Below are 54,258 nucleotides of genomic sequence, written 5' to 3' on the forward strand. Positions count from 1 at the left end.
GATGGCGTAGTAAGAGCGCACCAGTTCCATCGCCTCCTTGTCGGCCATCAGATCAGCAGGCAGCCCGTCCATCGGCGCGCCTTCGGCGACCTCCTCATCCTTCAACCCTTCGAAAAAGAAGGACACAGGCACCCCAAGCGCATCGGCGATATCCCACAGCCGAGATGCGCTGACGCGGTTCGCGCCGGTTTCGTATTTCTGTATCTGCTGGAATTTGATCCCAACCAGTTCCGCCAGTTTCTGCTGGGTCATCCCCGTCAGCCAGCGGCGCTGCCGGATACGTTTGCCTACATGTACATCTACCACATGCACCATATTCTCTAATCCTTATAGGGCACATGCGACCGTGCCAATCTCAGTTCCAAACAAGGACGAAGTGTGCCGTCGCCTCGCACGATACCGCAGGGGTTGCGCGAAAGTTCTGCCTCCTATCATAGCGGTTGCGTTGAATTCGGCCAAGAATTTTCACGGGATGGTAAAAACCTGCCCTGTATCGACTGCAACCTCAGGCGGTGCACTGCCCCTCTCTCTCTGCGACCGGCGGGTGTGAAATCCCCAAGTTTCCTTGGGCCTGTCGGTTTCCCGCTCGGCAACCGCTGGATGAACGCGAAGAATATCAATCGGTTCCCGTCGGAATGCGTCAAATGCCATCTTTCCGTGTTTGGGGCGGTGGGAATGGCTGCCGCCCGCGCGCGCGCCGCTTGAAATGCATCGGTGCTTTTCCGCCGATCGACCGCTCGCGGCAGTCCCGTCCAAGGCGCGCGCAGGGCAAGCCGACGCCCCGCGCATGCCCCGAACATCCCCACCCGTAAAACCCGCGATTATTGCCGTGTTATCAGCCCGCAAGACACTTGAAATTCGCCCCCTCAGGCCCGATATTCAGACCCAAGAACGTGTCGGCCGGGTTTCGACACGCAACTTTGCCAATGGGAGTCACTAAATGGCTGACGTCAATTCAATTCGCTCTGCTGCCGGGTCGCGCATCTCCGCGATCGACGAGGGTCTGCGCGCTCATATGAACAAGGTGTATGGCACCATGTCGATCGGCATGCTCATCACCTTCGCCGCGGCCTGGGCCATCTCGGGCCTGTCGGTCACCACCGACCCCTCCGCCGCCGTGGCGCAGCTCAGCCAGGATAAATACCTGACGCAATTGGGTTATGCGCTCTACGCCTCGCCCCTGAAATGGGTCGTGATGTTTGCGCCTCTTGCCTTTGTTTTCGGCTTTGGCGCCATGATCAACCGCATGTCCGCCGCCACGGCGCAGGTTGTGTTCTACGCCTTCGCCGCCGTCATGGGCATCTCGATCAGCTCGATCTTTCTGGTCTTCACCGGCTACTCCATCGCGCAGGTCTTCCTGATCACCTCCATCGCCTTCGCGGGTCTGTCGCTCTGGGGCTACACCACGAAAAAGGACATCTCCGGCTGGGGCAGCTTCCTGATCATGGGTGTGATTGGTCTGGTCGTCGCGTCGATCGTCAACATCTTCCTCGCCTCCTCGGCGCTGATGTTCGCGATCTCGGCGATCGGTGTTTTGATTTTCGCGGGTCTGACCGCCTATGACACCCAGAAGATCAAGACCGAGTATCTGGCCCACGCCCATCACGGCGACACAGAGTGGCTGGGCAAAGCCGCGATCATGGGCGCGCTGAGCCTCTATCTGGACTTCATCAACATGTTCATGATGTTGCTGTCGCTCTTCGGCAACCGCGAGTAATCGCCCTGCCATCTGATGCGAAAGGCCGGCTCCGAAAGGGCCGGCCTTTTTCTTTGGCACCGCTCATCCAATCGCGCCGAACAGATGTCCGACCCCGGCCGTCACAGCCATTGCCAGACCGCCCCAAACCACGACGCGCCCGATGGCGGGCCGCTTTGGCGCACCGCCCAGTTGCGCGCCGCCCGCGCCGAGCAGTATCAGCGCCAACAGCGCCACCAAGGCAATGGTCACGCCGCGCAGCCCCGCAGGCGCCAGAACCGCCGCAAACAGCGGCAGCCCGCCCCCCAAGGCAAAGGCCAATGCCGAAGCGCCCGCTGCCTGTAGCGGATCGGCCTGACCGGCGAGGCCGAACATGCCCAACTCTTCGCGCGCATGGGCGCCGAGGGCGTCATGGTCCGTCATCTGGGTGGCGACCTCTAGGGCGAGGTCGCTTTGCACGCCCCGGTTCTCCAGCCCTTCGGCCAGTTCGCTGAGTTCATAGTCCGGGTCTTCGATCAGGGCGACGCGCTCGCGCTCCAGATCGGCCTTCTCCACATCCGCCTGCGCCGAGACCGAGACATATTCCCCCGCCGCCATCGAAAGTGCCCCGGCGGTGAGCCCCGCAAGCCCCGTCAGCAGTACATTGCCCTGCGTCATGCCAGCCGCGCTCACCCCGACCAGCAGGCTGGCCGAAGAGACGATACCATCGTTGGCCCCCAAAACGGCGGCGCGCAGCCAGTTGCTGCGGTTTATGAAGTGGCCTTCTTTGGGCATCTGACCCGCCTTGCGTCTACTGCGGCTGATACACCAACAGATGCGCCGGGAAGATGACCGGCCTGTCGCCGCCCACCCCGGTAAAGCCGACACTGCCGGTGGGTTCCGCCCGGTTCAACGGGGCGCAGGCCCCCAGTGTCAGCAGCAAGATAACGGCAGTCGATTTGGCAAACATGGCATTCCCCCGGCAGTTCCTTCAGGTATCCCCCGTTCCGCCCCGCCGCGCAAGGCGTCGGGGGCGGAGGAGGATCAGACGGTGATCGGCTGCATCACCTGCGGTTCCACCACATCGACGCCCGGAAGCCCGTCGATGAGCGTCTGCGCCGATTGATCCAACGTGTCGAAGGTCCGGTAGTGGCAGGGAATGACCGTCTTGAAATCGAAATAGCGTTTGGCGGCATAGGCGGCCTGCGCCATGTCCATCGTGAAATGCCCGCCCGCCGAGAGAATGCCGATATCGGGTTTGTGGTAGTCGCCCATCCAATCCATATCCGCCATGATCGCCGTATCACCGGAATGGTAGATCGTATGGCCCTCGCCCGAGATCATGAAGCCGGTCTCCATCCCGGTGTAAATCGGCCCGTTCTCGCCCTCTACCGATGAGGAATGCGAGGCCGGGACCATGGTGATCGCCACCTCGCCCGCGCGGATCGTCCCGCCTTTGTTAAAGCCCGTGGTCTGCTGCACGCCTTTGCTTTCCAGCCAGCCCATCAGCTCGACCATCCCCGCGACCGGGGCGTTGGTGCGGCTGGCGATGTCGGCGATGTCTGCCGTGTGGTCGAAATGGCCATGGGTCACAAGGATCTGCGTGGCGCCCTTGATTGCATCGGCATGGTGCGCGTCGTCCAGCATGGGGTTGTCTTTGAGCCAAGGGTCGATCAGCAGCACTTGGTCTTCGATCTCGATGCGGAATGAGCCGTGGCCGAGCCAGATGATGTTCATGGGAGTCCTCCTGATTGCGGTGGGTCTAACATCAGATTTGACCCTATGCTGCGCGGAATCAAGTAACCCCGAACATGCCACCCTAGCCCGGAATCAGGGGGCATGCCCGACGGGCTGGCGCTTGTGCAACCCGGACGCCATCCCGACATCACCGAATACCGCCGCGGCCATAAATTGCCCAACTGCCTCGGCGCAAGCACCATCCTTCGGTCTGGCGCCGCCCGGCTCCGTTACGGGCCTCTCAAACCCTTGCGAGGCCCGCCCCCAAACGGTAGAGGAGCCTCAAAGAGATGGAGATGTTCATGTCGATCGACGAAAACACCGCCGCACGCGTGGCGAAACTGGCCCGGATCAAGGTTGAACCCGACGCGCTGCCGGCGCTGGCGGAAGAGTTCAACACCATCCTTGGCTTTATCGAACAGCTGTCCGAGGTGGATGTCGACGGCGTCGAGCCGATGACCTCCGTGACCCCGCAGCGCCTGAAACGGCGCGAAGACGTGGTCACCGATGGCGACCAGCAGGACCGCGTGCTGGCCAATGCCCCCGATGCCCGTGAAGGGTTCTTTGCCGTGCCGAAGGTGGTGGAATAATGACCGATCTGAACAAACTGAGCCTGGCCGAGGCCCGCGACGCCCTGCGCAAGGGTGAGACCACCTCGAAAGACCTGACCGAGGCCTGCATCCAAGCCATCGACGGCGCAGGCGCGCTGAACGCCTTCGTGCACCGCACGCCAGAGATCGCGATGGAACAGGCCGCCGAGGCCGACGCCCGCATCAAACAGGGCGACGCTCCGGCCATGTGCGGCCTGCCCATCGGCATCAAGGACCTCTTCTGCACCAAGGGCGTGCCGAGCCAAGCAGGCAGCCGCATCCTTGAAGGCTTCCTGCCCGAGTATGAGAGCACCGTGAGCCAAAAGCTGCGCGACAGCGGCGCGGTGATGCTGGGCAAGCTCAACATGGACGAATTCGCCATGGGCTCGTCGAACGAAACGTCCGTGTACGGCAACGCGGTGAACCCGTGGCGTCGCGAAGGTGAGACGGCAGAACTGACACCCGGCGGCTCCTCGGGCGGCTCTGCTGCCGCCGTGGCAGCCGACCTCTGCCTTGCGGCCACCGGCACCGACACCGGCGGCTCAATCCGCCAGCCCGCCGCCTTCACCGGCACCGTGGGGATCAAGCCGACCTATGGCCGCTGCTCCCGCTGGGGCATCGTGGCCTTCGCCTCCTCGCTCGACCAAGCTGGGCCGATGACCAAGACAGTGCGCGACGCTGCCATCATGTTGGAAGCCATGTGCGGCCATGACGCCAAGGACAGCACCAGCGCCGATCTGGCCGTGCCGGACTTCGAGGCAGCGCTGACCGGGGACATCCGCGGCAAGAAGATCGGCATCCCGCGCGAGTACCGCATGGATGGCATGCCCGAGGAGATTGAAAAGCTGTGGGCCGACGGCATCGCCATGATGAAAGACGCGGGCGCCGAGATCGTCGACATCTCGCTGCCGCATACGAAATACGCCCTGCCCGCCTATTACGTCATCGCGCCCGCCGAGGCCTCGTCGAACCTTGCGCGCTATGACGGTGTGCGCTTTGGCCACCGCGCCAAGCTCGACCACGGCGACGGCATCACCGAGATGTACGAAAAAACCCGCGCCGAGGGCTTCGGCCATGAGGTTCAGCGCCGCGTGATGGTCGGCACCTATGTGCTCTCCGCCGGTTTCTACGACGCCTATTACAACCGCGCCCGCAAGGTCCGCACGTTGATCAAGAAGGACTTCGAAGACGTCTTTGCCCAAGGCATCGACAGCATCCTGACCCCGGCGACCCCCTCGGCGGCCTTCGGCTTGGGCGAGATGAAGGACGCCGATCCGGTGGCCATGTATCTCAACGACGTCTTTACCGTGACGGTGAACCTCGCCGGATTGCCCGGTGTCGCGCTGCCGACGGGCCAAAGCGCCACCGGCTTGCCGCTGGGTCTGCAGCTGATCGGGCGTCCTTGGGAAGAGGCCGAACTGCTGTCCTCCGCCTATGCGCTGGAGAAGGCCGCCGGTTTTGTGGCCAAGCCCGAGAAATGGTGGTAAGCCGCAGAGCGGTGAACAAGAAGCGAGAGCGGGTCAGATGATCACACGGACACTTCTAGCGATGACGGCAGGCGGTCTTTTGGCGGCCTGCCAACCGGCGATCCCCGATTCCGGGAACATCAACACCGGGCGCGGTGTCGGCTTTGGTGACGGCAGTTTCGAGGCCGAGCAGCGCGCGCGCGATGCCGCGCTGGCGGGCGACGGCAGCTACATGCCCGCCGCCTCGGAGGTGACCGCCCAGCCTTTGGATGACGGTTCTCCCGAAGCGACGGCGGCGGAAACCGCCCGCGTGCTCGCCGCGACCCGTCCGGGCGGGGCCAGCAACGGTCTGGGCAATGACGCGGCCACCAACTCGGGCGTGGCCCCGGTGAACGCCAGCCCGTCGAACCCGCCCCCCGCCGCGGTCAACGCCGTGGGCATCTCGAACGAGAACAACTTTGACGCCGTGTCGGGCCAGCGCAGCATTCAAGACGACGCCGCCCGCGTGGCCGCGAACCGCGCGCAATATGAGGTCGTCCAACCCGAGGCCCTGCCCGAGCGCCGCAATGTCGGCCCGAATATCGTTGCCTATGCGCTGCAAACCAATCAGTCGGTCGGTCAGCAGATTTATAGCCGCATCGGTTTCAACAAGGCCCGCAAGTTCGAACGCGCCTGTGCGCAATACGGCCACGCCGACCAAGCGCAGATCGCCTTCCTTGAGGCCGGTGGCCCCGAGAAAGACCGCCTTGGCATGGACCCCGATGGCGATGGTTTCGCCTGCGACTGGGACCCCACCCCCTTCCGCCGGGCTGCACAGGGCTGACAGATGCCTGCCGCGCCTGACGTGACGGCGCATCCCTCGCCCAATTGTGGCCCGCGACGCGGCGGGCTGCGCCCCCGGCTGATCGTCCTGCACTACACCGCCATGACCAGCGCCCAAGCGGCGCTGGAGCGGCTGTGCGACCCCTCCGCCGAAGTCTCGGCCCATTACCTGATTTCAGGGCGCGGAGAGGTCATTCAGATGGTCGAGGAAGAGCAACGCGCCTGGCATGCAGGCGCGGGCGAATGGGCGGGGTTGGAGGACATCAACTCACGCTCCATCGGGATCGAGTTGGACAACCGCGGCGATCACCCGTTTTCCCAGCCACAGATGCAGGCGCTTGAGACCCTCCTGCCCGGCATCTTGGCCCGCCACGGCATCCCGCCCGAAGGGGTGATCGGCCATTCCTGCATGGCACCGGGCCGCAAGACCGACCCCGGCCCCCGATTCGATTGGGCCCGGCTCGCAGGGCGCGGGCTGGCGCTTCCTGCGGGCGATGGCCCCCTTCCTGACAGCGTAACCACCGAAACCTTCCGCGCTGCCGCGCAGGCCACAGGCTTCACCGCGCCTTGCGACGATGACACGCTGCTAAACGCCGTGCGGTTGCGTTTCAGGCCATGGGGACGCGGCCCTCTCACCCCCGCTGACCTCGCCGCCCTTCCCGCCCCCATTGACGCGCCGCGCGGCGGCGTCTAGGGCGGGGCTGCGCGGAAGGCTGGATGGCCGCTGCGTCGACTCGCGTCGCATGACCGACGTCCGCTCTCGTCACACGCATGTGTGACATCCGTGGCGTCGCTTTTGCGGGGCGAAAGCGACGTAGAGGAAAGTCCGGACTCCAAGAAGGAACGGTGCCGGGTAACGCCCGGGCGGGGCAACCCGACGGAAAGCGCCACAGAAATGAAACCGCCCCTACGGTCCGGCTTGCCGGAACAGCCGAGGGGTAAGGGTGAAACGGTGGGGTAAGAGCCCACCGCGGGGCTGGCAACAGCTCTGGCAAGGCAAGCCCCACCGGGAGCAATGCCAAATAGGGACCGCGCGCCGATGATCTTCGGGTCAAAGGCGGGGCTCTTCTGCCCCAGCAGGTCCGGGTTGGCAGCTATAGCCGCATCGGCAACGGTGCGGTCAGAGGAATGGTCATCGCCTGTTTTCGGACAGGTACAAAATCCGGCTTATAGGCCTTCCGCGCATATTTCTGCTCTTTCGAGGCTGAAAGGCAGGTTTTTCGACGAAACCGGCGTCTTTCGGCACCGGGCGGGCAAATAGCGGTTGACTCGGGCGCGGGTCTGACTAGAACCCGAAATTCAGAATTCACGCAGGCCTGCGCGGCGCTGCAGCAGGAGAAGACACATGGCGAAGCCAACCACGATCAAGATCCGCCTGAACTCGTCCGCGGGCACAGGCCATTTCTACGTGACCAAGAAAAACGCACGCACCATGACCGAAAAGATGGTCATCAAGAAGTACGACCCCGTTGCGCGCAAGCACGTCGAATACAAAGAAGGCAAGATCAAGTAAGATCGCCTGACTTTTGAGTTTCAAAGGGCCACGCGGTTTCGCGTGGCCTTTTGCATTGTGCAGGGCTGGATCGCGCCCGCCCTGGGGGCGGGCCGGGCGCGATCCGGACGCGGGGCGTCCGGATAATCGTTGGGACGCCTGAATGCCATCCCCGGTCCGGCGCTGCCCGGCTAGCGGCCTCTCTTCTCGCGGAAAAACCTCACGAGCATCTCTTCCGCCTCTCCCGCCGCGATCCCGTCAAAGACCTCCGGCACATGGTGGCATTGGGGATGCGAGAATACCCGCGCGCCCTGCGCCACGCCGCCTGATTTCGGGTCCGCCGCGCCGTAGTAGAGCCGCTCCACCCGGGCGGCGGCGATGGCACCGGCGCACATGGCGCAGGGCTCCAGCGTGACGTAAAGCGCGTGACCGATCAGCCGTTCCGAGCCGACGGCGGCGCAGGCGGCGCGCAGGGCCAGCATCTCGGCATGGGCAGTTGGGTCATTGCGGGCGCGGGTCTCATTGCCTGCGGCGGAAACGATCTGCCCTTTCGGAGAGACGACGACTGCCCCCACCGGCACTTCGCCGCGCGCGGCGGCGGCGCGGGCCTCGGCCAAGGCCTGTCCCATATACGAGCGAAACTCCATCCCGCCACATGGCCGCAAACGCCACCCTTTCGCAAGCCCGTGAAACAGGGTAAGCGCAGTGTATGAACGCAAAAACGCCCCCCTCCGGCTCCGGCCCGCAAAACCCCGACACCGATGCAAGTGCAGGCACCCCCACCGGCGACCGCATTGCCAAGGTGCTGTCGCGCGCGGGCATCGCCTCACGCCGCGAGGCCGAGCGCATGATCGAAGCGGGCCGCGTGCGCGTGAACGGGGAGCAGATCACCTCGCCCGCGCTGAACGTCACGCCAGAGGATAAGATCACCGTCGACAACACCCCCGTCGGCGCGCCCGAACCGCCGCGCATGTGGCTGTATCACAAGCCTGCCGGACTGGTGACCACCGCCCGCGATGAAAAGGGCCGCGAGACGATCTTTGACGCCCTGCCCGAGGATATGCCCCGCGTGATGACCGTGGGTCGGCTCGACCTCAACTCCGAAGGGCTGTTGCTGCTGACCAATGACGGCGGGGTGAAGCGCAAGCTGGAACTGCCCAGCACCGGCTGGCTGCGCCGCTACCGCGCACGGGTGAATGGCCGCCCCACCGATGAGATGCTGGAGCCGCTGCGCAAAGGCATCACCGTGGAAGGCGAGAACTTTCAGCCGATGGACGTGACACTCGACCGCCAACAAGGGGCCAACGCTTGGCTGACCGTCGGCCTGCGCGAAGGCCGCAACCGCGAGATTCGCCGCGCGATGGAGGCCGTGGGCCTCACCGTGAACCGGTTGATCCGCATCTCCTACGGCCCGTTCCAACTGGGCGAATTGAAGATCGGCGAGGTGGAAGAGCTGCGCCGCAAGGTCGTGCGCGATCAACTGGGGCTCGAGTTGGAAGACCCCAGCGGCACCGCCACCAAGAAACCCACCGGTCTGCGCCGCCCGCCGCGCCGCAAGCCCGGCGGTTTCGGCGGCGCGGGCCAACCGGGCCTGCCCGTGCAACGGGGCGAAGACGACGAACCGCCGCCCCGCCGTGGGGGCGGCAAGGCAAAGAACGCACCGCGTGGCAAGGCCGCGATGGGCAAGACGGCTGGCAAAGCAGGCGGCAAGGCAAGCGGCAAACCGGGGGCGCGCCCGACGGGGCGACCGAATGGCAAACCGGGGCCAAAACCCACAGGCCGGGGGCCAAAACCCCGCCGCTGACCGGCCCTGCCCCGACCTGCCCCTGCGCGTTTCCGGAACGCGGCCGACCTGCGTGCGTTGAATAGAGAACGGCAGGCAAGATCAGCGCGAAACCGCTGTCAGAAAAGGGCAATATGGCGCGAATAGTGATGTTTTTGGTGGCCTTGGCCGCGCTCGTGGTTATCATCCTCGGCGCAGCCTCGCTCGTGGGGCGTGCGGCTGACAGTGCCGGCACGGCGTTGCGCCCGATCTGGGGCAGCAAAAGGGGAAACATGATGGCGCCAACTACCTTTCAGAAAATCGCCTTTGGCGCGTTGCTGGTGCTGCTGCTTGGGCTCACCAGCGGTTTTCTCGGAGGGCTTTGACCTATGGCGCAACGCTTTGGCGGCAAATATAGCCCCGACACCGATGCCGCCCCCGGCAGCGCCCCGCGCAAAACCGCGCGCCTGCGCGTCGATCCGGCGGGCGGTCGGGTGAACCTGATGTTCCTGCCGCCGGTGCTCTTGGCGGCAACCTCGCTCATCGGGGGAGCAGGCACGCTGGTGCTAGGCCTTGGTGGCGCGTTCCTGCTGGCTTCGGGCGTCTGGTTGCTGCGCGATGGCCTTTTGGCCGAGGCGGAATACCACGAGCGCAAAGTCGCCCGCCGCCCCGTCCTGCCGCGCAAGTTCATCGCGGCCCTCTTGGCCGGTGCGGGCGCGGCCCTCGCCGCTTATAGCAACGATCCCAGTCTCGCCGCGGCCTTGCTCTATGGCATCGCCGCCACTGCGCTGCACCTCGCCGCATTCGGCATCGACCCGCTACAGAACAAGGGCATGGAGGGCATCGACACCTTCCAGCAAGACCGCGTCGCCCGGGTGGTGGATGAGGCCGAAAAACTGCTCTCGGGCATGAGCCAAGCGATCCTGCGCGCGGGCGACCGCCGCGCCGAAGCGCGGCTGGCCGAGTTTCAAGAAACCGCCCGCCATTTGATCCGCACCGTCGAGGAAGACCCCCGCGACCTGACCGCCGCTCGCAAATACCTTGTCGTCTATCTGCGCGGGGCGCATGATGCGACGGTGAAATTCGCCGACCTCTATGCCCGCAACCAAGACACCCAAGCACGCGATGACTACCTCGCCTTGCTGGACGATCTGGATCAGAACTTCGCCGCGCGCACGGCCAAGTCGCTGCTAGACGACCGCAGCGATTTAAACGTGGAAATCGACGTGCTGCGGGCGCGCCTCTCTCGCGAGGGTGTCCGACTGGAGCAACCCACCCCTGCAAATACTAAGGAAGATCAGTGATGACCGATGCCCTCCGTGACAAAGCTGCCCAATCGCAAGGGTTGGTGGAAGAAGTGAACGCAACCGTCTTGCCGGAACCGGCGGATGCCAATGCCATCGTGCCGCTGAACAAAGCCGATCCCGAACAGAGCGCGGAAATCCAAAAGCGCATGGCCGAGATCGACGTGACCGATACCCAGTCCATCGTCAGCTTCGGCTCTGCCGCGCAGGCCGAGTTGCAAGAGATCAGCCAATCCATGCTGGCGGATGTGCGTAACAAGGATGTTGGCCCCGCGGGCGACAGCCTGCGCACCATGGTCAGCGCGATCCGCGGCTTCTCGGTCTCGGAATTGGACGTGCGGCGCAAGCAAAGCTGGTGGGAGAAACTGCTGGGCCGTGCCACGCCCTTTGCCAAGTTCACCGCCCGTTTCGAAGAGGTGCAGGGCCAGATCGACCGGATCACCGACAACCTGCTGGCGCATGAGCATACGCTGTTGAAAGACATCAAATCGCTCGACCTGCTTTATGAAAAGACGCTGCAATTCTACGACGAACTGGCGCTTTATATCTCTGCCGGTGAGGCCAAGATCGAAGAGTTGGATCACAAGACCATCCCCGCCAAACAGACCGCGCTGGATAAGGCGGGCGAGGACGATCAGGTGATGCGCGCGCAGGAGCTGCGCGATCTGCGTGCCGCCCGTGATGATCTGGAACGTCGGGTGCATGATCTGAAACTGACGCGGCAGGTCACCATGCAATCGCTGCCCTCGATCCGTCTGGTGCAGGAGAATGACAAGAGCCTTGTGACCAAGATCAACTCGACCTTGGTCAACACCGTGCCCCTGTGGGAGACGCAATTGGCGCAGGCCGTCACCATCCAGCGCAGCGGCGAGGCGGCAAATGCGGTGCGCGAGGCCAATGACCTGACCAATGAATTGCTCACCTCCAACGCGAAGAACCTGCGCGACAGCAACAAGGTGATCCGTCAAGAGATGGAGCGCGGCGTCTTCGACATCGAGGCGGTGAAACAGGCCAATGAAGACCTGATCGGCACCATTGAGGAATCCCTGCAAATCGCGGATGAGGGCAAGGCGAAACGCGCCAATGCCGAGAAAGAGTTGCAGGAGATGGAAGGCCGCCTGCGCGACACGCTCGCCGCCGCCAAGGCCCGCGAAACGGGGTTGGGCGATACCACCGGCGGCGCGGTGCCAAGCTAAGACCGACGTGAGGGAACAGGCCATGCAAGGACGTCTGCGCAGAAATCTGCGCGCCGCAGGGGCGCTCGCGCTGAGCACGCTGCTCTTGGCCTGCGCCGAACCTGCGCCCGTCTTGCAAAAGGTCGCCAAACCGCAGGCCCGCCCTGCCGCCGCCACCCCTTCCCCGGCAGCGGTGGCGAAACCGACCTCGCAAAAAAGCGCCATGCTGCGCAGCTATCTGCATCAGGTCGAAAAGGCGCAGTTGGGCCAAGATCTGCTGCGCCAAGACGGGGGCGGAGAGGACACACCCTTTACCAGCGAAATGCTGGCGCGCAACTTTGAGCAGATCGCGCTATATAACGAATATGACGGCAATTTTTCAGGCCAAGGCGGTGCCAGCCCGCTGCGCCGTTGGGATGCGCCGGTGCGGATGCAGATCATCTTTGGCGACAGCGTACCGCCCTCGCAGCGCCGATCCGACACCGCTAAGATCAACGCCTTCGCCCGCCGTTTGGCGCGGGTGACCGGGCATTCGGTCTCAATCGGCGACAGGCCGAATTTCATGGTGGTCGTGGCCTCGGAAGATGACCGCGTCGATGCGCTGGCCCAAGCGGCGGAAGAGGTCGCGGGCGTGAGCAAATCCTCCCTGCGGGCCATGCGCAACATGCGGCGCGACACCTATTGCGCCGTGGCCGCCTATGCTGCGGGCGACAACCCCAACGTCTATACCGCCGCTGTGGCCGTGATCCGCTCGGAAAATCCTGAACTGCTGCGGCTCTCCTGCATCCATGAGGAATTGGCGCAGGGTCTGGGACTTGCCAATGATAGCCCCGCCGCGCGCCCGTCGATCTTTAACGACGACGACGAATTCGCGCTGCTTACCAAACACGACGAACTCCTGCTCAAGATGCTCTACGACCGGCGCCTGCGCCCCGGCATGACGGCAGAGCAGGTCAACCCGATCACCCGGATCATCGCGCGCGAGTTGACGGACGGGCCGGTGTAACGCAGCATTACGACGAAAGAATAAGGACCATCCCCATGGGTATTTTCGATTTCCTCTCTGGCCAGTTCATCGACGTCATCCATTGGACCGACGACACCCGCGATACGATGGTTTGGCGGTTCGAGCGTGAGGGTCATGAGATCAAATACGGCGCCAAGCTGACGGTGCGTGAGGGGCAAGCGGCGGTTTTTGTGCATGAGGGGCAGTTGGCGGATGTCTTCACCCCCGGTCTCTATATGCTTGAGACCAACAACATGCCGATCATGACGACCCTGCAACACTGGGATCACGGCTTTCGCAGCCCGTTCAAATCCGAGATCTATTTCGTCAATACGACCCGCTTCAACGACCTGAAATGGGGCACCAAGAACCCGATCATCGCCCGCGACCCTGAGTTTGGCCCGGTGCGCCTGCGCGCCTATGGCACCTATTCCGTGCGGGTGAGCGACCCCGCGAAGTTCCTGACCGAGATTGTTGGCACCGATGGTGAGTTCACCATGGACGAAATCTCGTTCCAGATCCGCAACATCATTGTTCAGGCTTTCTCGCGCACGCTCGCCTCCTCTGGCATCCCGGTGCTCGACATGGCCGCCAACACGCGCGAGTTGGGGCAGCTGGTGGGCAAGGATATCGCCGCACAGATTGCAGAATACGGGCTGGCGATGCCCGAGCTTTATATCGAGAATATCTCCCTGCCGCCCGCGGTCGAGGCGGTGATGGACAAACGCACTTCGATGGGCGTGGTCGGCAACCTCAACGAGTACATGCAATTCCAAGCGGCTGAGGCGCTTGGCCGCGAAGGTGCGGGCGGGGCCGCGATGCAAACGGGCCTCGGCGCGGGGCTGGGGATGAGCATGGCCCAAGCCGCCACCGCGCAGGCCGGCCCTTGGGGCGCGCGCCCTGCCCCCACCGCCGCCGCACCGGTGCCGCCACCCCCGCCGCCGGTCGAAAAGGTCTGGCATATCGCCAAGGACGGCGCGACCTCAGGCCCGTTTTCCAAGGCGGCCATGGGCCGCAAGGCGAGTGAGGGCAGCCTTACCCGCGAGTCTCTGGTTTGGACGCCGGGCCAAGATGGCTGGCAGCGGGCCGAGGATGTGGCCGAATTGGCGCAGCTTTTCACCGTGATGCCCCCGCCACCGCCGCCGCCCCCGGCTTGATCCGCAGGCGCGTGGGCAAAAGGCCTTCGCGCGTCCCGCCCGTGGCCCCTCAGGTCCACGGGCCACCCCCATCCGCTCCGCCGCGATTGACCTTGCAAAGCACCCCTTATGTCCGCCACCGATCTGCCCCCCGCCGCCCCGCTTGAAGAGCACCGTTTCCCCTGCGACACCTGCGGGTCGGACATGCGCTTTGACCCGGCGCAGGCGCTGCTGATCTGCGATCACTGCGGCAATGTGGAGCCGATCGACGGCAACGGGCGCCACGCCCATGCCATCGCCGAACAGGACTTTCGCGCTGGATTGCAGGCCGCCCTGCCCGCCGCTGAGATGGAAGAGACCCGCGTCACCACCTGCCCCAACTGCGCAGCGCAGGTGGAATTCGAGCCCGGCAAACACGCCGCCGAATGCCCTTTCTGCGCGACGCCCGTGGTGATCGACACCGGCACCAACCGCCATATCAAACCCCGCGCCGTGCTGCCCTTCGCCCTGCCCGAAGAACGCGCCCGCGACGCGATGAAAGACTGGCTCGGCAGCCTTTGGTTCGCCCCCAACGGGCTGCAACAATATGCCCGCAAGGGCCGCCGGATGCAGGGCATCTATGTGCCCTTCTGGACCTATGACGCACAGACCGCCTCCAGCTATCGCGGGGAGCGTGGAACCGTCTATTACGTCACCCGCACCGTCATGCGCGATGGCAAGCGGGTGAAGCAGCAAGTGCCGAAAATCCGCTGGCGGGCCGCTTCGGGGCGGGTGGCACGCTTCTTTGACGACGTACTGGTGCTGGCCTCCCGGTCGCTGCCCAAGAAACACACCGACGCGCTGCACCCTTGGGACCTCTCGGCGCTGGAGCCCTATGCGCCCGAATATCTCGCCGGTTTCCGGGCCGAAGCATATGGCATCACGCTGGAGGAAGGCTTTGTTCAGGCCCGCGCCCATATGGACCGGGTGATCGAGCGGGACGTGAAGTTCGACATCGGCGGCGACCGCCAGCGGGTGCATGACATCAATACCCAAGTCAGCGATGTGACCTTCAAACATATCCTGCTGCCGGTCTGGCTTGCCGCCTATAAATACCGCGGCAAGACCTATCGTTTCGTGGTGAACGGCCATTCCGGCAAGGTGCAGGGCGAACGCCCCTATTCCGCCATCAAGATCACCTTTGCCGTGGTGCTGGGGCTGATCGCCGCCGCCATCGTCGGCTATTTCATGGCCCAGCAATGACCCAGACTTACGACCAGTTCACCGACCTTTTGCAGGCGCGCTATTCCTGCCGCGCCTTTCGGCCCGATCCCGTCCCCAAAGAGAGCATCACTCAGATCGTCAGCGCCGCGCGCCATGTGCCCTCGTGGTGCAATGCGCAGCCATGGCAGGTGACCATTACGCGCGGCGCGGGCACCGATGCCTTTCGCGCAGCCCTCCTTGAAGCCGCCAGCGCCGACACCCCGGTCGCGCCGGACCTGCCATGGCCCACGGGCTACTCCGGGGCCTATGCCGAACGCCGCCGCACCTGTGGCTTCCAGCTTTACGACGCGGTGGGCATCGCCAAATCCGACCGCGCCGCGCGTCAGGCGCAGATGCTGCGCAACTACGCGCTTTTCGACGCGCCGCATGTGGCCATCGTGACCGCCCCGGCCGAGCTTGGCCCCTATGGCGCGATGGACTGCGGCGGCTTCGTCACCGCCTTCACCCTCGCCGCGACAGCGCTTGGCGTGGCCAGCATCCCGCAGGCCGCCATCGCCGCCTATGCGCCCTTGGTACGCGAAGTGCTAGCGTTGCCCGAGGATCGGCTGGTGCTCTGCGCGATCTCCTTCGGCTATGCCGATGAGACGCATCCCGCGAACGCCTTTCGCACCGAACGTGCCGCCCCCTCTGACATTATCGATTGGAAAAACTGACATGCGCGCATTGCTGCAACGGGTAACCGAGGCTTCGGTCACGGTCGAGGGCGAGGTTATCGGCAAGATCGGCCCCGGCCTCCTGATCCTCGTCTGCGCCATGCCCGAAGACACCGAAGAGACCGCCGAGAAACTGGCCTTGAAGATCTCCAAACTGCGGCTGTTCAAGGACGATGGCGGCAAGATGAACCTGAGCCTAGCCCAAACCGGTGGCGGCGCCTTGGTGGTGAGCCAGTTCACCCTCGCCGCCGATACCTCGCGCGGCAACCGCCCCGGCTTTTCCGGCGCAGCGAAGCCCGAGAAGGCCGAGGCGCTCTATTCCCATTTCGCCCGCAGCCTCGCCGGGCTCGAGATCCCCGTGCAGACCGGACGGTTCGGCGCGGATATGGCCGTGGCGCTGGTCAACGACGGGCCGGTGACCCTCTGGCTCGATACGGCGGCGCCCTGATAGTTCGGTGGAAAGCATGGGCCGGCAAGCTTGGGAGGAGGTAAGCTTGCCGGCCGGTATAACGGGTCCGGGAGGAGGAGGACCGTTAATATGCGGTGTCAGATCAACCCGGGAAGGAGCGGGGTCTGGCACCTGACAATGCAGCGCGTAAGGCGCGACATTGATGGCTGAGGGTCTATAAGCGCAGTGTCTTAGAGACCGTCGTATTCTTCGGTCACCAGCGCTTGGGCGTGCTGGGGAATTTGGTCGCGGTCGATGCCCGCACGCTCAAGCTGTGCGTCGCTCATGCTGTTGAGGACGGCCTGCATGCGCGAGATCTGCATCTGGGTGACGCCACGCGCCAGCAGGTTGCCGACCTTGCCCGCAGCGGTGCCAAGCGCACCGAGAACCGGAGCGGTCGCATCACGCAGGGAGAAACCGTGCGGGGCGGATAGGGTGTTGTCATACTTCATAGGTCTGTTCCTTTGAAAGTTCTTCCGACGCCACACGCCGGATCTCGCACCGTGCGATGCCGATATCGGACAGTTCGCGATCGCTCAGTACGTTGAGTTCTGTGAAGGTTCGGTTGTAAGCTGCGCGCCGGGCCTTGATCTGGGCCACGCGACGGCGCATGCTGTCAACGCTGTGATGAAGCCCATCGAGCGCGGAGCTCAGGGTAGTGCCACGTGAGATTGCCATCGTCATAAGCGCAACTCCTTTCAGAATGCTGCAAGTGCATTATCAATGCTGCAATGCAGAAGTAGTACGCTCTGACCCTATTTTGAACCCGCAGAATTTGCATAGGCGCTATGCCCGAAACGAAAGGCCGGGGGCTAACTACAGGTAAACAGCCTAAAATTTTTGCGCTGATACACAGGAAATGTGCATCGGCGCAACGCAGCGGGGCTGCAATCAGGGGATTTGGGGACGGGCGGCGGCGTGCCGCCCTTTCTTGTGTGAGTCGATTAGCTCACCGGTTCCCAAGGGCGTGTGTAGACGCTGAGCACCTTTGACACCTCGTCATGGGTCGCGTCGTTCATCGTGACCTGCGCGACCAACCCACGCTTCTTGTCGTCCACCACCTCGGTTACCCGCGCGGCACAGCCCGCCTTTTCAAGGCTGCCATTATAGACCCGCGTGATCGCGTCCTTGCGGAGATCGGGTTTGAAGATCTTGCCAACAGCCGTCTTGGGCAGCTCGTCCATGATCTTGAGGTGCTTGGGCTGGGCTGCGCGTTCCGCGACATGTTCGCGCGCATAGGCCAACAGTTCCTCTTCGGTGACATTGGCCCCCTCGACGAGTTCGACAAAGGCGCAGGGCACCTCGCCCGCGTGGGGGTCGGGCTGGCCGATGGCACCCGCAAAGGCGACGGCCTCATGGCCCAGCAGCGCCTCTTCGATTTCGGCGGGGTCAATGTTGTGCCCGCCGCGAATGATCAGGTCCTTGGCCCGGCCCGTGATCCAGATATAGCCATCGCTGTCGATCCGGCCCAGATCGCCGGTGCGCAGGTATTTGCCGTGGTAGAAGAGGTCTTTGTTCTTGTCTTCCTCGACATAGGTATGGCCCGAGAAGACGCCGGGGTTCGAGACGCAGATCTCGCCAATCTCATCCGTCTCCGCGTCGATCGGACCATCCACGGTGCCCTTGATGATTCGCACGTCCGAATAGGGGAAAGCGATACCGATGGAGCCGACCTTCTTGATGCCGTCCGTCGGGTTGCAAGAGACAAGGCAGGTCGCCTCGGTCAGACCATAGCCTTCGACCAGCGTGACGCCAGTGGCCTTCTCAAACCGGCGGAAGAGTTCCAGCGGCAGCGGGGCGGAGCCGGAAAAGGCGGTTTTCACCGTGCTGACATCCGCATCGATCGGGCGCTGCATCTTGGCCGAAATCGCCGTGGGCACGGTGATGATAAAGGTGATCTTCCACCGCTCCACCAGCTTCCAGAAGTTATCGAACACCCCATCCCCGCGATAGCCCTGCGGCGTGGGGAAGACCACATGCGCGCCCGAGGACACGGCGGCCATCAGGATCACATGGCAAGCAAAGACGTGGAACAGCGGCAGCGGACACATGATATTGTCCTGCTCGCTGAACAGCAGGCGGTGCCCCAGCCAGCCGTTGTAGATCAGCCCGGAATATTTGTGTTGCGCCACCTTTGGCATCCCGGTGGTGCCGCCAGTGTGGAAATAGCAGGCAACGCGATCCTCTTGCACGTCCTCAAAGTTGAGCGAGGTGTTCTGCTTGGCGATCTCCGCGTTGAAGTTGAGGTATTTGGCTTGGTTGTTCACCATCCCCTTAGGCCGCACCAGCGGGACGATCCAGCTTTTCGGCGGGGTGAGATAGCGCACCAGATCGACCTCGAGCACCGTGTGCACCTTGGGCGCAAGCCGCACCGCTTCGGCGGTCTTTTGGGCCACATCCGTTTTGGGGAAAGGCCGCAGGGTGACGACGACGGAGGCGCCCACTTCGCGCAGGATGGCACCGATCTGTTCGGCGTCCAGCAGCGGATTGATCGGGTTCACGATCCCGGCCACGGCACCGCCCAACAGGGTGATCGTCGTCTCGTTACAGTTGGGCAGCACATAGGCCACCACGTCCTTCTCACCCACGCCGAGGCTGCGGAAGAGGTTCGCCGCCTGCGTCACGCGGCCATGCAACTCTTTCCAAGACAGCGTTTCGGCCTTGTCCTTTGGGCCCGAGAAAATCTGATAGCTGACGGCATTATGGTTGGGGAATTTCGCGGCCGTATTGCTCAGCATTCCGTAAAGCGTCTTGGCCACGTCGCGGTCTTCCCACGGCATTTCCGCCGCGATGGCATTGCGGTCTTCGATCCCGGCGAATGTCATGGTGTCTCCTCCCCTGTGCCGGTGTTCCGGCTTATTCTCCTCGCGCCAGATTGCGGCGAAACGCGCCGTTTCGCAAGCAATCGGCGGCAACAAACGCAACGTCACACTAGGGTGACGTAACGCCGGGGTTGCACTGTTCAAGGGCGGCTCAGGCCGCGGCGGCGGCCCCATCGGTGAACTGAAGCCGCGCCAGGCGCGCATAAAGCCCGTCACTGGCGACCAATTCGTCGTGGGTGCCGATGGCCGCGATGCGCCCGGCCTCCATCACCACGATGCGGTCGGCCTTTTTCACGGTGGCCAGACGGTGGGCCACGATCAGCGTCGTGCGATCCGCGCTCAGCCGGTCGACGGCGGCCTGCACCAGACCTTCGCTCTCGGAATCCAACGCCGAAGTAGCCTCGTCCAGCAGCAGAACCGGCGCGTCACGCAGGATGGCGCGGGCGATGGCGATGCGTTGTTTCTGCCCGCCCGACAGCATCACGCCGCGCTCGCCCAGATAGCTGTCATAGCCATCGGGCAGCGCGGTGATGAAGTCATGCGCGGCGGCGGCGCGGGCGGCTTCCTCGACCTCGGCGTCACTGGCATCGGGGCGTCCGAAACGGATGTTTTCAGCCGCCGTGGCGGCAAAGATCACCGGGTCTTGCGGCACCAGCGCGACCGAACGGCGGAAGTGGTCCCGCGCCACGTCACGCAGGTCGACCCCATCCAAGGTGATCTGCCCCGACTGCGGGTCATAAAAGCGCAGGATCATCTGGATGATCGTCGTCTTCCCCGCGCCCGAGGGGCCGACAAAGGCCACCGTCTCGCCGGGGTTGATCTCAAGGTCGACACCATCAAGCGCCGCCACATCGGGGCGCGCCGGATAGGTGAACTGCACGTTCTCAAATGCGATCCGGCCCGCGACAGGCTGCGGCAGGCTGCTCTGGCTTGCGGGCGCCGGGTCTTGCACCGTATCCTCGCTTTGCAACAGGTCGATCAGCCGCTCCGTGGCGCCCGCGGCGCGCTGCAACTCGCCCCAGATCTCTGACAGGGCAGCGACCGCGCCCGCGACCATGACCGCGTAGATCACGAATTGCACCAGCGCGCCCGCGCTCATCACATCCGCCCGCACGTCGCGCGCGCCGATCCACAGCACGCCCACCACCCCCGCGAAGACCAGAAAGATCACGATCATCGTCATCACGGCGCGGGTTTTGATCCGGCGCTGCGCGGCATCGAAAGAGGCTTCGGTCATCTGCGCGAATTGGCCCCGGCTCGCCGCTTCATGGGTAAACGCCTGCACCGTCTGGACCGCGCCCAGCGTTTCAGAGGCGTTGCCGGAACTCGCCGCGATCCAGTCTTGGTTCTCGCGGCTCAGCACCCGCAGGCGGCGGCCCAGCGTCAGGATGGGGATCACCACGGCGGGCACGATCAGCAGCACCAGCCCGGTCAGTTTGGCCGAGGTCAGCAGCATCAGCCCCAAGCCGCCCACAAAGATCAGCAGGTTGCGCAGCGCGATCGAGACCGAAGAGCCGATCACCGAGAGGATCAGCGTCGTGTCGGTGGTGATCCGGCTCAGCACTTCACCGGTCACGATACGCTCATAAAAGGCGGGGCTCATGCCCACGACACGGTCGAACACCGCGCGCCGGATATCGGCCACCACCCGTTCGCCCAGCCGTGTCACCAGCGCATAGCGCAGCCCGGTACCAAGGGCGAGCAGCCCCGCGATCAACAAAGCGGCGATGAAATAGAGATCGAGCAATTCGCTCTCCCCCGTGCCGAAATTGTCGATCACCCGCCGGACCGCCAAGGGCAAGGTGAGCGAGATCATCGCGGTCAGCACCAGTGCCGCCCCGGCGGCGGCCATCAGCCAGCGATAGGGCGCCATGAAGGGCATCAGCGCCGCCAAAGCCCCGATCCGCCGCGACTTTTCGCGTTCGTCTTTGGCGCTTGGTGCGGGGGCTGGGGTGCGTGCCATGGGCTTTCCTTTGTCTTTCCACATCGGTCATGGCGCGGGGGCTGGGCGGGGTCAAGCAAGACCGCCCCGATAAGGACAATCTGCCGCCCCCGACAGACAGCGGCGGGCGCATCTATCCCGCGCGGCGGCGGTCATGAAAGCTTCGGGGAAAGAGTGGAGCGGGCGACGGGAATCGAACCCGTATCATCAGCTTGGAAGGCTGAGGTCTTACCATTACACAACGCCCGCGCTACGGCTCCTCTCCTATTTTATCGCTCCCTGAGCGTCAAGTGGAGCGATGCCCCTTTGGCAAGATCAATCACATGAGCCTGCTCTTGCCACTGGCCCGTCATCAAGGTGGCAGCCCGGCCCAAGGGGCACTAGCTTAGCCTCACGGGATGAAAACGAGGCATTGGAATGGACGCCAGACCAGCCCAAGACCAAAAGCGCGAGGTCGTCATGACCCACGGTGTTCTCAGCGAGGACCCCGAGGATCTGTTTCACGGCACCGGGCTGCGGGTGGTGCGGGCCGTCCTGCACGAGGCGGTGCTGCGGCTGTGGAGCGATGATGCTTTCGGGATGGCCGGAAATGTGGCCTTTCGCGCGCTGCTGGCGATTTTTCCGTTTCTGATCTTCACCAGTTCGCTCACTGCCTTTGTCGGCGACCGGTCGATGGCCGACGACCTGATCCATTTCCTGATCGCCATCGTCCCCCCTGCCCTGATCGAGCCGATCGTGTCGGAGGTGGAAAAGGTCATGACCGTGCCGCGCGGCGATCTGCTGAGCGTGGGTATCCTGCTGACCGTTTGGTTCGCCGTGGGCGGGGTCGATGGGGTGCGCGTGGGGTTGAACCGCGCCTATGGGCTACGCGAGACGCGGTCGGTCTTTACGATCTACGCGGTGCAGGTGGCCATGGTGCTGCTGGCGAGCCTGATCCTCGTGATCGTGGGCTATCTGTTGGTGCTCGCCCCCCGGGCCGGGTCTTGGCTGCATATGTTGATGCCGGGTTTCGATCCGCGCTCGGTTACCGTGGGGCTGGTCCGCTTTCCCGCCTCGGCCACGATCCTGCTGGTCGCGCTTTTTGCGGCCCATGTGATCCTGCCCGCACGGCGGACGCGGTTTAACAACATCTGGCCCGGGGTTGTCGCCACCGCCGCTGCTTGGACGGTGCTGGCGGTGCTGTTCTCATCCTACCTGCGCAGCTTTGGCACCTATGCCAGCTATTACGCGGGCATGGCGGGGATCATTGCGGCACTTTACTTCATGTATCTTGCCGCACTGGTGCTGATTTTTGGCGGTGAGTTGAACCGCGCGTTGCGCATCCGCAGATTGGCCCGCGCGATGAGCGATCAGCCCTGATCCCCTGCGCAGGGCGTGCCCGCAGCGCCCCAGACCGTCATGTCATGCACCAGCGCATCGAGCGTCCCTTCGGGCACCGATCGCCCCGCGCCGGGGGCGAAACCCCAGTTCACGAAGGCCGAGTTTTGCAGGTGGTCGACCAGAGAGGCGATGTCATGGCCGTCATTGGTCTCAGGGTCGCGCAACTGGATGCAGACCTCGGCTGAGGACTTGCCGAACCACGCCAATTCCACCGGCGGCAGCCGCCAAGCATCGTCGATATGCGGCGGGGCATGGGGCACGGTGTTCGCGGCGGCAGAGGTGACGTGGCAGGCGTCGCAAGGGATGCTCTCGGCCCCGATCCGGCTCTCGCCCGCGCGCACATTCATGCCGTGCTCCGCCTCCGGCCCATAGCCCAAGCCCTGCCACATCGGCTGACCCTCTTCGCCGACATGGCAATTGGTGCAACGCGGATGCGCGGTGACGGTGAAAATCCGATCCCAAGCGGCCAGCCCCTCGGCGCGATCGGGCGCCTCCTGCGCAAAGGCGGGGACGGCCAGCATGAGGGCTGCGCAGGTCGATAGATATCTCATGCGAAATCCACGGATTTGGAGAGGGGAAGTTCACGGACCCGCTGGCCCGTGGCGGCAAAGATTGCATTGGCCAGCGCAGGCGCGGCGGGCGGCACGCCCGGCTCGCCAATGCCGCGCAGCTTGCCGCCATTCTCCAGCCCGCGCACCTCGATCTTCGGCGTCTGATACAGCCGCAACCCTTCGTAGAGGTGGTAATTGTCCTGCTGCGGCACCCCGTCGCGATAGGTCAGTTCGCAGTTCATCGCATGGCCCAAACCCCAGATCACCGCGCCGGAGAGTTGCGCCTCGAAGTTCACCGGATCCATCACGCGGCCCACTTCGGCGGCAACGAAAACGCGGTCGATCTTGAGGCCCGCGTCGGTCTGGCTGACCTCGACCACCTCGGCCACCGGCACGCCGAAGGACAGGCAAAAGGCCAGCCCGCGGCCCCGCCCCGGCCCGAGGTCCGCACCCCAATCCGACATTTCGCCCACAGCCTTCAACACCTTGCGCGAGGGCGCATGGGTGCAAAGGCGCAACCGTTCCTCCAAAGGGTCGACACCCGCCGCATGGCACATCTCATCCATGAAGCTTTCGTGCAGGAAGCCGTTGCCCGATGCCCCAACCGACCGCCAAGAGCTGACCGGCACCATTGCGGGCACCCGGTGGCCGGTCACGCGGTAATCGGGGATCGCGAAGGGCTGATCCCACGCGCCCGCCACGATGGCGATGTCGGGGCCGAAGACCGGCTGGTTCAACCGCGCCATCTGCGATTCTGCCGTCGAAGGTGCCGCGATGGCCAGATCATAGGCCGCGATCTGCCCCTCCGAGACTTTGCCCCGCGCCCGCGCCATGGCCAGCGGGCGGGGGAAGTCATGGGTGAAATCCTCCTCGCGCGACCAGACCATCTTGATCGGCGTGCCGGGCAGTTGCATCGCCACTTCGACGGCGCGCAGGGTATAGTCATCCTCAAGCCGCCGCCCGAAACTGCCGCCTGACATCAGCACATGGATATGCACATTCTCAGCGTCGATCCCGGTAAGCGCGGCGACATTGGCCTGCATGAAACGCGGGATCTGCGTGCCGGTCCAGATATCGACGCGGGCCTTCTCCAGCTTCACCACCACGCTCATCGGCTCCAGCGGGGCATGGGCCAGATAGGGGATGCGGTACTCGGCCTCCAACACCTCCCCATCGGCCAGTGCTGCGGTGACATCGCCGTCATCGCGAAACCGGCTGTCCTGCCGGTCATCGGTGAAGGAGGCCGCCACGGCTTTGAATTGATCCGCCGTGTCGCCGATATAGGGCGACGGGCCCCAATCACATTTCACCGCCTGCGCGGCCTGAAAGGCCCGCCAGGTGTTGTCTGCCACCACCGCGACACCGCCGGTGATGGGCAAGACCGCCTTCACGCCGCGCATCTTTTCGGCGCGGCCCGCGTCAAAGCCCATGATCGCCCCGCCCTGCGCCGGGTTGGTGCGGGTCGTGGCGTGAAGCATCCCCTCCATCATCATATCGATGCCATAGGTCTGGGTGCCAGTGGATTTGGCCATGATATCGGTGCGCATCTGCGTCTTGCCAAGGTGCCGCCACGCGCCGGGGTCGCGCAGCGTGACCTCGGTCACCGGGTCGATCTCCGCCGCGGCTGCGGCGAGGTCTTGATAGGCCAGCCGCATGCCGTCGGGCAGCACCACCGCGCCCGCCTCGGTCTTGATTTGGCTCCGCTCTAGCCCTGTCTGCGCCACGGCGGCGGCCAGCAGCGTTTCGCGGGCCACGGCCCCGGCCATGCGCAGCCGGTCGTACATATCCGGCACGGTCGAACTGCCGCCGGTCAATTGCAGGCCGAGCAGCTTTCCCGCCACATCCGAGGCGCCGCGCCCGGTCCGCGCCAGCAGCGTTTCCGAGGTCGCGGCGATCGGCATCGCCTCAACCCCGACCACGCCGTTGTAATAGACCGGCGAGGGCGGCCCGGGCGTGATCTGCACCGTGTCGAGGTCGACATCCAATTCCTCGGCGATCATATGGGCTTGGATCGAATAGGCCCCCTGCCCCACATCGGCGCGCGGGGTGATCAGGGTGACGCCGCTCGCGTCGATCTTGACGTAAGGCGTGATCGCCGCCGCGCCGGGTGGCAGACCAGCGAGCAACGGGTTCTTCAGGTCGCGTTTGTACAGGTAGGTGCCAAAGGCCACGCCCCCGGCAATGGCGGCGGAGCCGACGATGAAACTGCGGCGGGTGATGGTGCGCAGGCGCGACATGTCAGGCCCCCCGCAGCCGCGCGGCGGCGCTGTGAACGGCGGCGCGAATACGCGGATAGGTGCCGCAGCGGCAGAGGTTCCCGCTCATCGCGGCTTCGATCTGATCGTCGGTCGGCTCGGGGTTCAACTCCAGAAATGAGGCCGCCTGCATGATCTGCCCCGATTGGCAGTAACCGCATTGCGCCACCTGATGCTCCACCCATGCCGCCTGCACCACATGCAGCGCTTCGGGCGTGCCCAAGCCTTCGATGGTGGTGACATCGCCGTTCACATCCGCCGCCCGCAATTGGCAAGACCGCACGGCCAGCCCATCGACATGCACCGTACAGGCCCCGCATTGCGCGATGCCGCAGCCGTATTTCGGCCCGGTGATCCCCAACTCGTCGCGCAAAACCCAGAGCAGCGGCATGTCGTCTTCCACGTCCACCTCGTGGACCGTGCCGTTAACCGTCAATTCCATCGGTGATCCTTCCGCGCTGGTGCCCCCAATGTAGCGGGCAGCGCCTATCGCGCAAGACCGCGCGAAGCGGCTCGCGCAGCGTCACCTTGGCAGGGCGGGCATGGCGGCGGGTGCCGCCGCTTCGCTTATTCGAGGTCTTGCGCCGTCAGCGCGCGGTGAATTTCGCGACGGACCAATTTGCGCACATTGCGGGTGATCCGCTCGCCCAAGGCCCCCTGAAGCTCGGCGCGGACGATCTCGGTCACCATGTCGCGCAGTGCTTCCTCGTCGAGGAACTGATCCTCACCCGCGCTGCCCGCCTCCTGCGCGGGGGCGGCATAGTCGAATTCCGGCGCGGTGGCGGCAGGATCGGCCACACGCGGGCCGCTGTCGGCGAAACGGCGCACCTGCTCTTCGAGCTGCGGTGTCGTGGGCTGCGGGCGGTTTGGGGCTGGCGTCTCAGCCTCTACCGTCGCCGTATCGGCAATCGGGGCCTCTGGCGCGTCAAGCTCCGCATCGTCTTTCCACTCCATCGCCGGAGGTTCGGTGCCGGAATAGTCATTATCGCCGGGCGCGTCCGGATCCCAATCGTCAGAGATCTTGCCAATGGCGGTCTCAAGCGCCGCCAGCTTGTCGCTACGGCTGGCCCCGGTCGCCTTAGCCACCGCGTCGGAAACGGCGCGGGCCCGGGCCTCATCCGCGGTCTCAGACGCGGGGGTGCGATAGTCCTCGGCATGCAAATCGCTCGGATCGTCATGCAGCATGTCATAGTCCAAGGGCGAGACCTTCGCCGGATCAACAGCAGCGGCCTTTGGGCGATCCTCGCCATCCGACGTGGCGACCCTAAGCGCGGGGGTCAGCACCAACCGGTCACTCGACGCCGCGGGAGCCTTCTCGGCAGGCGGGGTCGCCGGGTGACGGGCCGAGACGAATGGACGCTCTGCCTCATCGACACTGTCTTCCGCTTCGGTCTGCATGGCTTGGGTCAAGCTCAGCGGCTGCGGCGCGGCTTTGGGTGTTTCACCGACGCCCTCGTCAGAAGCGGGACGCGCCGTGCCGCCCGAAGCTGTGCGCAGCGACAGGTGCGGGGTGAAATCCTCAGAGGTCACGCTATCCGATGTCGGCTCGTCCAATGCGCCCCGCATGCTTTTGAACGCGGCACCGGTGTCATTTGCAGAATCGGCAGCCTCCGACTTGGAAACCGGCGTAGGGTTGGACGTTTGCAGGGGACGCTTGTCTTCGGACACCAATCGGCGAATCGACGACAGGACGTCTTCCACCTCCGCGTTTGTGACGGGTTCGGACATATTTCTCTACCACTCTTGCCTCGCGGATAGCTTAACCGCGTGGGAGGATTCTCACAATGGGGCGGTGCAAAATGCCAAACGACCGCGCAAACCGTCAGTCTTTTTGCAGCGCGCGCAGCACTCGATCCAGCGCTTGGCCCTCTTTCGAGTATTTAGCAGGAGCGTCCTTAACAAGGTTGTAATAGGCCCCCGCGTCATAGATCTGCACCGGAAGCTTCAGATCCTGCGCGGTCAGGCGGCCCGTGGCCGCCAGCACGGAATAGGCCGCCACATAGAGATTGGCACGGGCCGATACGCGGGTCGATTCCGCATCCAGCAAGGATTGTTCGGCGTCCAGCACGTCCAATGTGGTACGCGCGCCGAGGGTGGCTTCCTCGCGGACGCCGCGGAAGGCGATACGCGCGGCCCTGATCTGCCGGTCGGAGGCTTCCAACTGCGCCCGCGCCGAGGCCAGCGCGGCATAGGCGTTGCCCACTTCCTGCTCGACGTCTTGGCGCACCACATGCAGGTTCGCGCGCTGCGCGTCTCGCTGGGCCATCGCGCTGCGCACGGCCGAGGACAGCGCCCCGCCCTGATAGATGGTCTGACCGACCTCGACCCCAACGCTGCCGCTGCGGGTATAGGCTTCGCTGTCGAAAGTCTCGTTCAGCCCATATTGCCCGTTCAGCGTGATCCGCGGGGCCATGGCGGCCTCATTGGCTTCGACGCTGAGATCGGCCGCCGCCACCTGATGCTGTGCGGCGATGATCGACGGGTGAGCGCGCACGGCCAAAGCCTTGGCCGAGGCGAGGTTGCCGCCGACATTCGGCAGGCTCGGCGGTTGGCTAAGGTTGCCCGGGGCATGGCCCACGGCATTGCGATACTCCTCGACCGCGCGCAGCAGCACGCCTTCGGCGCCCGCCAGCCCGCTGCGGGCATTGGCAAGCTGCGCTTCGGCCAAGGCCACATCGGTGCGGGTGACTTCGCCCACGTCGAAACGATCCCGCGCGGCGCGCAATTCCTGCGTCAGCAGCCGCAGGTTATTGTTGCGCAGCTCGACCGTTTCCGAGGCTTCGATCACGCCCATATAGGCCGCAACCGCGCGCAGCAGGACTTGTTGTTCTAGGTTGACCAAGGCCTGACGGGTGGCCAGCACGGTCTCTTTTGCCGCCTCCACCCGATAGGCGCTTGCCCCGAAATCATAGAGTAGCAATTCGCCAATCAGGCTGATCGACGCCTTGAGGCTTTCCGTCGACTGGGCTGGCAGAAGAGAGGAACTGCGCGTGGTGCCAAAGCTCTGCGTCAGCCCGGCGGCCCACCGCAGCACAGGTTTCAGTGTCGACTTCGCCGCGGCCACATCCTCATCGGCGGCACGCAAAAGCGCGCGGTTCTGCTCCAGCAGGCCGGAATGCTCATAGGCCCCCACCAGCGCATCGGCCAATGTTTCAGCAGCAGCCACACGCGGCAGGGCAGCGCCGCTGGCGAGGACAAGGCTCACCGGCACGGCGATGGCAAAACGTTTGAGGGATTTCGTGAAACTGTTCGCGCTCATGGCTCAATGCCCCTGAATGGCTTTTTTAGACCTTTAACCGGCCCGTAGGCCGATCGGGGCGGGTGCCCCTCCTCTGAAGGCGAAGTGGCGCGCGGTATGATCGGCGCGCCATCCTGTCGCTTACAGCTGGAATTCTGCCTGACGTTCAAAGCCACGCAGCACCGGCGCACCGGCGTTGAATTCGGGCCGCCAAGACACCTGACCGCCGCGTTTATAGCCCACGCGCACCTCGCCCAGACCCCGATCCATAAAGAGACAAGCGATCCGCCCGCCCTCTTTCACCTGTTCCACCAGCGCTGCGGGCAGCTCACCCACCGCACCTTGGACGATGACCACATCATAGGGCCCATGCTGCGGCGCGCCTTCGGTCAGCGGGGCGACATGGACGATCACATTGTCCGCGCCTGCCTGCGCCAGCGCCTCTTGCGCCTCGGCAGCCATGGCCTCGTCTTCCTCAACGGCGACGACGGCCTCGGCCATATGCGCGATCACGGCGCTGGAATAGCCCATGGCGCAGCCGATATCGAGCACGAGTTCCTCATTGGTGATGTCGAGGTGATCGAGCATCTTGGCCAATGTTCGCGGGTCGAGGAGCACCCGATCCTGCCCCAGATCGAGGTTTTCACCCAGATAGGCAGCCTCGCGCTGTGCCGCCGGCACGAAGTCTTCGCGCTGCACGGTCAGCATCGCGTCGATGATTGGAAACTTGGTCACATCCGAAGGACGAACCTGCGTATCTACCATGGTTACGCGGCGGGCGGCGAAATCACTCATCAGCTAAACTCATTCGTTCAGGGTGTCTGAAGAGTGATGTGCCACATTGCCGGGCCAGCGGCAACGCCCTGACCGCATTTTCGCGCGCATATGGGACTTGCGGCCCCCTTCGTGATCCGTTAGCAGTGCGCCAACCACCGGTCGGCGAGTTGGCGGAGTGGTTACGCAGCGGATTGCAAATCCGTGTACACCGGTTCGATTCCGGTACTCGCCTCCAATCCCCGACATAAGCGGCTACGCGATACCGCTGCCCCGGTGAAACCACTATTCGCGCGCGCTTCTCTTAAAAGCCACCCAGGCCCCCTCGTCATCAACGACGCGGCCATGTCTCACACCTCGCCGCCTTTCCCCGCCGCCGCCAAAACCTCGCGCAACTCATCTTCATTCCGGTAGCCGATCAGAATACCCGCCGTCGCCTCACCCATCGTGGCATCGCTGGCTGCGATCTTGGCGTCGGAGATGGTGGTGCGCTGAGCGGTGCGGCGCGCCCAGCGGAACAGCAGTTGCTCTAGCCGGGCGCGCTCCGGCGCATGGGCGGGGTCGGCCCCCAGATCGTCCAACTCATCGGGATCGCTCTCAAGGTCGAACAGCATCGGGCGGAACCCTTCGGCAAAGACGTATTTCCACCGCCCGTCGAAAAGCATCGTCAGCTTGGCGTCCTTCACCTCGACCCCCAAGCGTTTGCGCACGTCGCGCTGCGCGTAGTCGTATTCCGAGACCACGAAATCGCGCAACCGCTCGGCCTTGCCATGTAACAGCGGCAAGAGGGATCGGCCTTCGATGATATGCGGCACGGCGGCGCCGCCGAAATAATCAAGAATGGTGGGCACCACGTCGATCGCCTCGACCAGTGCCGAGGATTTTGCGCCGCGGGTCGCATCGGCCTCGGGGCGGGGATCAACGACGATCATCGGGATGCGCGCGGAGGGGTCGTGAAAAAGCTCCTTCTCGCCCATCCAGTGGTCGCCAAGGTAATCGCCGTGATCCGAGGTGAAGACGATCATCGTATCATCCGCGACCCCCTCTTCGGTCAGGAACGCCATCAGCCGACCGATCTGGTCGTCAAGCTGTTTGATCAGCCCCATATAGGCAGTCAGAACCCGGCCTCGGGTCGCGTCATCGGAAAAGGCTTGGGAAACGCGCTCCTGCATGAATGCGCCATAGACGGGATGCGGGTCGCGCTTCTCCGCCGCGCTGCGCACCGGGTCCAGATGGCTCTCGGGCCCGTAGAGATCATGGTAGGGCGCAGGGACGATATAGGGCCAGTGCGGTTTGATATAGCTCAGGTGCAGACACCACGGCTGATCCCCGGCCTCGCGGATGAAATCGATGGCGCGGCCTGTGATATAGGGCGTCTCGCTCTCCTCATCCGCGGCGCGGGCCGGTTTGTCGGCGTGGTCCAGGAACCAACCACTCAGGATATTGCCCTCTGCGTCCTCGGCACTGTTGGCGACGGAATGCCACGGGTTCTCATCCTGCCACCCGCGGTCCTTCATATGCGCGTCATAGGCGGGGTTGCGGGCGTAGGGCCCGCCGTCGGGGTGCAGCCCGTCGTCCCGCTCATAGGGTTCGAACCCGCATTCCGAAATCAGCACGCCAATCTCGCTGTCGGGCGCTAGGCCAAGGCGGCGCAGCCCTTCGATATCGGCGGCCATATGGGTCTTGCCGCAAAGCGCCGTGCGCACACCCAAAGGGCGCAGGTGGTCGCCCAGCGTCATCTCCCCCACTTTCAGCGGGATGCCATTCCAAGTCGACCCATGCGAGCTGACATAGCGGCCCGTGTAGAACGACATGCGCGAGGGGCCGCAAATCGGCGATTGCACATAGGCGCGGTCAAAAAGCACCCCGCGCGCGGCCAACGCATCGATATGCGGCGTTTGCAGATGCGGATGGCCGGTGCAGGAGAGGTAATCCCAGCGAAGCTGGTCGCACATGATGAAAAGAACGTTCTTGGGCATGAGCCGCCTTCCCTGTGATGCTCCTTCGCGCGCCCTGCCCGCGAAGCGTTTCGTCGTGCCGCGACTTGATTTTGGCCCGCCTGACAATGCTTTGCAGTTTCCGGCCCAAATTTAACCAAATTTTTAGCATTCACGGCCCAACCTTCACCAGGACGATGGGAAAGGCAACTCAAGCCGCGCAAAGCGAGGATGCCAGAATGGACAGCACGCAAAGGATACTTGTCACCGGCACGGGCGGTTTCATCGGCTTTCACCTTGCCCGGCTGTTGCTGGCCGAAGGCGCGCGGGTGCAGGGCTATGACGGGATGACCGATTACTACGATGTCGCCCTGAAACAACGCCGCCATGCGATGCTGCTGCAGCATGAGCATTTCACCACCAAAGAAGCGCTGCTGGAAGACCGCGAGACCTTCGACGCGCTGGTCGATGACTTTGCCCCCGACATGATCGTGCACCTTGCCGCACAGGCGGGCGTGCGTCACAGCATCCACCACCCCCGCGCCTTTCTGGAGGCGAATATCACCGGCACCTTCAACGTGATGGAAGCCGCGCGGCGGTTGGAGGTGAAACACCTGCTCATGGCCTCCTCCTCGTCAATCTACGGGGCCAATACCGATATGCCTTTCGCCGAGGCCGGGGCCACCGACCGGCCCCTGTCGATCTACGCCGCCACGAAAAAGGCGAATGAGGGGATGGCCCATGCCTATGCGCATCTCTGGGGTCTGCCGACGACGATGTTTCGGTTTTTCACCGTCTACGGGCCTTGGGGTCGGCCCGACCTTGCCTTGAGTAAATTCGTCGACGCGATCCTCGATGGCCGCCCGATCGACATCTACAACCACGGCGAGATGTACCGCGATTTCACCTGCGTCGACGATCTGGTGCGCGCCATCCGGCTGCTGATGGATTGCGTCCCGCCGCAACCGGGCACGGCGCCACCGCCGCCGGACTGGGATTCGCTCTCCCCCGCGGCCCCCTACCGTGTGGTGAATATCGGCAATTCCGAAAAGGTGCGCCTGCTGGATTTCGTCGAGGCGATCGAAGCCGCGCTCGGCAAGCGGGCGGTCCGTAATTACATGGGGATGCAGATGGGTGACGCCCCCGCCACATGGGCCGATGCGACCCTGCTACATAGGCTCACCGGCTACCGCCCACAGACCGGCATTCACGAAGGCATCGCGCGTTTCGTCGCTTGGTTTCGGGACTATCACGGCAGATAGCCGCAGCGCTCAATGCTGGTGCTGCTGGCGGACGTAGTCCATCACCGCGCCCCTGACCGACATCTCGCCCTGCTCTCGTGCGGCATGGATGACCGCGCGCACGTCGTCGAGATTGCAACGCCGCAGCAGGCTTTTGACCGGCCCGATGGAGGCCGGGCGCATCGACAGGGTCTTGAGCCCGATGGCCGCGAAACACAGCGCCTCGACCGGGCGGCCCGCATCCTCCCCGCAAAAAGACAGCGCAGTATCTGTTTCGGCGCAGCGTTCTACGATGCCCTCAAGGAAGGTCAGGAAAGAGACGTTCAGCGTGTCATAGCGCCGCCGCACACGCTCGTTCTCACGGTCGGCGGCGAAAAAGAACTGCTTGAGATCATTGCCCCCGATCGACAGGAACTCGACCTCCTCAAAGAATTTCTTTGGGGCAAAGGCGAGGCTGGGGGTCTCTAGCATAGCGCCGACCTCCAGCTTTTCAGGCAGGACATGGCCCAGAATACGCTCTCGCTCCATCGCCTTGTCGACCTCGGCCCGTGCGGCGCGGAACTCCTCGAACTGGGCGATAAAGGGGAACATCACCGCCAGCGGGCGGCCCGCGGCGGCGCGGATCAGGGCCTGCAACTGCATCCGCATGACACCGGGCTTATCCAGCCCCACCCGGATCGCGCGCCAGCCGAGGGCCGGGTTCGGCTCATCATGGGGCTTCATATAGGGCAGCACCTTGTCCGACCCGATGTCGAGCGTACGAAAGACCACGCGGCGGCCATGGGCGGCATCGAGCACGCGGGCATAAAGCGCGGCAAGCTCGGTCCGGCGGGGCATCTGGTTGCGCACCAGAAACTGCAATTCGGTGCGGAAGAGCCCGACCCCTTCGGCCCCCGACCCTTCGAGCGAGGGCAGATCGGCCATCAGACCTGCGTTCATCTGTAGGCTGATGATCCGCCCGCATTTCGTCTCAGCCGGTTTGTCGCGGATCGAGGCATAGCGTTCCTGCGCCGCCGCCTGCATCGCGATCTTGTCGCGAAAGGCCGTGGCCACGGTATCGTCCGGGCGCAGATGCACCACGCCCTGCTCACCATCGACCATGATGTGATCACCGTTCAGCGCGTCATTGGTCACGCGGCTGGCATGGACGATCAGCGGAATCGCCAGTGCTCGCGCGACAACAGCGGCGTGCGAGCCGACCGAGCCGCCCTCCAGCACGATGCCGCGCAGCGACCGCCCGTAATCCAGCAGTTCCGCCGGGCCGATGTTGCGCGCCACGAGGATCGGATCGACCGGCATCTCGGCCCCGGTATCGCTGCCCTGCCCCGTCAAATTGCGCAGCAAGCGGTTCGACAGATCATCCAGATCCGACAACCGCTCGCGCAGGTAGGCATCATTGACCTGCCCCAGACGGGCGCGGGCCATAGATTGCTCTTTCTCGACCGCGGCCTCAGCACTCAGCCCGCTTTGAATATCCTCCACCATGCGCCGCATCCAGCCTTTGGAATTGGCGAACATGCGGTAGGCTTCGAGCACCTTCTGCTGCTCTTTGTCGGCGGTAAGGCTTAACAATTGGTCAACGCTGAGCCGCAATTGCTCAACCGCTTCGGTCAGCCGCTCCGTCTCGCGTTCAGGGTCATCGGCAATGGGGTTGGAGACCACCACCCGCGGCTCATGCAGCCAGACGTGCCCCTCGGCCACGCCCTCCTGCCCTACGGTGCCGCGCAGCAGCACCGGCTGGCTATGCCGGGCCGACATCGCAGCCCCCTCGCCGACAAAGGCGCCAAGCTCGGCCATTTCGGCCAGCACCATCGCGACGACCTCAAGCGCATAGACCTCATCAGCGGAGAACTCCCGCGCGACTTTGGACTGCACCACCAACACGCCCAGCGTCTCACCCAGACGTTGCACCGGCACCCCAAGGAAGGAGGAATAAATCTCCTCCCCCGTCTCGGGCATGAAGCGGAAACCGGCGGCTTGGGGCGCATCGGGCGTGTTGATGACCGTGCGCCTCTTGGCGACCCGACCGACCAGACCTTCGCCCAGTTTCATGCGCGTTTCATGCACCGCCGCTTCGTTCAGCCCTTCGGTGGCGCAAAGCTCAAGCGTGTCTTCGTCGCGGAACAGATAGATCGAGCAAACTTCGCAGCCCATGGAATTGGCGATCAACTGGGTGATCTTGTCCAGCCGCGCTTGGCCCGCCACATCGCTGGCCATCGCATCACGCAGCCGCCCCAGCAGCTTGCGGCTTTCTGTCTCAACCCGTTCGGCCATATGATCCGGTCCCTGTCCCTCTGGAGCAGGGTTTAGCGCACTCGCGCAAGGATAGAAATGCTATTCGCGCCATACCCTACATCCTCAGCCAGTATATCGGCGGGATGCTGCAGATTTACGCAAGGGGTCACCTTGCGTAAAACCCGTGTCATCGCAGGTGTTTAGGCCGCTTTATCGAGCTCGAAAGCGTCGTGCAGGGCTTGCACGGCCAATTCCATATACTTGCGGTCGATCAACACGCTGATCTTGATCTCGGAGGTAGTGATCACCTTGATGTTGATCCCCTCGTCCGAGAGCACCTTGAACATCTTGGCGGCCACGCCAGTGTGGCTGCGCATGCCGATCCCCACGACAGAGACTTTGGCCACGGCCTTGTCGGCGATCAATTCCTGATAGTTGATGATCCCCTCTTCATGGGCCTTTTCCATGGCCTTTTCAGCGCGGATCACCTGATCGACGGGGCAGGACCACGTCATATCGGTGCGCCCCTCTTCGGAAATGTTCTGAACGATCATATCGACGTTCACGCCGCCCTCGCTGAGCGCGGTAAAGATCGTCGCGGCGATGCCGGGGCGGTCCGCCACGGACACCAAGGTCATCTTTGCCTCATCACGGGAAAACGCGACCCCGGCCACCACATTGCTTTCCATGATTTCCTCCTCATCGCAGACGAGCGTCCCGGCGTCGTCAGATTGTTCTTCGAAACTGCTCAGCACCCGCAGTTTAACCTTGTAGCGCATCGCCAGTTCGACCGAACGGGTCTGCAAAACCTTCGCCCCGAGAGAAGCCAGTTCTAGCATCTCTTCAAAGGAGATCTTGTCAAGTTTGCGGGCCTTGGATTCGACCCGCGGGTCGGTGGTGTAGACACCATCGACGTCGGTATAGATATCGCAACGCTCCGCGCCAAAGGCGGCGGCAAAGGCGACGGCGGTCGTGTCCGATCCGCCCCGGCCCAGCGTGGTGATCCGGCCCTGCGGGCTGATGCCCTGAAAGCCTGCGACCACGGCCACCTTCATGCCTTCGCCGAATTTGGCGGTGATGTTGTCGGTGGGGATCTCTTCGATCCGCGCGGCGGAATGGGCGTCGGTGGTGCGCACCGGCACCTGCCAGCCCTGCCACGAGCGCGCGGGCACGTCCATTTCCTGCAAAGTGAGCGCCATCAGCCCGGCGGTGACATTCTCCCCGCTCGACACGATGGCGTCATATTCGCGCGCATCATAGAGCGGCGAGGTCTCATTGACGAAGCCCACCAGCTTGTTCGTCTCACCCGACATGGCGGATACGATGACGATCACGTCATAGCCCTTGGCCACCTCAACGCCGACGCGCTTTGCCGCGCGGCGGATACGGTCCAAAGTGGCAACCGAAGTCCCACCGAATTTCATAACCAGAACAGGCATATTGTCCCCCGCGCAACAGTCCAGCGCGGTCTAAGCCCACGGCACGGCAAGGGCAAGCCTATTTAACATGACGTTATGTAGCGCCGCCTAGAACGGATGCGCCCGGCCATCCCATGTTTCGAAACAACCCGTCTGGGCGATGTCCAGCGCGGCGATCCGCCCGGCGAGGCCCTGCGCCGAATCCTCAACGCTGATTTCGCCCTGATCGCCGCCCATATCGGTGCGCACCCAGCCGGGGTGGTACATGCCCACCGCGATCCCCTCGGGCTTCAGGTCAACCGCCAGATTGCGCCCCAGATTGATCGCAGCCGCTTTGGAGGCGCGGTAGATATAGCTGCCCCCCGGCGCGCGCGTCTGGGAGCCCATCTGCGAGGCGATGATCGCGATTTTCGCCCCCTGCGCCGCACGCAGGTTGGGCAGCAGGGATTGCACCGTGAGGAAAACCCCGGTCACATTGGTCGCAAAGCTCTGCGCCCAGAGGTCGGGGCCAAAGCCGGTATCCAAGTCATCGCCCTTGTCGAGATACACACCCGCATTGCAGATCAGCAGGTCCAGCGGGCGGTCTTGCAGGCTTGCGGCGAAGGACGCGTGGCTTGCCGGGTCGGTCACGTCCAGCACGGCCTGCGCGCCTGCGCCGCGTGCGGTGCCGATCACCTCTTCGCCCGCGTCTTCATACTGGCGGGCCAGCGCCGCGCCGATGCCGCGGCTGGCGCCTGTGATAACGATGGTCATGGGCGATCCTTTATGAAAACGGGCCTTTAGGAAAGTTGGCGTTTGGGTTTGAACGGGAGCGGCATCAGGGGCACGCCCTCGGCCACCAATTCCCGCGCCTGATCCAGCCGCGCCTCGCCATAGATCGGGCGCTCAGGGGTGCGCCCTGCGTGCATGTCCCGCGCCTCGCGCACGAAATTCTTGCCGACGTAATCGGAGGTGGATTCGACCTTTTTGCGCAGGGCCGTCAGTGCCTTTTCCACATCACTTGCCGGATTGGACAGGGCCGGGGCGGGTGTCTCGGCGGGTTGCGGTTTTTCTGCCGCTTCCGGCGCAGCCGGAGCGCTGCCGCCCGAGGTGACCCGCGGGGCCATCAGCGATTTGCTCACCTCCGTCGACCCGCAGACCGCACAGCTCAGATGGCCCGCACGGGCGAGGCTGTCAAAGGCTGCCGCAGATTGAAACCAACTTTCGAAACCATGCCCGGCCTCGCATTTCAGTGCATAACGGATCATTCGCCCGGTCCTCAAACTCTCTGCTTTAAATGGGCTGCGGCGCGAAAGAGGTCAAGACAAGCGCGGGCGCGGCGCGCATCGAAACGCCGCGCTGTCAGCCTGCCAAACCACCGCTGCGCGGATCGAAATCTCGGATCAGCCGCGCCAGATCGGGGGCCTCCACCAGCCGGGCGGCCTTGCGGCGCGAACACCACATCCGCTTGCGCTGTCCCTCCTCGGGGAAGTGTTTGGCCAGCGCCTTGACCTTTACCGGGTAGAGCATCGCCAGACAGGGCAAGGTCCCATCCGCGCCGGTTTTGGCATAGCTATAGACGCCCAGACATTGCCCCCGCGCCTGCCCCACGACGCCGCCTTCCTCCCAAGCCTCGACCAAGGCCGAGGCGGCGGGGGTCTTGCCCTCCATCGGCCAACCCTTGGGAATGATCCAACGTTTGCTCCCGCGCGAGGTGATCAGCAGGATCTGCAACTTGCCCCGTTTACGACGCCAGCAAAGCGCCGCGAATTGAATGCGCAGCTCATCCTTCTGTCCGCCGTTCAAGGATATCGGAGCCTGTTTCACCATCCGTTGCAGCTGCGCCCCTTGGCAGGTTGTTTCCCTTTGACCCTAGCGCGGCGATCCCCGTCTGGCCATATCCCCTTGCCCCCTTTCATCGCATCAAAGATACTACCAAAATGATAAGATTTTCCGCTCTTCTGACAGTGCTTTGCAGCCTTGCCCTGCCCCTTCGGGCTGAGGCACCCGTGACGGTCTTTGCCGCCGCCAGCCTGCGCGGCGCCTTGGAGGAGGTCACGGCGGATTTCCCCGCGCCGGTGGTGCTGTCTTATGGCGGCTCAGGCACGATGGCGCGGCAGGTCGCCTCCGGGGCGCCCGCCGATGTGGTCTTGCTTGCCAATAGCGACTGGATGACATGGCTCGCGGACGAAGGCGTTGAGGGGGCCGGGAATGCGCAGATCATCGCCCGCAACCGCCTCGTGCTGATTGCCCCCGCTGGCAGCGTACCACTTGCCGATCCCGCCGACCTGCCAGCCCGGCTCGGCCCCGAAGGGCGGCTCGCCATGGGGCAACGCGATGCCGTTCCCGCAGGCAGCTATGCCCGCGCCTGGTTGACCCATTCCGGGCTTTGGCAGCGGCTGCAAAGCCGTTTGGCCGAGACCGACAATGTCCGTGCCGCACTGGCGCTGGTCGCGCGGGGCGATGCGCCGCTTGGCTTGGTCTACGCCAGTGACGCGCAGGCCGAGCCGGAGGTGCAAACCGTCTATGAAGTGCCCGCCGAGGCCCATGCCCCGATCACCTATCCCGCCGCCGCATTGACGCCCGAGGGCAAGACGCTGGTCGATTTCCTGAGCACCGAGACGGCGCAGGCGATCTTTGTGGACCACGGGTTCCTTCGGGCCGATCATGGTTCTTGACGCCGCCGCTTGGGCCGCGCTGTTGCTGTCGCTGCGGGTGGCCAGCGTGGCGATGCTCTGCTCCCTCCCGCTGGCGCTTTGGGTGGCGTGGATCCTCGCCCGGAAGGAGTTTCGCGGCAAAGGCGTGGTGAGCGCGCTGGTCCATCTGCCACTGGTGCTGCCGCCAGTGGTGACGGGCTATCTGCTGCTGCTCGGCTTTGGCCGCAACGCCCCTTTGGGCCGCCTGTTAGAGAGCCTCGGCATCGGTCTTGCCTTTCATTGGACGGGCGCGGTGCTGGCCGCGCTGATCATGGGGTTCCCGCTGATGGTCCGCGCCATGCGGCTGGCGATCGAGGCGGTCGACCCCCGGATCGAAGACGCCGCCGCCACCCTCGGCGCGCCGCGCCTCAGCGTATTTTGCCGCGTCACCCTGCCGCTGATCTTTCCCGGCATCCTCGCCGGGGCAGTGATGGGCTTTGCCAAGGCGATGGGCGAATTCGGCGCCACGATCACCTTTGTCGCCAATATCCCCGGCCAGACCCAAACCCTGCCGAGCGCGATCTGGACGGCCCTGCAGGTGCCGGGCGGTGAGAATCGTGCGCTGGCCATGGCCGGGCTGGCCGGGCTGGTGGCGCTGGCTGCCGTGCTGCTCTCCGAAGCCTTGGCCCGGCGGGTCGCGAAACGCATTTCGGGGGCGCGCTGATGCTTGAGGTCACGCTGCGCCATGGGTTCGACGGCTTCGATCTGGACCTTTCTTTCACCACCCAAGGCGGGATCACCGCGCTCTTTGGCCGCTCCGGCGCGGGCAAGACGACGGTGATCAATGCGCTTGCCGGATTGCTGCGCCCCGATGTCGGGCGCGTGGTGCTGGACGGTGAGGTGCTTTTGGATACGCAGCGTGGCATCTGGGTGCCGCCGCATCGCCGCAGGCTGGGCTATGTCTTTCAAGACGCGCGGCTTTTCCCGCATCTGGACGTGCGGAGGAACCTAACCTTCGGCGCGCGCTATGCCCCGCGCGGCAGCCAAGGTTCGGGTTTTGCAGATGTGGTGGCGCTTCTGGGACTTGAACCACTGCTCAGCCGTGCCCCGGCAACGCTTTCAGGCGGGGAGAAACAGCGCGTCGCCCTTGGTCGCGCCCTGCTGTGCCATCCGCGCATGTTGCTGATGGATGAGCCGCTGGCCAGCCTCGACGGTCCGCGCAAGCAAGAGATCCTGCCCTATCTCGAACGGCTGCGCGACGGGGGGTTGGACCTGCCAATCCTCTACGTCAGCCATGCGGTGGACGAGATCGCCCGCCTCGCCGATCGCTTGGTGCTGCTGCAAAACGGGCGGCTGAAGGCCCAGGGCGCGCTGTTCGACGTGATGGCCGATCCCGCCGCCGTGCCGCTGCTCGGCGTGCGCGAAGCGGGCGCGGTGTTGGAGGCCGATGTTATCGCCCATGCCGAGGATGGGCTCTCGACCCTCGCCGTGCGGGCGGGGCAGTTGGAGCTTCCCGGCGTGCAAGCGCCGGTGGGCGCGCGGGTGCGGCTGCGGGTCTTGGCGCAGGATGTGATCCTGTCGCGCGCGCGGCCCGAGGGGCTGTCTTCGGTCAACATCCTGCCCGTGCGGGTCGAGGCCGTGCATCCCGGCGACGGCCCCGGTGCGGCCATTGCGCTCGACGCAGGCGGAGACCGGCTTTTGGCGCGGGTGACGGCGCGGGCGGTCCGCGACCTTGATCTGCGCGCGGGCATGGGCTGCTATGCCATCCTCAAGGCCACCACCGTGGCCCCGGGCAGCATCGGGCGCTGATCACAGTTTGGGCGGCGTGCTGCCCATTTTCTTGCGTAGGCGGGCGACCAGTTCCTCTTGCGGGATATCCGCCTCTATCGCCAGTTTGCGCAGGCCGAAATGCACATGGGCCATGTCTTGGTAATAGCTGGTATAGGCATAGTTCGTCGCAGCCCCAGCCACTGCGCCCAGCACCGGCACCGCCTGCGCGGCAAGCTTTTGTCCCAGCACCAGCGCCAGACGCGGCGCCACCCGGGCGATCACCGCATTCATCGCGCGGCCCGTGAGCGCCATGCGCACGGTAAGAAACCCCAGATCGGCGCTATCGTCATCCGCCAGCGGCCCGGCGGCGGTAAAGACATGCACGCAGTCGAATTGCACATTCTCCGCCGATGGATCGAACCCATGTTCCGCCGCCACCCCTTGGATGACCCGCAACAGCAGCGTGGTGGTCACCGGCAGTTCGGCCAAGGCGGTCGGCAGCCCCCCGGCCCCGCCTGCGGCGCCCATCGCGGTCGAGACCGCTTGGTTCAGCCAACCCTGTTGGTCTTTCACATAGCTGCGGCTGGAATGGGCGGCCTGCATGGCATGGCCAAGTGCCTTCATCGTCGCCCCTTCGAGGTTGCGGCGCACCGCCCCTGGCAAACGGTCGATCAACCCATCCGCGCTGCCGCCGATGAGGTTGAGCACATGGATGCCCACGCCACCCGCCTGTTTGTAACGGCGGGCGATCTCATCCAGCCGGGCATCGACATCAATGGTGCTGGGCAGGTTGCTTTCGATCTGCATGGGCGTCCCTCTTTGAGCTTAGGCTCAATGTGGGTCGCGAGCCGGGTAAAATCAATCGTGCCAGCGGCGAACCTTGCCCGTCACCCCGGCCCAAGCCCCCTCAGCCAGGGCGCGGCCCAAGATGCGCGCGGGGTTCGTGGGCGGCGGCATCTCGACACCCTGCAACAGTGCAAAGCCGAAGCGATTGTAATAGGGCGCGTCGCCCACCAGCATCACCCGTTCCCAGCCCAGCGGGGCCGCCTGCGCAAGCGAGGTCTCGATCAGCCCCGCGCCCAGCCCTTCGCCCTGCCTTGTCGGGTGTACCGCCACCGGCCCCAGCAAAAGCGCCTTCGCCGCGCCGATGCGCACCGGCCAATAGCGGATCGCCCCGGCCAGAATTCCGCCGCTGTCACGGGCCACATGGTTCAGCCCCGCCACCGGCGGCACGCCATCGCGCAGACGGTAAGACGACAGCGCCTCGCGCCCCGGCGCGAAACAGGTGTCATAGAGCGCTTCGACCTCCCAATGGTCGGTGGGCACCTCCGGGGTCATCTTGTAAGGCGTCTGATGCAAGGCCGGAGGCTTTCGGGAGCAATTGCGGGTGGCGCTGGACGTAGCATGAGGCTAGCCATGGGTGCAAACCATCAAGGAGTGTACATGTTCTATCGTCCCGAAGACGGCCATGGTCTGCCGCATAACCCGTTCAACGCCATCATCAGCCCCCGCCCAATCGGCTGGATCTCTACCCGTGATGGCGCGGGCCGCGACAACCTCGCGCCCTATTCCTTTTTCAATGCCGTCGCCTATATGCCGCCGCAGGTGATGTTCGCCTCGACCAGCGCCAAGGAAGACGTGGACGGCACCAAGGATTCCGTGGCCAACATCCGGGAGACCGGGGTGTTCTGCGTGAACGTGGTGGAATATGCGGCGCGCGACGTGATGAACGTGAGTTCCACCATGCTGCCCCATGGCGAGGATGAATTCGCCCGCGCCGGGATCGACAAGGCCGAGTGCGAACAGATCGCCTGCGCGCGGGTGGCGAATGCGCCCGCCAGTCTTGAGTGCAAGCTGACCCAAATCGTGCAATTGCCGGGCGAGGCGAATTTCGCGGTTTTCGGTGAGGTCGTGGGCGTGCACATGCGCGACGATTGCGTGGTTGACGGGCGGTTCGACGTGACCAGGTTCCAGCCGCTGTCGCGTTTGGGGTACCGCGATTACACAGTGGTGCGGGATGTGTTCGAGTTGAAGCGGCCTGATGATTGAGGGTTGAGGACCGCAGTCGAGATGCGAGGGGCATCGCCTGCCCGCGGGTCGGCGATCTGACGACGCCAACTGCCACTTTATGTTTCAGCTGTGATGTGTGCTCGCAAGGTTGCGCCCAGCCTCACCAAATCGCCTACCCGGTCGCACCGGAGGTGCGCTCAGAATAATACGGCACGCCTTTGGCGTGACGGGCGGGCAGGCGATGGCCCGGCGCCTGCGGCTTGATTCCGGGCCGGTGGCAAACTCGACCAGAAACAAAAAACCCGGCACCTTTCGGCGCCGGGTTTTCCATTCAGTGCCCGCCCAGAACCCCGGTGCGCACATCGTAATCAACCGCCAATTCGTAATCAGGGTCGTCATCGCTATCGACCATCAAATGCCCCGCCTTGTTCAGCAGCCGGTGACAATCCCGGCTGAGGTGGCGCAGTTGCAGACGTTTGCCCGCGGCCTCGTATTTCGCGGCCATCGCTTCAATCGCCTGAAGCGCGGATTGGTCCACCACCCGGCTGTCGGCGAAATCGACGATCACCACCTCGGGGTCGTTCTCCACGTCGAAAAGCTCGGCAAAGCCGTCGGAAGAGCCGAAGAACAGCGGCCCGTGAATCTCATAGACCTTGGCGCCTTTCTCGGTCACCGATTCCCGCGTGGTCGCGTGGATGCGGCGGGCGTTGTTCCACGCATAGGCCAGCGCCGAGACGATCACGCCGACGACAACCGCCACGGCGAGGTCTGCCATCACGGTCACCACGGTCACCAGAATGATGACGAAAGCATCCATCAGCGGCACTTTGCGCAGGATGGTGAGCGAGTTCCACGCGAAGGTGCCGATCACCACCATGAACATCACACCGACAAGAGCGGCCAGCGGGATAAGCTCGATCACCGAGGAGCCGACGAGAATGAAGAGCAGCAAGAACACCGCCGCGGCGATCCCCGCGACACGGGTGCGACCGCCGGATTTCACGTTGATCATCGACTGGCCGATCATCGCACAGCCGCCCATGCCGCCAAAGAAACCGGTGACCGTATTGGCCACACCTTGGGCGATACATTCTTGGCTCGCGCCGCCGCGCTTGCCGGTGAGATCCCCGACGAGGTTCAGGGTCAGCAGACTTTCGATCAGACCGATGGCCGCGAGGATGACGGCATAAGGCAGGATGATCTCAAAGGTCTCCCAAGTCAGTGGCACCATGGGGATATGCAAGCTCGGCAGGCCACCTTGGATCGACGCCAAGTCACCCACCCGCGGCACGTCGAGGCCGAAACCGATCACCACGGCGGCAATCACGCCGATGCCCGCAAGCGGCGCGGGGATGACCTTGGTGATGCGCGGGGTGATCCAGATGATCGCCATGGTCGCCGCCACCAGCGCCAGCATGAGGTAGAGCGGCTGGCCCGAAAGCCATTCACCACCGCCCACGCCATGACCGGTGTCGACCATGGTGCCGGGCACTTTGAACTGGCTCATCTGGGCGAGGAAAATCACGATCGCCAGACCGTTGACAAAGCCCAGCATCACCGGATGCGGCACCAGCCGGATGAACTTGCCCCATTGCATGACGCCCGCGAAAATTTGCAACAGCCCCATCAACACGACGGTGGCAAAGAGGTATTCGACCCCGTGCTGCGCCACCAGCGCCACCATGACCACGGCAAGCGCGCCGGTCGCGCCCGAGATCATCCCGGGCCGCCCACCGATCAGCGCGGTGATGAGACCGACGAGAAAGGCGGCATAGAGCCCGACCAGCGGGTGCACCCCGGCGACGAAGGCGAAGGCCACCGCCTCGGGCACCAGCGCCAGCGCCACGGTCAGCCCCGACAGCAGTTCGATCCGCAGCCGACCGATGGAGAAACCGTCATCCGGCATCCAACGCAGATCGGTCACATCGAGGTTCTTGGCGAAATTGTGCAGCGTGGCGCGCATAGGGGCGTCCTTTGACTTTCGGAAAACGGGTATAGCGCCCTGACCGCGGATGCGGGGCGCTTTTGGCTGCACCTAGAGGAATTTCGCCCCAAAGAAAAGTGTCTTGGCTACTTGGTCACGGAAGTTGCTGCAATGCAGAAACACTTTCGCCCCCCCCTCCCCTGACGCAGTCGTGTCTTGCCTCTCGGCAAAAACACTTGAACCCCGTGGCATTCTATGAGGTTCTTTGACCCTTACCCGCAACCAACCAAGGCACAGGCTTACCCCTCATGACAGATACGAAAATCGCCGTGATCGGCGGCTCCGGCATTTACGACATCGACGGGCTTCAGGATGCCGATTGGGTCACCGTGGAGACGCCATGGGGCGCGCCCTCGGACCAAGTGCTGACCGGCACGCTGGATGGGGTCGCCATGGTCTTTCTGCCGCGCCATGGCCGCGGGCATGTGCATACGCCGACCTCCGTCCCTTACCGCGCGAATATCGATGCGCTTAAACGGCTGGGCTGCACGGATGTGATCAGCGTCTCAGCCTGCGGGTCGTTCCGCGAGGAGATGGCCCCGGGCGACTTCGTGATCGTCGACCAATTCATCGACCGCACCATGGCGCGCGAAAAGAGCTTCTTCGGCCCCGGCTGCGTGGCCCATGTCTCGGTCGCCCATCCCACCTGTCCGCGACTGGGGGACGCCTGCGAGACCGCAGCACGAGACGCGGGCATCAACGTCCACCGCGGCGGCACCTATCTGGCGATGGAGGGGCCGCAATTCTCGACGCTCGCGGAATCCAAGATGTACCGCGACAGCTGGGGGGCGGATGTGATCGGCATGACCAATATGCCCGAGGCGAAACTCGCCCGCGAGGCGGAGCTTTGCTATGCCAGTGTCGCGATGATCACCGATTACGACAGCTGGCACCCGGACCACGGCGAGGTGGATGTGACGCAGATCATCGCCACGCTGATGGGCAACGCCGACAAGGGCCGCGCCATGGTCTCGCGCCTGCCCGCGCTTCTGGGGGCCGAGCGCGCGCCCTGCCCGCACGGCTGTGACCGGGCGCTGGAATTTGCGATCCTGACCCAGCCGGATGCGCGGGATCCGGAATTGCTGGCCAAGTTGGATGCGGTGGCGGGGCGGATGCTTTGACCGCAGGCGGCGGCTTTGCTTGGCTGCGTGCGGAAGGTATTTAAGAAAGGATGAAGGGAGGGGGGTGGCGCCCCTTTTTAGATGTTGTGCGGTGCGCGCAGATCGGGGGTTCGCCCGGGCGGCGCGTTGCGCTAAGACGGGTCCGGTCAAACACGCGGAAGGGCGGCATGAAACAGGTTCAGGACTATATTCGCACGATCGTAGATTTCCCCCATGAGGGGATCATGTTTCGTGACGTGACAACGCTTTTTGCCGATCCGCGCGGGTTTCGCATGGCGATCGACCAGATGCTGCACCCCTATGCGGGAATTGCGATTGATAAGGTCGTGGGGCTGGAGGCGCGCGGCTTCATTCTTGGCGGGGCGATTGCGCATCAGCTGAGCGTGGGTTTCGTGCCGATCCGCAAAAAGGGCAAGCTGCCCGGCACGGTGATCAGTCAGGACTATCAGCTTGAATATGGCGAGGCCATTGTCGAGCTGCATGATGATGCGATCAAACCGGGCGAGAAGGTTCTGGTTGTGGATGATCTTTTGGCCACCGGCGGCACGGCGGAGGCCGGGATCAAACTGATTGAGCGTTTGGGCGGCGAGATCGTTTCCTGCGCCTTTATCATTGATCTGCCCGAGTTGGGCGGGCGCAAGCGGTTGGAAGCGCTTGGCAAAGAGGTGCATGCGCTCTGCGCTTTCGACGGGCTTTAAGCCCTTAGGACGGCGCCGGGGTTCATGATGCCTTGAGGGTCGAGCGCCGTTTTGATGGCGCGCATGGCGGTGAGTTTGGCGGGGTCGCCGTAGCGTTCGAGGTCGTCGACCTTGATGCGGCCCACGCCATGTTCCGCGCTGAATGAGCCGCCAAGGTCGTGGACGAGGTCGTGCACCAGGCGTTTCACGACGTCGCGCTTATCTTCGTAATCGGCGCGGCTTTTGCCCTTTGCGGGGAAGACGTTGTAGTGCAGGTTGCCGTCCCCGACATGGCCGAAACAGTTGATGCGAAAGTCGCCGAGGGCCGAGAGCGCATCGGTCGCGCGGGTGATGAATTCGGGGATCGCGCCGAGGGGCACCGAGATGTCATGGCTGGAGACCGAGCCGATCAGGCGGTTGGCCTCGGGGATGGTTTCGCGGATGGTCCAGAAGTCTTGGGCCTGTTGGGCGTTCTGGGCGATGAGGCCGTCGGAGACGAGGCCCGCGTCGAGGGCAGCGGCGAAGAGGGCCTCTAGGGCGGCGTCGGTATCAATCTCTCCGGGGGTGCCGATGTCGATCAGGACGCACCATTGCGGGGTTTTGGCGAAGGGTTGGCGGATGTTGGGCAGGGTTTCGTTAAGGAAATCGAAACCTCTTCGGTGCATCAATTCGAAAGCGCTGATCATTTCGCCCAAGTGGTCGCGCGCGAGAGAGAGGAGCGCCAATGCGGCGGCGGGGCTCTCGACCACCATGAGTGCGGTGCCGCTGCGGGCGGGGCGCGCGTAGAGCTTGAGGGCCGCGGCGGTGATCACGCCGAGGGTGCCTTCCGCGCCGATCAGCAGGTTGCGCAGATCGTAGCCGGTGTTGTTTTTGCGCAGGCGGGTCAGCCCGTGCCAGATTTGGCCGTCAGGCAGGACGGCTTCGAGGCCGAGGCAGAGGTCGCGGGCGTTGCCGTAGCGCAGCACGCCGGTGCCGCCTGCGTTGGTTGAAAGCGTGCCGCCGATGCGCGCGGTGCCCTCGGCGGCGAGGGACAGGGGGAAGACGCGGTTTGCCTCTTCGGCGGCGGTTTGGACATCGGCGAGGATCGTGCCTGCTTCGGCGACCAGCACATTTTCTTCGGGCAGGACGGCCCGGATGCGGTTCATGCGCTCGAGGGAGAGGATGAGAGGTGCCGGGCCATCGCTGCTGATCTGGCCGCCAACAAGCCCGGTGCCGCCGCCATAGGGCACGACCGGCACGCGGGCGGCATGGGCGGCGCGGATCAGGATGGCGACCTCTTCGGTGCTGCGCGGCAGGGCCAAGACGCCCCCCTGCCCCGCGTAGCGGCCGCGGGGTTCTTCAAGGTAGCGCTGCTCGGGATCACGCAGCACATCGACTGGCAGTTGCGCGCGCAGGGTGTCGATGAAGGCGGCGGTGTCGGCGGGGTTCAATGTCATGGGCCTTTGATCCTGCGCGGGGCGCGCGGATGCAAGGGCAAAGCACCGGAACGGCTGGGAGAATGCGGGGCATGAGGCGGGGCGATCATGCCCCGGCGATGCTTGTGTTATCAGCGGATGTTTTTGTTGTCAGCGAAAGGTTTCGGGCTGCGGCTTAGCCTACGCCCGTGCGGCCGCGCCGGTCTTTGCGCAGGGAGGCGTAGAGCACATGGGTCCGCCAGCGGCCATCGATTTGCAGATAGCTCTGCGCGACACCCTCGTATTTGAAGCCCGCCTTTTCAAGCAGGCCGCGGGAGGCTTGATTTTCCGGCAGGCAGGCGGCCTCGATGCGCGACAGGTCGAGGCGGGTGAAGGCCTGATGCACCGTCGCTTCGATCGCCTCGCGCATGTAGCCTTGGCGGGCAAAGGGTTCGCCCGTCCAATAGCCCAAGGTGCCGGATTGGGCCGGCCCCCGGCGGATGTTGTCGAGGGTGATCGCACCGACAAGGTTTTGATCGCTGCGCCGGATCAGGAAGAGCGGCATGGCATTGCCCGAGGAGACCGAGCGCTGCGCCCAGTAGACGCGGTTGGTGAAAGCCTTGCGGGTGAGGTGATCCTCGGCCCATGTCGGCTCCCACGGGCGCAGGTAGTCGTTGCTGGCGCGGCGCAGGGCCGCCCAGGCGCGGAAATCGGCGTGGATCGGCGGGCGCAGGGTCAGCCGTTCCGTTTCAATCCGCAGTTTGCGTCGCCCCAGCATCAGGCGGCGCGTCGGTTGTGAAGGTCGTCCAGCGTCGGGGCGGCGTCGACCGGACCGTAGAGCGCGAGAGCCGCCGGGGCTTGCGTGGCCATGCGTTCGGCGAAGTCGCGCACGTCGCCGGTGGTCACCGCGTCGATCTGGGCGACGGTTTCTTCCAGCGGCGGCACGCGGTCCCAGATCTGGATCAGCCGGGCCAGACGTTCGGCACGGTTGGAGGGGCTTTCCAGCCCCATGAGCAGCCCGGCCTTCATCTGCGCACGGGCGCGGGCGACTTCGGCAGGCGACATGTCAGAGGCCGCGCGCTTCATCTCGTCGATGGTGATATTGGCCAGTTCGGGCAGTTGCTCGGCGCTGGTGCCGGCGTAGATTGTGGTCATGCCCGTGTCGGCATAGGCGCCAGCTTGGGCGAAGATCGTATAGCAAAGGCCGCGATTCTCACGAATCTCTTGGAACAGGCGGGAGGACATGCCGCCGCCCAGGGCCGAGGCGTAGATCTGGGCGATGTAGATGTCGTCGGAGCGGTACCCGGGGCTTTCAAAGCCGAGGGCGAAATGGGCCTGTTCTAGCTGTTTGACCTGTCGATATTCGCCGCCCCCGAAACGGGCGCTGTCGATCTGGTAGAGCGTCTTGGCGGGCATGTCGCCAAAGAGGCTTTCGGCGAGTTTGACGATTCTGTCATGGTCCACCGCACCGGCAGCCGAAAGGATCATCTGCTCTGGCCCGTAGTGATCGGCGATGAAACGTTGCAAGTCGTCGCGCGAGAAGGCCGAGACCCGCTCGCTCGGCCCAAGGATCGTGCGACCGATGGGCTGATCCGGGTAGGCCTGCTCTTGCAGCCAGTCGAAAATCACATCGTCGGGCGTGTCGAGCGCTTGGCCGATCTCTTGCAGGATCACGCCGCGTTCGACTTCGACTTCCGAAGGGTCCAGCACCGGGTTGCGCAGGATGTCGGCGATCACGTCGAGGCCGAGCGCCACGTCATTTTCCAACACGCGGGCATAATAGGCCGTCACTTCGCGCGAGGTATAGGCGTTGATATAGCCGCCCACATCCTCAATCGCCTCGGCGATTTGCAGCGAAGAACGGGTCGCGGTGCCTTTGAACGCCATATGTTCGAGGAAATGCGCGATGCCATTTTGCTGCGGGGTCTCGTGGCGCGCGCCTGCGTTGACCCAGACGCCGATGGCGGAGGAGGCGAGCCCCTCCATATGTTCGGTGACGATGCGAAAGCCGTTGGGCAATGTGGTCTGTTGAAGGCTCACGCGGAGAGGTTTCCTTTGATATGCGCTTTGAGCGCGTCGAGGTCGTTGGGCAGCCGGGTGAAACGTTCCTCCCGATCGAAAAGGTCCGCCATGCGGGGCGGCAAGGCGGGGCGGATGCCGGTTGCGGCTTCGACCGCGTCGGGGAATTTTGCCGGATGGGCGGTGGCCAGCGTGACCATCGGCGTCGCGGCATCGCGCAGATCGTCTGCGACTTTCACGCCCACGGCGGAATGCGGGCAGAGCAGCTCACCCGTGGTGCGGCGACGGTCAGCGATGGTGGCGGTGGTTTCCTCTTCGGAGACGCGGCCCGAGCGGTAGATGTCTTGCAGCGCCTGCATCGCCCCTTGAGAGACGTCGAAACCGCCCTTCCCCAATTCGTCCATCAACTGCGCCACTGCACCGGCGTCGCGATCATAGGCATCAAAGAGGGCGCGTTCGAAGTTCGAGGAGACCTGAATGTCCATCGAGGGGCTGATCGACGGGGTCACGCCGCCTTTGTGGTAGCCCTGACCCGACAAACAGCGGTGCAGGATGTCGTTCTGGTTGGTGGCGACGACGAGATCGGCGATGGGCAGGCCCATCCGCTTGGCGATATAGCCCGCGAAAATGTCGCCGAAGTTGCCGGTAGGCACGGTGAAGCTGACCTCACGCAGGGGCGCGCCAAGGCTCGTAGCGGCGGTGAAGTAATAGACCACCTGCGCCAGCACCCGGCCCCAGTTGATCGAGTTCACGCCTGCCAGACGCACCGAATCGCGGAAGTCGAAATCGTTGAACATGTCTTTAAGGCGGGCTTGGCAATCGTCGAAATCTCCGTCGATGGCCAGCGCGTGCACGTTGGATTCCGCAGGCGTGGTCATCTGGCGGCGCTGCACGTCAGACACGCGGCCATGGGGGTAGAGGATGAAGACGTCGACATTGTCGAGCCCCTTGAAGGCTTCGATCGCGGCGGAGCCGGTGTCACCCGAGGTGGCGCCCACGATGGTCACCCGCTCGCCCTTGCGGCCCAAGGCGGCTTGGAACATCTGGCCGATAAGCTGCATGGCGAAGTCTTTGAACGCCAGTGTCGGCCCGTGGAACAGCTCAAGCAGGAAGTGGTTCGGGGCGAGTTGCACCATGGGCGCGCGGGCGGTGTGGCCAAAGCCCTCATAGGCGCGGGCGATGATGGCGCGGAATTCTTCGTCCGTGAAAGTGTCGCCGATGAAGGGGCGCATAACCGTAAATGCGACCTCTTCGTAGCTCTGGCCCTGCATGGCGCTGATTTGTTCCGCGCTCAGCGTCGGGATCGTTTCGGGGACGTAGAGGCCGCCGTCACGGGCAAGGCCGGTCAGCATCGCCTCTTCGAAGGACAGAACGGGCGCGGAGCCACGGGTAGAGATATAGCGCATAGGGTCAGTCGACTTTCGGCGTTGCAGGGGCGCGGCGGCGGCGCAGGAAAAGGACGGTCATCGCCAGCCAGATGGCGGCGAGGGAAAACCAGGTGATCGCATATTGCAAGTGATCGTTGGGGATGCGGGCGGTATCGACGGGCAGCGGGGTGATCTTTGGGTCCGGCCCGGCGCCTTCGCGCATGACGATCAAAAGCGGTTCGGTGTCGAGGGTTTCGGCCATGACATCCACATCGCGGGCGAACCAGATGTTGCGATCCATGTCGGCCTCGGGCGTGAAACTGTCGACCTCCTGAGGCCATTGCAGGTTGCCGGTCAGAGTGGCGGTGCCTGCGGGGGCGATAGCGTCTTTGTTCGATGTGGCGGTAAAGCCGAGGTCGATGAGCACGCGCCGCCCGCTCTCCAACGCCATGGGTGCGATGACGCGGTAGCCTGCGCCTTTCTGCTTTTGGCTGACCAACACATGCAGCGCCTGCGCCCCGATCTCTCCGCTGACGGTGACGGGCAGATAGGCGTCGGCTTCTGGATCGGGATCGGCGGGCAAGGCCACGGGTGTTGCGGCGATGCGGTTGTTGATGTCGGCGATGATCGCCTCTTTCCACGCCAGCCGCTGCACCTGCCAGACCCCGAGTGCGACGAGGATGGCTGCCCCGCCAAGGCCGACAATGATGAAGAACAGGCTGCGCCGCATTCGAATCTCTCTGGCTGAAACGACAAACGCGCGAAGAGGGCTTCGCGCGTTTGGGTTTTACGGGTGTGGGGCGCGGATGCAACCCCGCCCTATGGTCAGGGCTGGCCCCACATGTAGACGGCAAAGAAGAGGAACAGCCAGACCACGTCAACGAAGTGCCAGTACCACGCTGCCGCCTCGAAGCCGACGTGGCGTTCGGGGGTGAAGTGGCCGCGCATGGCGCGCAGCAGGCAGACGAAGAGGAAGATCGTGCCGATGATCACGTGGAAACCGTGGAAGCCGGTCGCCATGAAGAAGCTGGAGAAATACATGTCGCCGCCGAATGTCCAATCGTCATGGACCAGCAGTTCGTAGTATTCGTAAGCCTGCAGCGCGGTGAAGAGCACGCCGAGGATCACCGCGATGGTCAGGCCCGAGATCAGGTCTTTGCGGTTGTTTTCATGGGCCAGCGCATGGTGCGCCCACGTCACGGCACAGCCCGACAGCAGCAGAACCAGCGTGTTGATCAGCGGCAGGTGGAAGGCATCGACCGCATGAATGTCGGGCTGGACGTATTCCGTGCCGACATATTCATACATCGGGTAAAGGGCCTGTTTGAAGAAGGACCAGAACCACGCCACGAAGAACATGACTTCGGACATGATGAAGAGGATGAAACCATAGCGCAGGCCGATGCGCACCACACCGGTGTGATCGCCCACTTCGCTTTCGGAGACCACTTCGGCCCACCATCCGAACATGACGTAGAGCGTGGCCACCAGACCGCCCAAGAAAACGAAGGGGGTCATCCCGTGCATCCACAGGACAGCGCCCGCCAGCATGACAAATCCGCCTACCGACCCCAGCAGCGGCCAGGTCGAGGGGGGGAGAATATGGTAGTCGTGGTTTTTTGCATGGGCCATGGTTGCGGGTCCCTCACCTTTGTTCAATCAGGTCGTTAATTGGTTGTTGTGGCGCTGTCCTGATCAAGGGCGGCATAGCCCTCGGGCAGGTCAATTTCGTAGAATGTATAGGACAGAGTGATGGTATGTACAAACTTCCCATCACGGTCTTCGACCATTTCCGGGTCGACGAAAAAGCTTACCGGCATCTGCACGCGCTCGCCTGGGGCCAGCACCTGTTCGGTAAAGCAAAAGCAGTCGATCTTCTCGAAAAAGGCCCCGGCGGTATAAGGGGTGACGTTATAGCTCGCCTGCCCCGCCACCGGTTTGTCGGTCGGGTTGTACGCCTCGTAGAAAGCCAACCCGGTCTCGCCGATGCGGATCTCCATTTCGCGGACCACGGGCTTGAATTCCCACGGCATACCGTCGTTCAGGGAGCCGTCGAAACGGACCTTGACCGTCTTATCCAGCACGTCGGCTTTGGCGGCAGAGACCTGCCCCGGCGTGCCGCCAAAGCCGGTGACGCGGCAGAACCAGTCGTAAAACGGTACCGACGCCCAAGCGAGGCCGCCCATAAGCACCACCACGCCGACGGTTTGCATCACTGTTTTCTGAGGACCGGAAAGCGCCATTACTGTGTCACCTCACGTTGCTCCGGGGGGAGTTCGAAATCGGTCTGGGTGATCTTGACGTAGGTCAACGCCATGATCAGCACCACGAAGGCACCCAGCATCAGGCCCACGCCGATGTTGCGGCCGCGGCGGCGATTGTGCAGCTCATGCTCGGGTCGGATGCCCATTACCAGCCTCCCAAGCCAAAGGTGCGCAGGGCTGCTTCGCCCAGGATCGCGCCGAAGTGCAAGAAGAGATAGGCCAGCGACAGGCGGAAGAACTTGCGCTCTTCGGCATAGTCGTCACCCTCGGCCATGACCTCATCCCGCTTCCAGATACGGTAGGCCCCCAGCAGGAAGGCGGCGTTCAGCACCAGCGCCACGGCGAAATAGAAGATACCGCCGATGGCAGTGAAGGCCGTGCCGATGGCCAATGCAGCCAGAAGGACGGTGTAGACAAAGATATGCAGCCGCGTGGCCGGGCGGCCATGGGTCACGGTCAGCATCGGCACCTTGGCATCGTCGTAGTCCGAGCGCATGAAGAGCGCCAGCGCCCAGAAATGCGGCGGGGTCCACATGAAGATCAGCGCAAACATCAGCCATGCCTCGACCGAGAAGCTGCCCGTGGCCGCGACCCAGCCGATCACCGGCGGGAAGGCCCCCGCGGCGCCGCCGATGACGATGTTCTGCGGCGTCAGACGCTTGAGCCACATGGTATAGAAAACGGCATAGAAAAGGATGGTGAAGAGCAGCATCCC

56 protein-coding genes, 2 tRNA genes and 1 other RNA gene (2 of these 59 cut by a window edge) are annotated in these 54,258 nt (G+C 64.1%); 25 read left to right on the forward strand and 34 right to left on the reverse strand.

From position 1 onward, the window contains the following. Window positions 1-315, reverse strand: the 5' portion of a protein-coding gene (locus ACGYK2_RS06440; RefSeq protein ID WP_168612238.1) for a helix-turn-helix domain-containing protein. Its footprint begins 60 nt before the window's first position; only the first 315 of its 375 coding nucleotides appear in the window; its start codon is at window positions 313-315; its stop codon lies off the left edge, out of view. A 625-nt stretch (window positions 316-940) separates the two neighbouring features. On the opposite strand from ACGYK2_RS06440, the gene ACGYK2_RS06445 reads away from it, so the two are divergent. Next, a complete protein-coding gene (locus ACGYK2_RS06445; protein ID WP_271687958.1) occupies window positions 941-1,717 on the forward strand; it encodes a Bax inhibitor-1/YccA family protein in 777 nt (258 codons plus the stop codon). Between the two features lie 63 nt (window positions 1,718-1,780). On the opposite strand, the gene ACGYK2_RS06450 is transcribed toward ACGYK2_RS06445, so the two are convergent. The 3 genes from ACGYK2_RS06450 to ACGYK2_RS06460 all read right to left on the reverse strand — a co-directional run bounded on the left by ACGYK2_RS06450 (window position 1,781) and on the right by ACGYK2_RS06460 (window position 3,412). Further along, window positions 1,781-2,470 carry a VIT family protein gene (locus ACGYK2_RS06450; protein WP_067267575.1) on the reverse strand — a complete coding sequence of 230 codons (690 nt, stop codon included), beginning with the start codon at window positions 2,468-2,470 and terminating at the stop codon, window positions 1,781-1,783. Window positions 2,471-2,486: 16 nt separating this feature from the next. After that, the gene (locus tag ACGYK2_RS06455) at window positions 2,487-2,645 is read right to left on the reverse strand and encodes a hypothetical protein (protein WP_271687960.1); all 159 of its coding nucleotides are present in this window, start codon (window positions 2,643-2,645) and stop codon (window positions 2,487-2,489) included. 74 nt (window positions 2,646-2,719) lie between these two features. Continuing rightward, on the reverse strand, window positions 2,720-3,412 hold the full coding sequence (locus ACGYK2_RS06460) for a metal-dependent hydrolase (RefSeq protein ID WP_271687961.1): 693 nt from the start codon (window positions 3,410-3,412) through the stop codon (window positions 2,720-2,722). A gap of 302 nt (window positions 3,413-3,714) precedes the next feature. Between ACGYK2_RS06460 and gatC the strand changes: the two genes are divergently transcribed. The 6 genes from gatC to rpmG all read left to right on the forward strand — a co-directional run bounded on the left by gatC (window position 3,715) and on the right by rpmG (window position 7,803). Then, window positions 3,715-4,002: an Asp-tRNA(Asn)/Glu-tRNA(Gln) amidotransferase subunit GatC gene (gene gatC, locus ACGYK2_RS06465; protein WP_209219074.1), complete on the forward strand. Its 288-nt coding sequence runs from the start codon at window positions 3,715-3,717 to the stop codon at window positions 4,000-4,002. Continuing rightward, window positions 4,002-5,489: an Asp-tRNA(Asn)/Glu-tRNA(Gln) amidotransferase subunit GatA gene (gene gatA / locus ACGYK2_RS06470; RefSeq protein ID WP_271687963.1), complete on the forward strand. Its 1,488-nt coding sequence runs from the start codon at window positions 4,002-4,004 to the stop codon at window positions 5,487-5,489. The genes gatC and gatA overlap by 1 nt, the downstream gene beginning before the upstream one ends. 37 nt (window positions 5,490-5,526) lie before the next feature. After that, the gene (locus tag ACGYK2_RS06475) at window positions 5,527-6,291 is read left to right on the forward strand and encodes a hypothetical protein (protein WP_271687965.1); all 765 of its coding nucleotides are present in this window, start codon (window positions 5,527-5,529) and stop codon (window positions 6,289-6,291) included. A gap of 3 nt (window positions 6,292-6,294) precedes the next feature. Next, entirely contained in the window at window positions 6,295-6,984 is a 690-nt protein-coding gene (locus tag ACGYK2_RS06480) for an N-acetylmuramoyl-L-alanine amidase (protein ID WP_271687966.1), read from the forward strand. 11 nt (window positions 6,985-6,995) lie between these two features. Next, window positions 6,996-7,476, forward strand: an RNA gene (gene rnpB / locus ACGYK2_RS06485) — RNase P RNA component class A. Window positions 7,477-7,635: 159 nt separating this feature from the next. Beyond that, window positions 7,636-7,803 carry a 50S ribosomal protein L33 gene (gene rpmG / locus ACGYK2_RS06490; protein ID WP_007119221.1) on the forward strand — a complete coding sequence of 56 codons (168 nt, stop codon included), beginning with the start codon at window positions 7,636-7,638 and terminating at the stop codon, window positions 7,801-7,803. A gap of 170 nt (window positions 7,804-7,973) precedes the next feature. Here the strand turns inward: rpmG and ACGYK2_RS06495 are convergent, their stop codons facing one another. Then, window positions 7,974-8,429 (reverse strand): nucleoside deaminase, encoded by a 456-nt coding sequence (locus ACGYK2_RS06495; protein ID WP_271687970.1) that lies wholly within the window; start codon window positions 8,427-8,429, stop codon window positions 7,974-7,976. 62 nt (window positions 8,430-8,491) lie between these two features. On the opposite strand from ACGYK2_RS06495, the gene ACGYK2_RS06500 reads away from it, so the two are divergent. The 9 genes from ACGYK2_RS06500 to dtd all read left to right on the forward strand — a co-directional run bounded on the left by ACGYK2_RS06500 (window position 8,492) and on the right by dtd (window position 16,529). After that, window positions 8,492-9,586, forward strand: a complete 1,095-nt coding sequence (locus tag ACGYK2_RS06500; protein WP_271693215.1) for a pseudouridine synthase — start codon at window positions 8,492-8,494, stop codon at window positions 9,584-9,586. Window positions 9,587-9,714: 128 nt separating this feature from the next. Next, window positions 9,715-9,930: a hypothetical protein gene (locus ACGYK2_RS06505; protein ID WP_067267561.1), complete on the forward strand. Its 216-nt coding sequence runs from the start codon at window positions 9,715-9,717 to the stop codon at window positions 9,928-9,930. A gap of 3 nt (window positions 9,931-9,933) precedes the next feature. Beyond that, window positions 9,934-10,848 (forward strand): 5-bromo-4-chloroindolyl phosphate hydrolysis family protein, encoded by a 915-nt coding sequence (locus ACGYK2_RS06510; RefSeq protein ID WP_271687973.1) that lies wholly within the window; start codon window positions 9,934-9,936, stop codon window positions 10,846-10,848. Then, window positions 10,848-12,044 (forward strand): toxic anion resistance protein, encoded by a 1,197-nt coding sequence (locus ACGYK2_RS06515; protein ID WP_271687974.1) that lies wholly within the window; start codon window positions 10,848-10,850, stop codon window positions 12,042-12,044. The genes ACGYK2_RS06510 and ACGYK2_RS06515 overlap by 1 nt, the downstream gene beginning before the upstream one ends. Window positions 12,045-12,066: 22 nt before the next feature. Beyond that, window positions 12,067-13,029 (forward strand): DUF2927 domain-containing protein, encoded by a 963-nt coding sequence (locus tag ACGYK2_RS06520; RefSeq protein WP_271687975.1) that lies wholly within the window; start codon window positions 12,067-12,069, stop codon window positions 13,027-13,029. Window positions 13,030-13,064: 35 nt separating this feature from the next. Beyond that, window positions 13,065-14,186 (forward strand): SPFH domain-containing protein, encoded by a 1,122-nt coding sequence (locus tag ACGYK2_RS06525; protein WP_271687976.1) that lies wholly within the window; start codon window positions 13,065-13,067, stop codon window positions 14,184-14,186. A 108-nt stretch (window positions 14,187-14,294) separates the two neighbouring features. After that, window positions 14,295-15,407 carry a TFIIB-type zinc finger domain-containing protein gene (locus tag ACGYK2_RS06530; RefSeq protein ID WP_271687977.1) on the forward strand — a complete coding sequence of 371 codons (1,113 nt, stop codon included), beginning with the start codon at window positions 14,295-14,297 and terminating at the stop codon, window positions 15,405-15,407. Then, window positions 15,404-16,081 carry a nitroreductase gene (locus tag ACGYK2_RS06535; protein ID WP_271687979.1) on the forward strand — a complete coding sequence of 226 codons (678 nt, stop codon included), beginning with the start codon at window positions 15,404-15,406 and terminating at the stop codon, window positions 16,079-16,081. Before ACGYK2_RS06530 ends, ACGYK2_RS06535 begins: the two co-directional genes overlap by 4 nt. A gap of 1 nt (window position 16,082) precedes the next feature. Continuing rightward, a complete protein-coding gene (gene dtd, locus ACGYK2_RS06540; RefSeq protein WP_271687981.1) occupies window positions 16,083-16,529 on the forward strand; it encodes a D-aminoacyl-tRNA deacylase in 447 nt (148 codons plus the stop codon). Between the two features lie 191 nt (window positions 16,530-16,720). Here dtd and ACGYK2_RS06545 read toward each other — a convergent pair whose 3' ends face one another. The 5 genes from ACGYK2_RS06545 to ACGYK2_RS06565 all read right to left on the reverse strand — a co-directional run bounded on the left by ACGYK2_RS06545 (window position 16,721) and on the right by ACGYK2_RS06565 (window position 21,542). Next, complete coding sequence (locus ACGYK2_RS06545) at window positions 16,721-16,981, reverse strand: hypothetical protein (RefSeq protein WP_271687982.1); 261 nt, start codon at window positions 16,979-16,981, stop codon at window positions 16,721-16,723. Next, the gene (locus ACGYK2_RS06550; protein ID WP_271687983.1) at window positions 16,971-17,213 is read right to left on the reverse strand and encodes a DUF1127 domain-containing protein; all 243 of its coding nucleotides are present in this window, start codon (window positions 17,211-17,213) and stop codon (window positions 16,971-16,973) included. The genes ACGYK2_RS06545 and ACGYK2_RS06550 overlap by 11 nt, the downstream gene beginning before the upstream one ends. Window positions 17,214-17,473: 260 nt before the next feature. After that, window positions 17,474-19,354, reverse strand: a complete 1,881-nt coding sequence (locus ACGYK2_RS06555) for an acyl-CoA synthetase (protein ID WP_271687984.1) — start codon at window positions 19,352-19,354, stop codon at window positions 17,474-17,476. A 148-nt stretch (window positions 19,355-19,502) separates the two neighbouring features. Further along, the gene (locus ACGYK2_RS06560; RefSeq protein WP_271687985.1) at window positions 19,503-21,314 is read right to left on the reverse strand and encodes an ABC transporter transmembrane domain-containing protein; all 1,812 of its coding nucleotides are present in this window, start codon (window positions 21,312-21,314) and stop codon (window positions 19,503-19,505) included. Between the two features lie 154 nt (window positions 21,315-21,468). Continuing rightward, a tRNA-Gly gene (locus tag ACGYK2_RS06565) sits at window positions 21,469-21,542 on the reverse strand. 168 nt (window positions 21,543-21,710) lie between these two features. Between ACGYK2_RS06565 and ACGYK2_RS06570 the strand changes: the two genes are divergently transcribed. Further along, on the forward strand, window positions 21,711-22,652 hold the full coding sequence (locus ACGYK2_RS06570; RefSeq protein WP_067267703.1) for a YihY/virulence factor BrkB family protein: 942 nt from the start codon (window positions 21,711-21,713) through the stop codon (window positions 22,650-22,652). Here ACGYK2_RS06570 and ACGYK2_RS06575 read toward each other — a convergent pair. From ACGYK2_RS06575 to ACGYK2_RS06600, 6 genes are all read right to left on the reverse strand, one after another. After that, the gene (locus ACGYK2_RS06575; protein WP_271687986.1) at window positions 22,643-23,224 is read right to left on the reverse strand and encodes a hypothetical protein; all 582 of its coding nucleotides are present in this window, start codon (window positions 23,222-23,224) and stop codon (window positions 22,643-22,645) included. The genes ACGYK2_RS06570 and ACGYK2_RS06575 overlap by 10 nt on opposite strands. Further along, window positions 23,221-25,461: a molybdopterin cofactor-binding domain-containing protein gene (locus tag ACGYK2_RS06580; RefSeq protein ID WP_271687988.1), complete on the reverse strand. Its 2,241-nt coding sequence runs from the start codon at window positions 25,459-25,461 to the stop codon at window positions 23,221-23,223. The genes ACGYK2_RS06575 and ACGYK2_RS06580 overlap by 4 nt, the downstream gene beginning before the upstream one ends. 1 nt (window position 25,462) lies before the next feature. Next, window positions 25,463-25,921, reverse strand: coding sequence for a (2Fe-2S)-binding protein (locus tag ACGYK2_RS06585; RefSeq protein ID WP_271687989.1), 459 nt, complete (start codon window positions 25,919-25,921; stop codon window positions 25,463-25,465). A gap of 125 nt (window positions 25,922-26,046) precedes the next feature. Beyond that, window positions 26,047-27,207, reverse strand: a complete 1,161-nt coding sequence (locus ACGYK2_RS06590; RefSeq protein WP_271687990.1) for a hypothetical protein — start codon at window positions 27,205-27,207, stop codon at window positions 26,047-26,049. A gap of 94 nt (window positions 27,208-27,301) precedes the next feature. After that, entirely contained in the window at window positions 27,302-28,738 is a 1,437-nt protein-coding gene (locus ACGYK2_RS06595) for a TolC family outer membrane protein (RefSeq protein ID WP_271687991.1), read from the reverse strand. 120 nt (window positions 28,739-28,858) lie between these two features. Next, entirely contained in the window at window positions 28,859-29,512 is a 654-nt protein-coding gene (locus tag ACGYK2_RS06600) for a protein-L-isoaspartate O-methyltransferase (protein WP_271687992.1), read from the reverse strand. 143 nt (window positions 29,513-29,655) lie between these two features. Between ACGYK2_RS06600 and ACGYK2_RS06605 the strand changes: the two genes are divergently transcribed. Next, a tRNA-Cys gene (locus ACGYK2_RS06605) sits at window positions 29,656-29,729 on the forward strand. Window positions 29,730-29,841: 112 nt separating this feature from the next. On the opposite strand, the gene ACGYK2_RS06610 is transcribed toward ACGYK2_RS06605, so the two are convergent. After that, a complete protein-coding gene (locus tag ACGYK2_RS06610) occupies window positions 29,842-31,470 on the reverse strand; it encodes an alkaline phosphatase family protein (RefSeq protein ID WP_271687998.1) in 1,629 nt (542 codons plus the stop codon). A gap of 197 nt (window positions 31,471-31,667) precedes the next feature. On the opposite strand from ACGYK2_RS06610, the gene ACGYK2_RS06615 reads away from it, so the two are divergent. Then, on the forward strand, window positions 31,668-32,690 hold the full coding sequence (locus ACGYK2_RS06615) for an NAD-dependent epimerase/dehydratase family protein (protein ID WP_271687999.1): 1,023 nt from the start codon (window positions 31,668-31,670) through the stop codon (window positions 32,688-32,690). Window positions 32,691-32,699: 9 nt separating this feature from the next. Here the strand turns inward: ACGYK2_RS06615 and ptsP are convergent, their stop codons facing one another. The 5 genes from ptsP to ACGYK2_RS06640 form a co-directional block, all read right to left on the reverse strand. Continuing rightward, entirely contained in the window at window positions 32,700-34,943 is a 2,244-nt protein-coding gene (gene ptsP / locus ACGYK2_RS06620) for a phosphoenolpyruvate--protein phosphotransferase (RefSeq protein ID WP_067263814.1), read from the reverse strand. A 161-nt stretch (window positions 34,944-35,104) separates the two neighbouring features. Continuing rightward, the gene (locus tag ACGYK2_RS06625; protein ID WP_209219097.1) at window positions 35,105-36,343 is read right to left on the reverse strand and encodes an aspartate kinase; all 1,239 of its coding nucleotides are present in this window, start codon (window positions 36,341-36,343) and stop codon (window positions 35,105-35,107) included. 87 nt (window positions 36,344-36,430) lie between these two features. Further along, window positions 36,431-37,075, reverse strand: coding sequence for an SDR family oxidoreductase (locus ACGYK2_RS06630; protein ID WP_271688001.1), 645 nt, complete (start codon window positions 37,073-37,075; stop codon window positions 36,431-36,433). A 26-nt stretch (window positions 37,076-37,101) separates the two neighbouring features. After that, window positions 37,102-37,569, reverse strand: coding sequence for a DUF1178 family protein (locus tag ACGYK2_RS06635; RefSeq protein WP_271688003.1), 468 nt, complete (start codon window positions 37,567-37,569; stop codon window positions 37,102-37,104). A gap of 94 nt (window positions 37,570-37,663) precedes the next feature. Then, a complete protein-coding gene (locus ACGYK2_RS06640) occupies window positions 37,664-38,131 on the reverse strand; it encodes an NUDIX hydrolase (RefSeq protein WP_271688005.1) in 468 nt (155 codons plus the stop codon). A 110-nt stretch (window positions 38,132-38,241) separates the two neighbouring features. Between ACGYK2_RS06640 and modA the strand changes: the two genes are divergently transcribed. Genes modA through modC form a run of 3 tightly spaced genes read left to right on the forward strand, consistent with a single transcriptional unit; the run spans window position 38,242 to window position 40,746 of the window. Continuing rightward, a complete protein-coding gene (gene modA / locus ACGYK2_RS06645) occupies window positions 38,242-38,979 on the forward strand; it encodes a molybdate ABC transporter substrate-binding protein (protein ID WP_271688006.1) in 738 nt (245 codons plus the stop codon). Next, window positions 38,969-39,661, forward strand: coding sequence for a molybdate ABC transporter permease subunit (modB, locus tag ACGYK2_RS06650; RefSeq protein WP_271688008.1), 693 nt, complete (start codon window positions 38,969-38,971; stop codon window positions 39,659-39,661). The genes modA and modB overlap by 11 nt, the downstream gene beginning before the upstream one ends. Beyond that, window positions 39,661-40,746 (forward strand): molybdenum ABC transporter ATP-binding protein, encoded by a 1,086-nt coding sequence (gene modC, locus ACGYK2_RS06655; protein WP_394374265.1) that lies wholly within the window; start codon window positions 39,661-39,663, stop codon window positions 40,744-40,746. The genes modB and modC overlap by 1 nt, the downstream gene beginning before the upstream one ends. Here the strand turns inward: modC and ACGYK2_RS06660 are convergent, their stop codons facing one another. Both ACGYK2_RS06660 and ACGYK2_RS06665 read right to left on the reverse strand, forming a co-directional pair. Further along, the gene (locus tag ACGYK2_RS06660; protein ID WP_209219102.1) at window positions 40,747-41,514 is read right to left on the reverse strand and encodes an EcsC family protein; all 768 of its coding nucleotides are present in this window, start codon (window positions 41,512-41,514) and stop codon (window positions 40,747-40,749) included. A 51-nt stretch (window positions 41,515-41,565) separates the two neighbouring features. Beyond that, window positions 41,566-42,045: a GNAT family N-acetyltransferase gene (locus ACGYK2_RS06665; RefSeq protein ID WP_271689987.1), complete on the reverse strand. Its 480-nt coding sequence runs from the start codon at window positions 42,043-42,045 to the stop codon at window positions 41,566-41,568. A 105-nt stretch (window positions 42,046-42,150) separates the two neighbouring features. On the opposite strand from ACGYK2_RS06665, the gene ACGYK2_RS06670 reads away from it, so the two are divergent. Continuing rightward, window positions 42,151-42,756, forward strand: coding sequence for a flavin reductase family protein (locus ACGYK2_RS06670; RefSeq protein WP_271688009.1), 606 nt, complete (start codon window positions 42,151-42,153; stop codon window positions 42,754-42,756). A gap of 292 nt (window positions 42,757-43,048) precedes the next feature. Here the strand turns inward: ACGYK2_RS06670 and ACGYK2_RS06675 are convergent, their stop codons facing one another. Beyond that, complete coding sequence (locus ACGYK2_RS06675) at window positions 43,049-44,680, reverse strand: SulP family inorganic anion transporter (RefSeq protein WP_271688011.1); 1,632 nt, start codon at window positions 44,678-44,680, stop codon at window positions 43,049-43,051. A 269-nt stretch (window positions 44,681-44,949) separates the two neighbouring features. Here ACGYK2_RS06675 and ACGYK2_RS06680 point away from each other — a divergent pair, with 269 nt between their 5' ends. Together ACGYK2_RS06680 and ACGYK2_RS06685 are read left to right on the forward strand one after the other, a co-directional pair. Further along, entirely contained in the window at window positions 44,950-45,822 is an 873-nt protein-coding gene (locus ACGYK2_RS06680) for an S-methyl-5'-thioadenosine phosphorylase (RefSeq protein WP_271688012.1), read from the forward strand. Between the two features lie 167 nt (window positions 45,823-45,989). Then, the gene (locus ACGYK2_RS06685) at window positions 45,990-46,520 is read left to right on the forward strand and encodes an adenine phosphoribosyltransferase (protein WP_067267801.1); all 531 of its coding nucleotides are present in this window, start codon (window positions 45,990-45,992) and stop codon (window positions 46,518-46,520) included. Here the strand turns inward: ACGYK2_RS06685 and ACGYK2_RS06690 are convergent. From ACGYK2_RS06690 to cyoE, 9 genes are all read right to left on the reverse strand, one after another. Beyond that, window positions 46,517-47,935, reverse strand: a complete 1,419-nt coding sequence (locus tag ACGYK2_RS06690) for an FAD-binding oxidoreductase (protein WP_271688013.1) — start codon at window positions 47,933-47,935, stop codon at window positions 46,517-46,519. The two genes, ACGYK2_RS06685 and ACGYK2_RS06690, sit on opposite strands and share 4 nt — an antisense overlap. Window positions 47,936-48,089: 154 nt before the next feature. Next, window positions 48,090-48,674 (reverse strand): GNAT family N-acetyltransferase, encoded by a 585-nt coding sequence (locus ACGYK2_RS06695; RefSeq protein WP_271689988.1) that lies wholly within the window; start codon window positions 48,672-48,674, stop codon window positions 48,090-48,092. Further along, a complete protein-coding gene (locus ACGYK2_RS06700; RefSeq protein ID WP_271688014.1) occupies window positions 48,671-49,933 on the reverse strand; it encodes a pitrilysin family protein in 1,263 nt (420 codons plus the stop codon). Before ACGYK2_RS06700 ends, ACGYK2_RS06695 begins: the two co-directional genes overlap by 4 nt. Beyond that, on the reverse strand, window positions 49,930-51,318 hold the full coding sequence (thrC, locus tag ACGYK2_RS06705) for a threonine synthase (RefSeq protein ID WP_271688016.1): 1,389 nt from the start codon (window positions 51,316-51,318) through the stop codon (window positions 49,930-49,932). Before thrC ends, ACGYK2_RS06700 begins: the two co-directional genes overlap by 4 nt. 4 nt (window positions 51,319-51,322) lie before the next feature. Further along, window positions 51,323-52,009, reverse strand: coding sequence for an SURF1 family protein (locus ACGYK2_RS06710; protein ID WP_271688017.1), 687 nt, complete (start codon window positions 52,007-52,009; stop codon window positions 51,323-51,325). A gap of 95 nt (window positions 52,010-52,104) precedes the next feature. Continuing rightward, window positions 52,105-52,911, reverse strand: coding sequence for a cytochrome c oxidase subunit 3 (locus ACGYK2_RS06715; RefSeq protein WP_271688018.1), 807 nt, complete (start codon window positions 52,909-52,911; stop codon window positions 52,105-52,107). A 35-nt stretch (window positions 52,912-52,946) separates the two neighbouring features. After that, window positions 52,947-53,522, reverse strand: coding sequence for a cytochrome c oxidase assembly protein (locus ACGYK2_RS06720; protein ID WP_271688020.1), 576 nt, complete (start codon window positions 53,520-53,522; stop codon window positions 52,947-52,949). After that, window positions 53,522-53,689, reverse strand: coding sequence for a cytochrome C oxidase assembly protein (locus ACGYK2_RS06725; RefSeq protein ID WP_271688021.1), 168 nt, complete (start codon window positions 53,687-53,689; stop codon window positions 53,522-53,524). The genes ACGYK2_RS06720 and ACGYK2_RS06725 overlap by 1 nt, the downstream gene beginning before the upstream one ends. After that, window positions 53,689-54,258 carry the 3' portion of a heme o synthase gene (gene cyoE / locus ACGYK2_RS06730; protein WP_067267787.1) on the reverse strand. The gene runs 366 nt beyond the window's last position, so only the last 570 of its 936 coding nucleotides appear in the window; its start codon lies off the right edge, out of view — the gene reads right to left on this strand; its stop codon occupies window positions 53,689-53,691. Before cyoE ends, ACGYK2_RS06725 begins: the two co-directional genes overlap by 1 nt.

Origin of the sequence: Sulfitobacter sp. 1A10359 (assembly GCF_043558145.1) — a bacterium.
Taxonomy (GTDB): Bacteria; Pseudomonadota; Alphaproteobacteria; order Rhodobacterales; family Rhodobacteraceae; genus Sulfitobacter; species Sulfitobacter faviae.

Bases quoted from the DNA above. Each gene is read 5' to 3' on its own strand.
- ACGYK2_RS06675 (WP_271688011.1), bottom strand. From the start codon at position 44,680: ATGCGCGCCACGCTGCACAATTTCGCCAAGAACCTCGATGTGACCGAT.
- ACGYK2_RS06630 (WP_271688001.1), bottom strand. From the start codon at position 37,075: ATGACCATCGTTATCACAGGCGCCAGCCGCGGCATCGGCGCGGCGCTG.
- modA (WP_271688006.1), top strand. From the start codon at position 38,242: ATGATAAGATTTTCCGCTCTTCTGACAGTGCTTTGCAGCCTTGCCCTG.
- ACGYK2_RS06720 (WP_271688020.1), bottom strand. From the start codon at position 53,522: ATGGCGCTTTCCGGTCCTCAGAAAACAGTGATGCAAACCGTCGGCGTG.
- ACGYK2_RS06680 (WP_271688012.1), top strand. From the start codon at position 44,950: ATGACAGATACGAAAATCGCCGTGATCGGCGGCTCCGGCATTTACGAC.
- modC (WP_394374265.1), top strand. From the start codon at position 39,661: ATGCTTGAGGTCACGCTGCGCCATGGGTTCGACGGCTTCGATCTGGAC.
- ACGYK2_RS06475 (WP_271687965.1), top strand. From the start codon at position 5,527: ATGATCACACGGACACTTCTAGCGATGACGGCAGGCGGTCTTTTGGCG.
- ACGYK2_RS06580 (WP_271687988.1), bottom strand. From the start codon at position 25,461: ATGTCGCGCCTGCGCACCATCACCCGCCGCAGTTTCATCGTCGGCTCC.
- ACGYK2_RS06685 (WP_067267801.1), top strand. From the start codon at position 45,990: ATGAAACAGGTTCAGGACTATATTCGCACGATCGTAGATTTCCCCCAT.
- ACGYK2_RS06500 (WP_271693215.1), top strand. From the start codon at position 8,492: ATGAACGCAAAAACGCCCCCCTCCGGCTCCGGCCCGCAAAACCCCGAC.
- ACGYK2_RS06625 (WP_209219097.1), bottom strand. From the start codon at position 36,343: ATGCCTGTTCTGGTTATGAAATTCGGTGGGACTTCGGTTGCCACTTTG.
- ACGYK2_RS06710 (WP_271688017.1), bottom strand. From the start codon at position 52,009: ATGCGGCGCAGCCTGTTCTTCATCATTGTCGGCCTTGGCGGGGCAGCC.
- ACGYK2_RS06510 (WP_271687973.1), top strand. From the start codon at position 9,934: ATGGCGCAACGCTTTGGCGGCAAATATAGCCCCGACACCGATGCCGCC.
- ACGYK2_RS06505 (WP_067267561.1), top strand. From the start codon at position 9,715: ATGTTTTTGGTGGCCTTGGCCGCGCTCGTGGTTATCATCCTCGGCGCA.
- ACGYK2_RS06615 (WP_271687999.1), top strand. From the start codon at position 31,668: ATGGACAGCACGCAAAGGATACTTGTCACCGGCACGGGCGGTTTCATC.
- ACGYK2_RS06690 (WP_271688013.1), bottom strand. From the start codon at position 47,935: ATGACATTGAACCCCGCCGACACCGCCGCCTTCATCGACACCCTGCGC.
- ACGYK2_RS06550 (WP_271687983.1), bottom strand. From the start codon at position 17,213: ATGACGATGGCAATCTCACGTGGCACTACCCTGAGCTCCGCGCTCGAT.
- ACGYK2_RS06640 (WP_271688005.1), bottom strand. From the start codon at position 38,131: ATGGTGAAACAGGCTCCGATATCCTTGAACGGCGGACAGAAGGATGAG.
- ACGYK2_RS06725 (WP_271688021.1), bottom strand. From the start codon at position 53,689: ATGGGCATCCGACCCGAGCATGAGCTGCACAATCGCCGCCGCGGCCGC.
- rpmG (WP_007119221.1), top strand. From the start codon at position 7,636: ATGGCGAAGCCAACCACGATCAAGATCCGCCTGAACTCGTCCGCGGGC.
- ACGYK2_RS06535 (WP_271687979.1), top strand. From the start codon at position 15,404: ATGACCCAGACTTACGACCAGTTCACCGACCTTTTGCAGGCGCGCTAT.
- ACGYK2_RS06560 (WP_271687985.1), bottom strand. From the start codon at position 21,314: ATGGCACGCACCCCAGCCCCCGCACCAAGCGCCAAAGACGAACGCGAA.
- ACGYK2_RS06460 (WP_271687961.1), bottom strand. From the start codon at position 3,412: ATGAACATCATCTGGCTCGGCCACGGCTCATTCCGCATCGAGATCGAA.
- ACGYK2_RS06450 (WP_067267575.1), bottom strand. From the start codon at position 2,470: ATGCCCAAAGAAGGCCACTTCATAAACCGCAGCAACTGGCTGCGCGCC.
- ACGYK2_RS06665 (WP_271689987.1), bottom strand. From the start codon at position 42,045: ATGACCCCGGAGGTGCCCACCGACCATTGGGAGGTCGAAGCGCTCTAT.
- ACGYK2_RS06595 (WP_271687991.1), bottom strand. From the start codon at position 28,738: ATGAGCGCGAACAGTTTCACGAAATCCCTCAAACGTTTTGCCATCGCC.
- ACGYK2_RS06660 (WP_209219102.1), bottom strand. From the start codon at position 41,514: ATGCAGATCGAAAGCAACCTGCCCAGCACCATTGATGTCGATGCCCGG.
- ACGYK2_RS06455 (WP_271687960.1), bottom strand. From the start codon at position 2,645: ATGTTTGCCAAATCGACTGCCGTTATCTTGCTGCTGACACTGGGGGCC.
- ACGYK2_RS06480 (WP_271687966.1), top strand. From the start codon at position 6,295: ATGCCTGCCGCGCCTGACGTGACGGCGCATCCCTCGCCCAATTGTGGC.
- ACGYK2_RS06715 (WP_271688018.1), bottom strand. From the start codon at position 52,911: ATGGCCCATGCAAAAAACCACGACTACCATATTCTCCCCCCCTCGACC.
- ACGYK2_RS06575 (WP_271687986.1), bottom strand. From the start codon at position 23,224: ATGAGATATCTATCGACCTGCGCAGCCCTCATGCTGGCCGTCCCCGCC.
- ACGYK2_RS06545 (WP_271687982.1), bottom strand. From the start codon at position 16,981: ATGAAGTATGACAACACCCTATCCGCCCCGCACGGTTTCTCCCTGCGT.
- ACGYK2_RS06670 (WP_271688009.1), top strand. From the start codon at position 42,151: ATGTTCTATCGTCCCGAAGACGGCCATGGTCTGCCGCATAACCCGTTC.
- gatA (WP_271687963.1), top strand. From the start codon at position 4,002: ATGACCGATCTGAACAAACTGAGCCTGGCCGAGGCCCGCGACGCCCTG.
- ACGYK2_RS06610 (WP_271687998.1), bottom strand. From the start codon at position 31,470: ATGCCCAAGAACGTTCTTTTCATCATGTGCGACCAGCTTCGCTGGGAT.
- ACGYK2_RS06555 (WP_271687984.1), bottom strand. From the start codon at position 19,354: ATGACATTCGCCGGGATCGAAGACCGCAATGCCATCGCGGCGGAAATG.
- ACGYK2_RS06590 (WP_271687990.1), bottom strand. From the start codon at position 27,207: ATGTCCGAACCCGTCACAAACGCGGAGGTGGAAGACGTCCTGTCGTCG.
- ACGYK2_RS06530 (WP_271687977.1), top strand. From the start codon at position 14,295: ATGTCCGCCACCGATCTGCCCCCCGCCGCCCCGCTTGAAGAGCACCGT.
- ACGYK2_RS06585 (WP_271687989.1), bottom strand. From the start codon at position 25,921: ATGGAATTGACGGTTAACGGCACGGTCCACGAGGTGGACGTGGAAGAC.
- ACGYK2_RS06495 (WP_271687970.1), bottom strand. From the start codon at position 8,429: ATGGAGTTTCGCTCGTATATGGGACAGGCCTTGGCCGAGGCCCGCGCC.
- gatC (WP_209219074.1), top strand. From the start codon at position 3,715: ATGTCGATCGACGAAAACACCGCCGCACGCGTGGCGAAACTGGCCCGG.
- ACGYK2_RS06515 (WP_271687974.1), top strand. From the start codon at position 10,848: ATGACCGATGCCCTCCGTGACAAAGCTGCCCAATCGCAAGGGTTGGTG.
- thrC (WP_271688016.1), bottom strand. From the start codon at position 51,318: ATGCGCTATATCTCTACCCGTGGCTCCGCGCCCGTTCTGTCCTTCGAA.
- ACGYK2_RS06520 (WP_271687975.1), top strand. From the start codon at position 12,067: ATGCAAGGACGTCTGCGCAGAAATCTGCGCGCCGCAGGGGCGCTCGCG.
- ACGYK2_RS06600 (WP_271687992.1), bottom strand. From the start codon at position 29,512: ATGAGTGATTTCGCCGCCCGCCGCGTAACCATGGTAGATACGCAGGTT.
- ACGYK2_RS06570 (WP_067267703.1), top strand. From the start codon at position 21,711: ATGGACGCCAGACCAGCCCAAGACCAAAAGCGCGAGGTCGTCATGACC.
- ptsP (WP_067263814.1), bottom strand. From the start codon at position 34,943: ATGGCCGAACGGGTTGAGACAGAAAGCCGCAAGCTGCTGGGGCGGCTG.
- modB (WP_271688008.1), top strand. From the start codon at position 38,969: ATGGTTCTTGACGCCGCCGCTTGGGCCGCGCTGTTGCTGTCGCTGCGG.
- ACGYK2_RS06445 (WP_271687958.1), top strand. From the start codon at position 941: ATGGCTGACGTCAATTCAATTCGCTCTGCTGCCGGGTCGCGCATCTCC.
- ACGYK2_RS06525 (WP_271687976.1), top strand. From the start codon at position 13,065: ATGGGTATTTTCGATTTCCTCTCTGGCCAGTTCATCGACGTCATCCAT.
- ACGYK2_RS06635 (WP_271688003.1), bottom strand. From the start codon at position 37,569: ATGATCCGTTATGCACTGAAATGCGAGGCCGGGCATGGTTTCGAAAGT.
- dtd (WP_271687981.1), top strand. From the start codon at position 16,083: ATGCGCGCATTGCTGCAACGGGTAACCGAGGCTTCGGTCACGGTCGAG.